Origin of the sequence: Nocardioides sp. NPDC101246, from assembly GCF_044767415.1 — a bacterium.
In the GTDB taxonomy this organism is placed as follows: Bacteria; Actinomycetota; Actinomycetes; order Propionibacteriales; family Nocardioidaceae; genus Nocardioides.
In genome coordinates this window covers 3,200-59,055 of the sequence record NZ_JBIWNX010000009.1, presented here as the reverse complement: position 1 = coordinate 59,055, position 55,856 = coordinate 3,200, and the positions used below count along the sequence as shown (strand labels likewise).

General features: G+C 70.3%; 50 protein-coding genes (1 of these 50 cut by a window edge). 27 read left to right on the top strand and 23 right to left on the bottom strand.

Annotated elements, in window-relative coordinates; genetic code table 11:
- Positions 1 to 619, bottom strand: the 5' portion of a protein-coding gene (locus ACIRON_RS17675) for a D-isomer specific 2-hydroxyacid dehydrogenase family protein (protein ID WP_402994260.1). The gene continues 377 nt to the left of window position 1, outside the view; only the first 619 of its 996 coding nucleotides appear in the window; the start codon lies at positions 617 to 619; its stop codon lies off the left edge, out of view.
- 221 nt (positions 620 to 840) lie between these two features.
- Here ACIRON_RS17675 and murF point away from each other — a divergent pair, with 221 nt between their 5' ends.
- Positions 841 to 2,169 (top strand): UDP-N-acetylmuramoyl-tripeptide--D-alanyl-D-alanine ligase, encoded by a 1,329-nt coding sequence (gene murF / locus ACIRON_RS17670; protein WP_402993855.1) that lies wholly within the window; start codon positions 841 to 843, stop codon positions 2,167 to 2,169.
- Here murF and ACIRON_RS17665 read toward each other — a convergent pair.
- Together ACIRON_RS17665 and ACIRON_RS17660 are read right to left on the bottom strand one after the other, a co-directional pair.
- Entirely contained in the window at positions 2,125 to 2,697 is a 573-nt protein-coding gene (locus ACIRON_RS17665) for a VanZ family protein (protein ID WP_402993853.1), read from the bottom strand. The two genes, murF and ACIRON_RS17665, sit on opposite strands and share 45 nt — an antisense overlap.
- Positions 2,698 to 2,778: 81 nt before the next feature.
- Positions 2,779 to 3,924: a lipid II:glycine glycyltransferase FemX gene (locus ACIRON_RS17660; RefSeq protein WP_402993851.1), complete on the bottom strand. Its 1,146-nt coding sequence runs from the start codon at positions 3,922 to 3,924 to the stop codon at positions 2,779 to 2,781.
- An 87-nt stretch (positions 3,925 to 4,011) separates the two neighbouring features.
- Between ACIRON_RS17660 and ACIRON_RS17655 the strand changes: the two genes are divergently transcribed.
- Together ACIRON_RS17655 and ACIRON_RS17650 are read left to right on the top strand one after the other, a co-directional pair.
- Positions 4,012 to 4,677 (top strand): response regulator transcription factor, encoded by a 666-nt coding sequence (locus ACIRON_RS17655; protein WP_091046976.1) that lies wholly within the window; start codon positions 4,012 to 4,014, stop codon positions 4,675 to 4,677.
- Between the two features lie 10 nt (positions 4,678 to 4,687).
- Entirely contained in the window at positions 4,688 to 5,773 is a 1,086-nt protein-coding gene (locus tag ACIRON_RS17650) for a sensor histidine kinase (protein ID WP_402993849.1), read from the top strand.
- Between the two features lie 7 nt (positions 5,774 to 5,780).
- Here ACIRON_RS17650 and ACIRON_RS17645 read toward each other — a convergent pair whose 3' ends face one another.
- Positions 5,781 to 6,134, bottom strand: a complete 354-nt coding sequence (locus tag ACIRON_RS17645; protein WP_091046980.1) for a metalloregulator ArsR/SmtB family transcription factor — start codon at positions 6,132 to 6,134, stop codon at positions 5,781 to 5,783.
- An 83-nt stretch (positions 6,135 to 6,217) separates the two neighbouring features.
- On the opposite strand from ACIRON_RS17645, the gene ACIRON_RS17640 reads away from it, so the two are divergent.
- Positions 6,218 to 6,628: an ArsI/CadI family heavy metal resistance metalloenzyme gene (locus ACIRON_RS17640; RefSeq protein WP_402993846.1), complete on the top strand. Its 411-nt coding sequence runs from the start codon at positions 6,218 to 6,220 to the stop codon at positions 6,626 to 6,628.
- Positions 6,629 to 6,634: 6 nt separating this feature from the next.
- Here ACIRON_RS17640 and ACIRON_RS17635 read toward each other — a convergent pair whose 3' ends face one another.
- The 7 genes from ACIRON_RS17635 to ACIRON_RS17605 all read right to left on the bottom strand — a co-directional run bounded on the left by ACIRON_RS17635 (position 6,635) and on the right by ACIRON_RS17605 (position 13,387).
- A complete protein-coding gene (locus ACIRON_RS17635) occupies positions 6,635 to 7,657 on the bottom strand; it encodes a VOC family protein (protein ID WP_402993844.1) in 1,023 nt (340 codons plus the stop codon).
- A gap of 14 nt (positions 7,658 to 7,671) precedes the next feature.
- Positions 7,672 to 9,033 carry an MFS transporter gene (locus ACIRON_RS17630; protein WP_402993842.1) on the bottom strand — a complete coding sequence of 454 codons (1,362 nt, stop codon included), beginning with the start codon at positions 9,031 to 9,033 and terminating at the stop codon, positions 7,672 to 7,674.
- The gene (locus ACIRON_RS17625) at positions 9,026 to 9,937 is read right to left on the bottom strand and encodes an amidohydrolase family protein (protein WP_402993840.1); all 912 of its coding nucleotides are present in this window, start codon (positions 9,935 to 9,937) and stop codon (positions 9,026 to 9,028) included. The genes ACIRON_RS17630 and ACIRON_RS17625 overlap by 8 nt, the downstream gene beginning before the upstream one ends.
- A 4-nt stretch (positions 9,938 to 9,941) precedes the next feature.
- Positions 9,942 to 10,625 (bottom strand): 4-carboxy-4-hydroxy-2-oxoadipate aldolase/oxaloacetate decarboxylase, encoded by a 684-nt coding sequence (gene ligK, locus ACIRON_RS17620; RefSeq protein WP_402993839.1) that lies wholly within the window; start codon positions 10,623 to 10,625, stop codon positions 9,942 to 9,944.
- 28 nt (positions 10,626 to 10,653) lie between these two features.
- The gene (locus tag ACIRON_RS17615; protein WP_402993837.1) at positions 10,654 to 11,691 is read right to left on the bottom strand and encodes an amidohydrolase family protein; all 1,038 of its coding nucleotides are present in this window, start codon (positions 11,689 to 11,691) and stop codon (positions 10,654 to 10,656) included.
- Positions 11,688 to 12,815 carry a 4-oxalomesaconate tautomerase gene (locus ACIRON_RS17610; protein WP_402994258.1) on the bottom strand — a complete coding sequence of 376 codons (1,128 nt, stop codon included), beginning with the start codon at positions 12,813 to 12,815 and terminating at the stop codon, positions 11,688 to 11,690. Before ACIRON_RS17610 ends, ACIRON_RS17615 begins: the two co-directional genes overlap by 4 nt.
- A 101-nt stretch (positions 12,816 to 12,916) precedes the next feature.
- Positions 12,917 to 13,387 carry an Lrp/AsnC family transcriptional regulator gene (locus ACIRON_RS17605; protein ID WP_402993835.1) on the bottom strand — a complete coding sequence of 157 codons (471 nt, stop codon included), beginning with the start codon at positions 13,385 to 13,387 and terminating at the stop codon, positions 12,917 to 12,919.
- A 119-nt stretch (positions 13,388 to 13,506) separates the two neighbouring features.
- Between ACIRON_RS17605 and hppD the strand changes: the two genes are divergently transcribed.
- Complete coding sequence (gene hppD / locus ACIRON_RS17600; RefSeq protein WP_402993833.1) at positions 13,507 to 14,712, top strand: 4-hydroxyphenylpyruvate dioxygenase; 1,206 nt, start codon at positions 13,507 to 13,509, stop codon at positions 14,710 to 14,712.
- Positions 14,713 to 14,822: 110 nt separating this feature from the next.
- Here the strand turns inward: hppD and ACIRON_RS17595 are convergent, their stop codons facing one another.
- The gene (locus ACIRON_RS17595; protein WP_402993831.1) at positions 14,823 to 16,628 is read right to left on the bottom strand and encodes a bifunctional sugar phosphate isomerase/epimerase/4-hydroxyphenylpyruvate dioxygenase family protein; all 1,806 of its coding nucleotides are present in this window, start codon (positions 16,626 to 16,628) and stop codon (positions 14,823 to 14,825) included.
- A gap of 82 nt (positions 16,629 to 16,710) precedes the next feature.
- Here ACIRON_RS17595 and ACIRON_RS17590 point away from each other — a divergent pair, with 82 nt between their 5' ends.
- The 3 genes from ACIRON_RS17590 to ACIRON_RS17580 all read left to right on the top strand — a co-directional run bounded on the left by ACIRON_RS17590 (position 16,711) and on the right by ACIRON_RS17580 (position 19,749).
- The gene (locus ACIRON_RS17590; RefSeq protein ID WP_091047005.1) at positions 16,711 to 17,334 is read left to right on the top strand and encodes a TetR/AcrR family transcriptional regulator; all 624 of its coding nucleotides are present in this window, start codon (positions 16,711 to 16,713) and stop codon (positions 17,332 to 17,334) included.
- 132 nt (positions 17,335 to 17,466) lie between these two features.
- On the top strand, positions 17,467 to 18,327 hold the full coding sequence (locus ACIRON_RS17585; protein ID WP_402993829.1) for a shikimate dehydrogenase: 861 nt from the start codon (positions 17,467 to 17,469) through the stop codon (positions 18,325 to 18,327).
- A gap of 90 nt (positions 18,328 to 18,417) precedes the next feature.
- Positions 18,418 to 19,749, top strand: a complete 1,332-nt coding sequence (locus ACIRON_RS17580; RefSeq protein ID WP_402993827.1) for an MFS transporter — start codon at positions 18,418 to 18,420, stop codon at positions 19,747 to 19,749.
- 121 nt (positions 19,750 to 19,870) lie between these two features.
- Here the strand turns inward: ACIRON_RS17580 and ACIRON_RS17575 are convergent, their stop codons facing one another.
- From ACIRON_RS17575 to ACIRON_RS17565, 3 genes are all read right to left on the bottom strand, one after another.
- Positions 19,871 to 20,818 carry an RNA polymerase sigma-70 factor gene (locus ACIRON_RS17575; protein ID WP_402993825.1) on the bottom strand — a complete coding sequence of 316 codons (948 nt, stop codon included), beginning with the start codon at positions 20,816 to 20,818 and terminating at the stop codon, positions 19,871 to 19,873.
- Positions 20,819 to 20,907: 89 nt separating this feature from the next.
- Positions 20,908 to 22,089 carry an NAD(P)/FAD-dependent oxidoreductase gene (locus ACIRON_RS17570; RefSeq protein WP_402993823.1) on the bottom strand — a complete coding sequence of 394 codons (1,182 nt, stop codon included), beginning with the start codon at positions 22,087 to 22,089 and terminating at the stop codon, positions 20,908 to 20,910.
- 94 nt (positions 22,090 to 22,183) lie between these two features.
- Positions 22,184 to 22,756 carry a TetR/AcrR family transcriptional regulator gene (locus ACIRON_RS17565; RefSeq protein ID WP_402993821.1) on the bottom strand — a complete coding sequence of 191 codons (573 nt, stop codon included), beginning with the start codon at positions 22,754 to 22,756 and terminating at the stop codon, positions 22,184 to 22,186.
- A gap of 167 nt (positions 22,757 to 22,923) precedes the next feature.
- On the opposite strand from ACIRON_RS17565, the gene ACIRON_RS17560 reads away from it, so the two are divergent.
- The 3 genes from ACIRON_RS17560 to betT all read left to right on the top strand — a co-directional run bounded on the left by ACIRON_RS17560 (position 22,924) and on the right by betT (position 28,377).
- Positions 22,924 to 24,417: an aldehyde dehydrogenase family protein gene (locus tag ACIRON_RS17560; protein ID WP_402993819.1), complete on the top strand. Its 1,494-nt coding sequence runs from the start codon at positions 22,924 to 22,926 to the stop codon at positions 24,415 to 24,417.
- Positions 24,418 to 24,420: 3 nt separating this feature from the next.
- On the top strand, positions 24,421 to 26,157 hold the full coding sequence (gene betA, locus ACIRON_RS17555) for a choline dehydrogenase (RefSeq protein ID WP_402993817.1): 1,737 nt from the start codon (positions 24,421 to 24,423) through the stop codon (positions 26,155 to 26,157).
- 72 nt (positions 26,158 to 26,229) lie between these two features.
- Positions 26,230 to 28,377 (top strand): choline BCCT transporter BetT, encoded by a 2,148-nt coding sequence (gene betT / locus ACIRON_RS17550; protein ID WP_402993815.1) that lies wholly within the window; start codon positions 26,230 to 26,232, stop codon positions 28,375 to 28,377.
- Here the strand turns inward: betT and ACIRON_RS17545 are convergent.
- The 3 genes from ACIRON_RS17545 to ACIRON_RS17535 all read right to left on the bottom strand — a co-directional run bounded on the left by ACIRON_RS17545 (position 28,358) and on the right by ACIRON_RS17535 (position 31,816).
- Positions 28,358 to 28,927, bottom strand: coding sequence for a Uma2 family endonuclease (locus ACIRON_RS17545; protein ID WP_402993813.1), 570 nt, complete (start codon positions 28,925 to 28,927; stop codon positions 28,358 to 28,360). The two genes, betT and ACIRON_RS17545, sit on opposite strands and share 20 nt — an antisense overlap.
- An 838-nt stretch (positions 28,928 to 29,765) precedes the next feature.
- Positions 29,766 to 31,040: a DUF222 domain-containing protein gene (locus ACIRON_RS17540; RefSeq protein ID WP_402993811.1), complete on the bottom strand. Its 1,275-nt coding sequence runs from the start codon at positions 31,038 to 31,040 to the stop codon at positions 29,766 to 29,768.
- Positions 31,041 to 31,420: 380 nt separating this feature from the next.
- The gene (locus ACIRON_RS17535) at positions 31,421 to 31,816 is read right to left on the bottom strand and encodes a hypothetical protein (protein WP_091047031.1); all 396 of its coding nucleotides are present in this window, start codon (positions 31,814 to 31,816) and stop codon (positions 31,421 to 31,423) included.
- Between the two features lie 105 nt (positions 31,817 to 31,921).
- Here ACIRON_RS17535 and ACIRON_RS17530 point away from each other — a divergent pair, with 105 nt between their 5' ends.
- The 4 genes from ACIRON_RS17530 to ACIRON_RS17515 are packed head-to-tail and all read left to right on the top strand — an operon-like array spanning position 31,922 to position 35,263.
- A complete protein-coding gene (locus tag ACIRON_RS17530) occupies positions 31,922 to 33,136 on the top strand; it encodes a homogentisate 1,2-dioxygenase (RefSeq protein ID WP_402993809.1) in 1,215 nt (404 codons plus the stop codon).
- Positions 33,133 to 34,320, top strand: coding sequence for a fumarylacetoacetase (gene fahA, locus ACIRON_RS17525; protein WP_402993807.1), 1,188 nt, complete (start codon positions 33,133 to 33,135; stop codon positions 34,318 to 34,320). The genes ACIRON_RS17530 and fahA overlap by 4 nt, the downstream gene beginning before the upstream one ends.
- On the top strand, positions 34,317 to 34,706 hold the full coding sequence (locus tag ACIRON_RS17520) for an acyl-CoA thioesterase (protein ID WP_402993805.1): 390 nt from the start codon (positions 34,317 to 34,319) through the stop codon (positions 34,704 to 34,706). Before fahA ends, ACIRON_RS17520 begins: the two co-directional genes overlap by 4 nt.
- A 50-nt stretch (positions 34,707 to 34,756) precedes the next feature.
- Complete coding sequence (locus tag ACIRON_RS17515; RefSeq protein ID WP_402993803.1) at positions 34,757 to 35,263, top strand: pyridoxamine 5'-phosphate oxidase family protein; 507 nt, start codon at positions 34,757 to 34,759, stop codon at positions 35,261 to 35,263.
- 95 nt (positions 35,264 to 35,358) lie between these two features.
- Here ACIRON_RS17515 and ACIRON_RS17510 read toward each other — a convergent pair whose 3' ends face one another.
- The 3 genes from ACIRON_RS17510 to ACIRON_RS17500 form a co-directional block, all read right to left on the bottom strand.
- On the bottom strand, positions 35,359 to 36,897 hold the full coding sequence (locus ACIRON_RS17510; protein ID WP_402993801.1) for a long-chain fatty acid--CoA ligase: 1,539 nt from the start codon (positions 36,895 to 36,897) through the stop codon (positions 35,359 to 35,361).
- A gap of 10 nt (positions 36,898 to 36,907) precedes the next feature.
- Entirely contained in the window at positions 36,908 to 38,041 is a 1,134-nt protein-coding gene (locus ACIRON_RS17505) for a DUF5938 domain-containing protein (RefSeq protein WP_402993799.1), read from the bottom strand.
- Between the two features lie 82 nt (positions 38,042 to 38,123).
- Positions 38,124 to 38,906, bottom strand: coding sequence for an SDR family NAD(P)-dependent oxidoreductase (locus tag ACIRON_RS17500; RefSeq protein WP_402993797.1), 783 nt, complete (start codon positions 38,904 to 38,906; stop codon positions 38,124 to 38,126).
- A gap of 149 nt (positions 38,907 to 39,055) precedes the next feature.
- Here ACIRON_RS17500 and ACIRON_RS17495 point away from each other — a divergent pair, with 149 nt between their 5' ends.
- Positions 39,056 to 39,688: a TetR/AcrR family transcriptional regulator gene (locus ACIRON_RS17495; RefSeq protein WP_402993795.1), complete on the top strand. Its 633-nt coding sequence runs from the start codon at positions 39,056 to 39,058 to the stop codon at positions 39,686 to 39,688.
- Positions 39,689 to 39,705: 17 nt separating this feature from the next.
- Here ACIRON_RS17495 and ACIRON_RS17490 read toward each other — a convergent pair whose 3' ends face one another.
- Positions 39,706 to 41,166, bottom strand: coding sequence for an amidohydrolase family protein (locus tag ACIRON_RS17490; RefSeq protein WP_402993793.1), 1,461 nt, complete (start codon positions 41,164 to 41,166; stop codon positions 39,706 to 39,708).
- A gap of 117 nt (positions 41,167 to 41,283) precedes the next feature.
- Between ACIRON_RS17490 and ACIRON_RS17485 the strand changes: the two genes are divergently transcribed.
- From ACIRON_RS17485 to ACIRON_RS17440, 10 genes are read left to right on the top strand one after another with little or no spacing between them, the layout of a single operon-like run.
- Positions 41,284 to 42,672, top strand: coding sequence for a serine hydrolase domain-containing protein (locus tag ACIRON_RS17485; protein WP_402993791.1), 1,389 nt, complete (start codon positions 41,284 to 41,286; stop codon positions 42,670 to 42,672).
- Positions 42,673 to 42,722: 50 nt separating this feature from the next.
- Entirely contained in the window at positions 42,723 to 44,324 is a 1,602-nt protein-coding gene (locus ACIRON_RS17480) for an ABC transporter substrate-binding protein (RefSeq protein ID WP_402993789.1), read from the top strand.
- Positions 44,325 to 44,335: 11 nt separating this feature from the next.
- A complete protein-coding gene (locus ACIRON_RS17475; protein WP_402993787.1) occupies positions 44,336 to 45,343 on the top strand; it encodes an ABC transporter permease in 1,008 nt (335 codons plus the stop codon).
- On the top strand, positions 45,343 to 47,196 hold the full coding sequence (locus ACIRON_RS17470; protein WP_402993785.1) for a dipeptide/oligopeptide/nickel ABC transporter permease/ATP-binding protein: 1,854 nt from the start codon (positions 45,343 to 45,345) through the stop codon (positions 47,194 to 47,196). The genes ACIRON_RS17475 and ACIRON_RS17470 overlap by 1 nt, the downstream gene beginning before the upstream one ends.
- Positions 47,193 to 47,933, top strand: coding sequence for an ABC transporter ATP-binding protein (locus ACIRON_RS17465; RefSeq protein WP_402993783.1), 741 nt, complete (start codon positions 47,193 to 47,195; stop codon positions 47,931 to 47,933). Before ACIRON_RS17470 ends, ACIRON_RS17465 begins: the two co-directional genes overlap by 4 nt.
- Complete coding sequence (locus ACIRON_RS17460; protein WP_402993781.1) at positions 47,933 to 49,318, top strand: serine hydrolase domain-containing protein; 1,386 nt, start codon at positions 47,933 to 47,935, stop codon at positions 49,316 to 49,318. Before ACIRON_RS17465 ends, ACIRON_RS17460 begins: the two co-directional genes overlap by 1 nt.
- A complete protein-coding gene (locus ACIRON_RS17455) occupies positions 49,319 to 50,467 on the top strand; it encodes a M20 family metallopeptidase (RefSeq protein ID WP_402993779.1) in 1,149 nt (382 codons plus the stop codon). It begins immediately after the preceding gene.
- Entirely contained in the window at positions 50,464 to 51,270 is an 807-nt protein-coding gene (locus ACIRON_RS17450) for a GNAT family N-acetyltransferase (RefSeq protein WP_402993778.1), read from the top strand. The genes ACIRON_RS17455 and ACIRON_RS17450 overlap by 4 nt, the downstream gene beginning before the upstream one ends.
- A gap of 11 nt (positions 51,271 to 51,281) precedes the next feature.
- Positions 51,282 to 52,409, top strand: a complete 1,128-nt coding sequence (gene menC, locus ACIRON_RS17445) for an o-succinylbenzoate synthase (protein ID WP_402994256.1) — start codon at positions 51,282 to 51,284, stop codon at positions 52,407 to 52,409.
- 41 nt (positions 52,410 to 52,450) lie between these two features.
- Positions 52,451 to 54,100: a PucR family transcriptional regulator gene (locus tag ACIRON_RS17440; RefSeq protein WP_402993776.1), complete on the top strand. Its 1,650-nt coding sequence runs from the start codon at positions 52,451 to 52,453 to the stop codon at positions 54,098 to 54,100.
- A gap of 23 nt (positions 54,101 to 54,123) precedes the next feature.
- Here ACIRON_RS17440 and ACIRON_RS17435 read toward each other — a convergent pair whose 3' ends face one another.
- Positions 54,124 to 54,990, bottom strand: coding sequence for a hypothetical protein (locus tag ACIRON_RS17435; RefSeq protein WP_402993774.1), 867 nt, complete (start codon positions 54,988 to 54,990; stop codon positions 54,124 to 54,126).
- A 90-nt stretch (positions 54,991 to 55,080) separates the two neighbouring features.
- Here ACIRON_RS17435 and ACIRON_RS17430 point away from each other — a divergent pair, with 90 nt between their 5' ends.
- Positions 55,081 to 55,653, top strand: coding sequence for a DoxX family protein (locus tag ACIRON_RS17430; protein ID WP_402993772.1), 573 nt, complete (start codon positions 55,081 to 55,083; stop codon positions 55,651 to 55,653).
- The last annotated feature ends 203 nt before the right edge of the window (positions 55,654 to 55,856 follow it).

The window sequence follows — 55,856 nt, the reverse complement described above, 5'->3', positions numbered from 1 at the left end:
CGATGTCGCTGCGCTCGACCAGCGTGTCCAGATCGACGTGCTCCGCCCCCTTGGCCGCCGGGCGGGGCCGGATGTCGTAGGCGAGTACGTCGCAGCCGAAGCCCCGCAGCCGGTCGATGACCGCTGCGCCGATTCGTCCGGTCCCGACCACGCCGACGGTCAGGTCGCGCAGCTCGCGGCCACGCGTGGCCGCCGGGCGGTAGTCGTGGGCATCCGTGCGCCGGATCGTCGACTTCGCCCGGCGCAGCGACATCAGCATCAGCATCAAGGTGTAGTCGGCCACGGAGTCGGGTGAATAGGAGACGTTTCCGACCGTTATCCCGAGGCTTGTCGCGAAGTCGACATCGATGTGGTTGAAACCGACGCTTCGCGTCGAGATATAGCGGACACCACTTCTCTGCAGAACGAGAAGCGTATCGTTCGATATCGGCGACTTATGGCTGACGCTGATGCACCGGTCCCCGGCCGCGAGGGCGGCGTTCTCCTCGGAGACAGGCTCGGTCGTCGTCCTCAGCGAGACCCCGAGAGCGGGCGCCAAGGAGTCGAAAAGGCGGCTCTCATCAGGGGCGCAGCCGTAGACCGTGATCCCGATGGTCGCCGAGATCGCGGTCTGCTCCATCGGCTCGGTCGGTGCCGTCAGGGAAGGCTCGTGGTAGATCATCTCGGCCAGCAAACCTCAGAAGCGGTTGCGGTCCCGTATGGAATTTCTGATATGCCGACGATAGGTGGCTGCATTGAATCGCGTGGCCCTTTCGGGCCGAGTTATCGTCCGCATATCGATTAGCTGATACACGCCGGCAACGTGGGAATTCGAAGACTGAGGGGATGATTCCCCTCAGCTTGGACGAAATCGCCTCGTTGGTCGGCGGGAAGGTCGTCGGCGACGGCTCGGTGACCGTGAACGCCCCGGCCGTGATCGACGGCCGCGAGGCCGACCCGGGCGGCCTCTTCGTCGCGTTCGCGGGCGAGCACACCGACGGCCACGAGTACGCACCCCAGGCGGCCGAGGCCGGTGCCGTCGCCGTGCTCGGCTCCCGCCCGACCGCGCTCCCGACGGTCGTCGTCGACGACGCGCGGGCCGCGCTGCAACGGCTGGCCGCCCATGTCGTCGCGCTGCTGCGCGACGACATGACCGTGGTCGCGGTCACCGGTTCCCAGGGCAAGACCAGCACCAAGGACATGATCGCCGCGGTGCTGGCGAGCGCGGCACCGACCGTCGCGACCTCCGGCTCGTTCAACAACGAGCTCGGCGTACCTCTCACCATGCTGCGCGCCGAGGCCACCACCAGATTCCTGGTCCTGGAGATGGGCGCCCGCCACATCGGCGACATCGCCGAGCTGACCGGCCTGGTCGCGCCGGACGTCGCCGTCGTGACCAACGTCGGCCAGGCCCACCTGGGCGAGTTCGGATCGCGTGAGGCCATCGCGACCGCCAAGAGCGAGCTGGTGCGTGGGCTGGCGACCGGCGGCACGGCGGTGCTCCACGCCGACGACCCGCGGGTGCTCGCGATGGGCGAGCTCACCGACGGCCCGGTGCTGGCCTTCGGCGCCGGCGAGCGGGCGAGCGTACGGGTGCGCGACCTCTCCCTGGACCGGCTCGGCCGGCCCACGTTCACCCTTCAGCACGCGGGCGCCGAGGCCGTCGTCGCGCTCCCGTTCGTCGGTGCCCACTGGACGCTCAACGCCGCGGCCGCCGCCGCGGCTGGACTGGCCGCCGGGGTCCGGATCGAGCAGGTCGCGACCGCGCTGAACACCGCCTCGATCTCGAAGTGGCGCATGGAGCTGCGTGCCCTCGACAACGGCGCGACCCTGCTCAACGACTCCTACAACGCCAACCCCGAGTCCACCCGCGCCGGCCTGGACGCGCTCGCCTCGATCGACGCCCGACGCCGCATCGCCGTGCTCGGCGAGATGCTCGAGCTCGGCGAGGCGAGCCGCGACGCGCACCACGAGATCGGGACGTACGCCGCCGCCCGGGCCGACCTGGTCCTCACCGTCGGCGAGGCCGCCGCCGTCATCGCGGACGGCGCGGGACAGCGGGCCGTGGCCCTGCCCGACAACGCCGCCGCGATCGAGTGGCTCCGCAGCCACCTCGCTCCCGGCGACGTCGTGCTCGTCAAGGCCTCACGCGGAGCCCACCTCGACCAGGTCGCGGGGGCGCTCGGCTGAGATCTGGCGGCGACGGCGCCACCAGGGCCACGAGAGGACCGCGGCCACGGTGGCGCCACCGGCGTTGAGGATCACGTCATCGACCGAGGAGACCCGGCCGAGCGGCAGCAGGTGCTGCAGGACCTCGATCGACACCGAGGCGGCGGTCGCCAGCACCAGGACCCGCCACACCGAGCGCAGGGCCGGGAAGCGGATGGGGCCGAAGAAGCCCAGCGCGGCGAAGATCAGCAGGTTGCCGATCAGCCCGATGGGGCCCATCGTCGACATGTCCTCGAAGGGCACCAGACTCACGTTGCCCGACAGGATGCCGTTGTTGCCGGGCAACAGGGTCAGCAGCACGCCCGGCACGGTGCCGTAGACGATGGCGACCTCCGCCAGCGAGTGGCCCCAGGCCCTGCGCCATGCGACCCCGAAGATCCGGCGCAGCGCCGCCAGCACCGGGACTGCCAGCACGGCGACCGGAAACGCCAGCATCGTCAGCAGGACGACGCCCGTCTCGGTCAGGGTGCCCGACTCGTTCACGATCATCCGTTTCCCCATTCCTTCGTGTGATGGAACGTAGCCGCCGGAGCCGGCCGTTCCGTGAGTACGCGCTGTGCTCGCGCTGTGTCAGCGTCCGCGCCGCGTCATGTAGAGGTCGAACGCCCGGTAGAGGATCGGGCGCAGCGGCAGGTCCCACTCGCCCACGTACCGGACCGCCTGCCCGCCGGTGCCGACCTTGAACTGGATCAGCCCGACGTGCGGGTCCTCGGCGGACAGGGTCGGGGTGATGCCACGCAGGTCGTAGACGTCGCACCCGGCGGCCAGCGAGTCGCGGATCATCGCCCACTGGAGGGCGTTGGAGCCGCGTACGTCCCGCTTCTCGGTCGAGGAGGCGCCGTAGACGTACCAGGCGTGGCCGCCGACGCGGACGTAGATCGTCGCGGCGACCAGGTCGCCGTCGTGACGGGCGAGATAGAGCCTGATCCGCTGTTCTCCATCCTCGGGGCGGTCCTCGGCGGAGAGCGCGGCGAACATCTTCTCGAAGTAGGCCAGCGGTCGCGGGGTGAAGTGGTCGCGCTCGGCGGTGTGGACGTAGAGGTCGTGGAACGCCTTGAGGTCCTCGCCGCCGGCGGAGGTGGTGACCTCGATGCCGGCCTTGGCGGCCCTCTTGATGTTGCGCCGCCAGAGCTGGTTCATCCCGGCGAGCACGTCGTCCTCGGAGCGGGCGGTTCCGTCCGGGTGCCGCAGCGGGATCTCGTAGGTGAACTGCGGCTGCCCCGCCCCGAACCCGTCCTCGGGGTTCTGCGGGATCCAGCCGGACTCGCGCAGGAAGCGGGTCACCTCGGCGCCGACAGGATCGGCCCGCCCCGGGAGGTCGGTGAGCCGCAGGACGTCGGGGTCGGCGACGCCCTCCTTGACCTGTGCCGCGTCCCAGGTGTCGGTGGGCACCGGGGGAGCGACCCGGATCGCGAACGCGCCCTGCGAGCGCAGGTAGGAGACCAGCGGTGGGAACCAGACGGTGAGCGCGCCGGCCCAGTCGATGTCGGGACCCCACGGCAGGTAGGCCAGCGTGTAGCCCAGCCGCGGGACCGGCCGGTGCAGCACCAGCCCGGTCCCGGCGAGCCGGTCGCCGGCGTACCAACCCAGCGACTCGCTGCGCCACTCGGTCTTCACCTCGGCCCAGGCCGGGGTCTGCAGGAAGCTGACCGATCGCTGCGACCGGACGTGGTCGAGGTGCTCGGCGGGGCTGATCGGTCGGACAGTGAAGGTCACCGTGCCAGTCAACCCGTGCCGATGTCGTCAGGGCGTATGGCCTTTCGGATACGTCGGCGATATGTCGACGACGCCTAGGATCAGGGCATGCGGGTGCTGGTGGTCGAGGACGAGCCGTTGATGGCTGGAGCGATCCGGGATGGGCTGCGGCTGGAGGCGATCGCCGCCGACATCGCCGGCGACGGCGACACGGCGCTGGAGCTGTTGAGCATCAACGCCTACGACATCGCCGTGCTCGACCGCGACATCCCCGGGCCCTCGGGGGACGAGGTCGCCAAGCGCATCGTCGCCTCCGGCACCGGGATGCCGATCCTGATGCTCACCGCGGCCGATCGCCTCGACGACAAGGCCTCCGGGTTCGAGCTCGGCGCCGACGACTACCTGACCAAGCCGTTCGAGCTGCGTGAGCTGGTGCTGCGGCTGCGGGCGCTCGACCGGCGGCGCGCCCACAACCGGCCCCCGGTGCGGGAGATCGCCGGCCTGCGGGTCGACCCGTTCCGGCGCGAGGTCTACCGCGAGGGCCGCTACGTGGCGCTGACCCGCAAGCAGTTCGCGGTGCTCGAGGTGCTCGCCGCCGCCGAGGGCGGCGTGGTCAGCGCCGAGGAGCTGCTGGAGCGGGCCTGGGACGAGAACGCCGACCCCTTCACCAATGCCGTACGCATCACCGTCTCCGCCCTGCGCAAACGCCTCGGCGAGCCCGCGATCATCGCCACCGTTCCGGGCGTCGGATACCGGATCGATGTCGATTCCTAGACGTCCCGGGATGAGTGTCCGGCTCAAGCTGACGCTCAGCTATGCCGGGGTCATCGTGGTCACCGGGGTGCTGCTGCTCGCCGTCGTGTGGGTCTTCCTGCTGCGCTACGTCCCCGACGGGGTGTGGATGGAGTGGCCGCAGCAGCCGGGGCGGCCGAGCGCGCCCTTCGTCCCGAACCGCTCGGACCTGGAGCGTGCCTTCGTTCCGCGGGCGGCCACGATGATGGGGTTCCTCCTCGTGTTCGGCCTGGTGGGAGGCTGGATCCTCGCCGGCCGGATGCTGGCGCCGCTGACGAAGATCACCGAAGCGACGCGTACGGCCGCGGACGGGTCGCTCTCGCACCGGATCGAGCTCGCGGGCCCCGGCGACGAGTTCCGTGAGCTCGCCGACGGCTTCGACGACATGCTGACGAAGCTCGAGTCGCAGGTGGCCGAGCAGCAGCGGTTCGCGGCCAACGCGTCCCACGAGCTGCGCACCCCGCTCGCCATCACGCAGACGCTCCTCGACGTCGCGAGCAAGGACCCGAACCGCGATGTCGACCAGCTCCTCGACCGGCTGCGCCTGATCAACTCCCGCGCGATCGACCTCACCGAGGCACTCCTCGTGCTCAGCCGCGCCGACCAGCGCTCCTTCGTCCGGGAGCCGGTCGACCTGTCGCTGGTCGCCGAGGAGGCGGTCGAGGCACTCCTGCCGCTGGCCGAGCAGCGTGGCGTGCGGATCGAGACCTCCGGCGACCAGGCCTCGGTCAGCGGCTCGCCCGCCCTGCTGCTGCAGGTCGTGACCAACCTGATCCACAACGCGATCGTCCACAACCTGCCCGAGGACGGGTCGGTGTCGGTCACCATCGCCGCCAACGAGAAGAGCGTGGTCCTCGCCGTCGCCAACACCGGCGAGGTGCTCTCGCGCGAGCTGGTCGCCACGCTCACCGAGCCGTTCCAGCGAGGCACCCAGCGCATCCACGGCGACCAGGCCGGTGTCGGCCTCGGCCTGGCGATCGTCAAGAGCATCACCCGCGCCCACGACGGCAACCTCGCCGTCCTGGCCCGGCCCAGCGGCGGGCTACGCGTCTCGGTCGAGCTGCCCCGCGCCTCCTGACCCCCGCTCAGCCGAGCAGGGCGGCCACCCCGGCGAGCGCGTCGCGGCGGACGCGGTAGTAGACCCAGGTCCCGCGCTTGTCGCGGTCGAGCAGACCGGCGCCGTGGAGCACCTTGAGGTGGTGGCTGATCGTCGGCTGGGAGAGCTCGAAGGCGTCGTTGAGATCGCACACGCAGGCCTCGCCGTCCTGGTGGGCCGCGACGAGCGAGAGCAGCCGGAGGCGTACGGGATCGGCGAGCGCCTTGAGCATCGGGGCCGCGGACGCGGCCTGGTCGGCGGTGAGGGGCTGCTTGGTCAGCGGCGGGCAGCAGGGCGCCTCGCCGACGGGAGTGAGCTCCAGGACCGCCTCGGATTTCGACATGTATCTATATTGACGGATGTCGATGGAAGTGGCAATCTGAAGATATAGACATCCGTCTATGTAATGCCTGAGGAGGCACCCCGATGTCACGTATCCAGCTGGCCCTCAACGTCGACGACCTCGAGGAGTCGATCGCGTTCTACACCAAGCTCTTCGCCACCGAGCCGGCGAAGATCCGTCCCGGCTATGCGAACTTCGCCGTCGCCGAGCCGCCGCTCAAGCTCGTCCTGATGGAGAACCCGGGCAAGGGCGGCTCGCTCAACCACCTCGGGGTCGAGGTCTCCGACACCGACACCGTCGACGCCGAGCAGACCCGGCTCGCCGAGGCCGGCTTCGCCTCGATCGACGAGCGCGGCACCGAGTGCTGCTACGCGAAGCAGGACAAGTTCTGGGTCCAGGGGGCTCCGAACGGCGAGCGGTGGGAGGTCTACACCGTCCTCGGCGACGCCCCGGTGATGCATGAGCGCACCGAGGCGTCGCCCTGTTGCGCCTAGAACGGGTCAGTCGACGGGGGCGTCGACGACCGGGGTGCCGTGGGTGTGGAAGGACGAGATCGTCCTCAACCCCCACGCCTGTCCCTTGGCGCGCTCGGTCTCGGTCCAGGTGATCAGCGGCCAGTCGGGGGCGAGCACCAGACGGGTCAGCGGGTTGCACAGCTCGATCCGGTTGCCGCCGGGCTCGTAGACGTAGAGGAAGAACGTCTGCTGGATCGCGTGCTTGTGCGGTCCGGTCTCGATGAACACGCCGGTGTCCAGGGCGAGGTCGGCGGCCCGCAGGATGTCCTCGCGGGTGTCGGTGGCGAAGGCCAGGTGGTGCAGCCGGCCGGTCGAGCCGGTCCAGTCCTCGGTGTAGACGAGGTCGTACGACTTCTGGGTGAACGTCGACCAGCGGGCGCCGATGTGGCCGTCGTCGAGCCGGATCTGCTCGGTGGGGCGGGCGCCGAGGGCGTCGATCACGAAGCCGGTGGTCGCCTCGACCTCGCGGGCCAGGTAGTTGATGTGGTCCAGGCGCCGCACCGCGACGCCGTGGCCGGGCTTGGCCTGGGTCTGGTTCTTCAGGCCCGGGCGGAGCTCGTCGGGCGCCTCCCAGTACTCGGTCTCGTGGTAGAGCGCGAACTCGTGCCCGTCGGGGTCCTGGGTCACCCACAGCGGCCCGATGCCCGGCTCGTCGTTCGTCCACTCACCGCTCGCGCCGGTGGCCTCGACGGCAGCGATCCGGCGCTCGAGCGCCTCGGGGGAGGAGCAGCGCAGTGCCGTACGCCCGATGCCGGGCGTCTCGCGCTCGGTGACCACGATGCTGTGGTGCTCGTAGTCGTCCCAGGTGCGCAGGTAGGTGCTCTCGCCGTCCTGCCCCGAGACGGTCAGGCCGAGGAAGTCGGTGAAGAATCCGACGGTCTCGGCCGGCGTCGGGGTGAAGAGCTGGGCGTGGCCGATGTGCGCCACGTCGCCCAGCGGTGGGCGGGTGGGGGTGTCGGCGACCATCCGCTTGAGCGAGGTCAGGTTCTGCGGAACAGGGTTGGGCATGATCGGTCCTTCCGTCAGCGCACCGGGACGGCGCCGGCCTCGGCGGCCAGGCGGGCCTTGCGGGTCGCCGGGCCGAAGATCGCCAGGGCGAGCGCCCCGACCACCCAGGTGCCGGCGATGAAGTAGAAGACGGCCTGGTAGCCCAGCCCGCTGTAGAGACCGGCGATGATCAGCGGGCCGGCGGCGTTGGAGAGCCGGCCCAGACCGTAGGAGAGCGAGGTGCCGAGGGAGCGGCCCCTGGTGTCGTAGAGCTCGGGGGAGTAGGCGTAGGCCAGCGCGGTGTAGCCACGCTCGAACAGGTTCACCAGGAACCCGAAGGCGACGATCAGCAGCGGCGTGAAGGTCAGTCCGTAGAGCAGACCGGAACCGGCGATGATCAGGCCGAAGACGACCAGACACCACTTGCGCTCGTAGCGGTCGGTGACCAGCGAGGCCAGGAAGGAGCCGAGCGGGGCGCCGATGGTGGTCAGCGCGACGTAGAAGATCGAGTCCTCGACGCTGACGCCCTCGGCCGCGAGCAGGGTGGGCGCCCAGGACGAGAAGCCGAAGAAGCCGATCGTCTGGGAGATCCACAGCACCGAGAGCAGGATCGTCGGGTAGAGGAACCGCTTGTCCTTCAGCATCGCCAGCCCGGCCCTGGTGACGGGCCCGTCCTCGACCGGTGCCAGCGCGGCGGGGAGCGGGCCGTGCTCGGCGGTAGCGTCGCGCTCCAGGCCGACCAGGATCTCCTCGGCCTCCGCATGGCGCCCGCGCGACTCCAGCCACTGCGGCGACTCCACCAGACGGCGTACGAAGAAGAGGAAGAGCACACCGAAGGCACCCCAGAGGAAGACCAGGCGCCAGGTCCAGTCGGCGATCGGCACGACCGCGGAGGCGATCAGGTTGGTCGCGGGCGTGCCGCAGATGCCGATCATGATGACGTACGCCTGGAACTTGCCGCGCTTGGCGCGCGGGAAGAGCTCGTTCATGTAGACCACGGCCACCACGGTCATCGCGGAGAGCCCGGCGCTGGTCATCACCCGGAACGCGCCCATCGAGACGATGTCCCAGGCGAAGACGCTGGCGAAGGACCAGACCGAGAACCAGATGGTGGTCGCCACGAGCGTACGTTTCCGGCCGAGCCGGTCGGCCAGGCCGCCGGCCACCACGGACCCGATGAACATGCCGACGAACGAGAGGGAGGTGACGTACGCGATGTGGTTGATCGTCACGCCCCACTGCTCGCGCATCACCGGAGCCGTCGTGGCGAAGGTGTTGATGTCGGCGAACTCGAAGAAGTAGGCGAAGGCGAGCGCGACGGTGGCGAGCTTGTGGAACCTGGAGATGGGCAGCCGGTCGAGCCGGTTGGCTGCGTTGGTGGGGGTGAGGTCAGGCACTGTGCTCTCCTTCGGGCCAGTACAGGCGCATGGGGTTGTCCACGAGCAGCGCCTGCTGCAGCTCGGGGGTGGGGGCGATGTGCGGGATGTGGTCGACCAGCAGCCCGTCGTCGGGCATGTGGTCCTTCAGGTTGGGGTGGGGCCAGTCGGTGCCCCACAGCACGCGGTCGGGGAAGCGCTCGACGACCGTGCGGGCGAACGGGACGACGTCTGCATAGGCGTGTCGTTGACCGTCGAGGGCCGCTGGTCCGGTCACCGTGAGGCGCTCGGGGCAGGAGACCTTGACCCACACGTCGTTCGCCGCGACGAAGTCGAGGAACTCGGCGAACTCGGGTCCGTCGGGGTCCTTGGTCACGTCCGGGCGGCCCATGTGGTCGACGACCAGCGGCACCGGCAGGCTCGCGAAGAAGTCCTTCAGGTCCGGCAGGTCGGCGGCTTCGAAGTAGATGACGACGTGCCAGCCTCGCGGGGCGATCCGGGCCGCGATCGCCTCCAGTGTCTCGGTCGGGGTGATGTCGACGAGGCGCTTGACGAAGTTGAAACGTACGCCGCGCACCCCGGCCTCGTGGAGCCGGTCGAGCTCCTCGTCGGTGATGTCGGCGCGCACCGTCGCCACGCCTCGGGCTCGTCCCGCAGAGTGTTGGAGTGCGTCGACGAGGGCGCTGTTGTCGGCGCCGTGGCAGGTCGCCTGGACGAGGACGTTGCGGGCCAGGCCGAGGTGGTCGCGGAGCGCGAAGAGCTGGTCCTTGGAGGCGTCGACCGGGGTGTACTTGCGCTCCGGCGCGAACGGGAACTCCTCGGCCGGGCCGAAGACATGACAGTGCGCGTCGACCGCGCCCTCGGGGAGGGTGAAGGTGGGCTCGGTGGGTCCTTCGAACCAGTGCAGCCAGCCGGGGGTGACCATCGGATCAGTCCTTGTAGGTGAGGCCGAGCTCGGCGAGCTTCGGGCGCATGTCGTAGATGTCGAGGCCGAGCTCTCCCTGTTGGAAGCGGGTGCGCTTGCCGGCCTCGGCGTCCTCGCGGCGGCGGGCGGCTTCGGCGACCTCGGCGGCACGGGCGGCCGGTACGACGACCACGCCGTCGGCATCGGCGACGACGACGTCTCCGGGGTTGACCAGCGCGTTCGCGACGACGACCGGGACGTTGACCGAGCCGAGGGTCGCCTTGACGGTGCCCTTCGCGTTGATCGCGCGGGAGAAGACCGGGAAGTCCATCTCGCGCAGCTCGTCGACGTCGCGGCAGCCGCCGTCGATGACCAGCCCGCGGGCGCCGCGGCTGCGCAGCGAGGTGGCCAGCAGCTCGCCGAAGAAGCCGTCCTCGGACTCGGTCACGCAGCCGGCCACGACGACGTCGCCCTCCTGGACCTGCTCGGCGGCGACGTGCAGCATCCAGTTGTCACCGGGCTGGAGGAGCACCGTCACGGCCGTGCCGCACAGCCTCGCGCCCTCGTAGACGGGGCGGACGTAGGGCCGCAGCAGCCCGAGCCGTCCCATCGCCTCGTGGATGGTCGCGACACCGAACTGCGCCAGGGCGTCGACGGCCGCGCGGTCGGCGCGCTTGATGGTGGTGTGGACTACTCCGAGCTCGTGCACTGTGTTGATCTCCTTGTCGGGGGCGCGCTCAGCGGCCCTGGTCGGCGAGTCGCCGGTCCAAGAGCGGGTAGACGCGGCGGGCGTTGGTCTCGGTCAGGGCGGCCAGGTCGGCCTCGGTGAGGCCGTGATCGGCGGCGTACGTCTCGACGTAGCGGCGGGTGTCGTCGAAGTGGTGGCCGGTGTCCGGGTCGATGCCGCGGACGGCGCCGATCATCTCCGAGGCGAACAGGACGCTGCTGTGCGGGACGACGTCGAGGAGGAGGTCGATCCCGGGCTGGTGGTAGACGCAGGTGTCGAAGAAGACGTTCCTCATCAAGGTCTCCCGCGGATCCGGACGGCCGAGAGCCTGGGCGAGACCGCGGAACCGGCCCCAGTGGTAGGGGACCGCGCCGCCGCCGTGCGGGATCACCAGGCGCAGGTCCGGGAAGTCGGCGAACAGGTCGCCGCTCAGCAGCTGCATGAACGCGGTCGTGTCGGCGTTGAGGTAGTGGGCGCCGGTGGTGTGGAAGGCCGGGTTGCAGCTGGTGGAGACGTGGATCATCGCCGGTACGTCGAGCTCGGAGAGCTTCTCCCAGATCGGGTACCAGGATCTGTCGGTGAGGGGAGGCGCCGTCCAGTGGCCGCCGGACGGGTCGGGGTTGACGTTGACGGCGACGGCGCCGAGCTCGGTGACGGCGCGCTCGATCTCGGCGACGGTCGTGGCCGGGTCGACACCGGGCGACTGCGGGAGCATGGCGCCCGCCGCGAACCGGTCCGGGTAGAGCTCGGCCACCCGGGCGCACAGGTCGTTGCAGATCCGCGCCCACTCCGTGGAGGTCTCCAGGTCGCCGATGTGGTGGGCCATGAACGAGGCCCGCGGGGAGAAGACGGTCAGGTCGATGCCACGCTCGTCCATCTGGCGCAGCTGGTTGGCCTCGATCGTCTCACGGATCTGGTCGTCCGAGATCCGCGGCCCGGCCGGGTCCGGCGTGGCGCCGGGGTCGGTCAGCGCCGCGACCTGGGCGTCGCGCCACTCGCCCAGCGGAGCCGGCGCGGTCGTGTAGTGGCCGTGGACGTCGATGATCATGCGGGGGTCTCCTGGGTCCAGAGGGAGCTCGGGACCATGGCCTGACCGGCCATGATCAGCCGAGCCGTACGCAGCAGGGCGGATCGGGTCACGCGGGTCGGGTCGTCCGGGTCGAGCCCCAGCGTCACGCTGAACTCGCCGGTGGGGTGCTCGACGCTGAGCGTGGTCTCCGAGCCGTCCGGTGTCGTGGTGACCGGCGGCAGCACCGCGAGGTCGTACGCCACCGAGCCCGGCAGCACCGCCGCGGTGGCCGCGGTGACGGCGGCCAGGACACCGATCGAGCGATGGGTGCGGTGGGGGATCAGGCTGCGGGTGCCGATCGCGCCGCCGTGCCTCGGGGCGGAGACGAGCGTCATCTTGGGATAGCTCTTCTCGGTGACGTCGCCCAGGCCCATCGCGTGGCCGGCGACGATCCGCAGCGCCTCGATCCGCGCCCGGAGCGCGTCGTCGGCGTCGATCTCCTCGGGGCTCTCGGCGCCGGTCGCGCCGAGGTCTCGGGCGTCGACGACCACCAGCGGCTGACCGTTGTCGATCAGGGTGACGTCGATCGCGCCGAGGTCGGGGACGTCGAGGGTGTCGCGTACGTTGCCGGTCGGCAGCAGGCTCCCGGCCACCGAGCCGGCGGTGTCGAGGAACCCGATCCGCACCGGCGCCGCGGTGCCGGGGACGCCGTCGATGCGGGCCTCGCCGTCGTAGCGTACGAAGCGCTGCCCGTCCGGGCCGGCAGGCGTCCGCACCGTGATCTCGGCGACCGCACCGGTGTTGCGGGTGAGGACCCGGGCCGTGGTGGTGTCGCTGTCGGGGACTACCATCCCGGTCTCGATCGCGAACGGCAGCACCGCGGCCAGCATGTTGCCGCAGTTGGGCGTCGTGTCGACCCGGTCCGAGTCGGGCTGCAGCTGGGCGAAGGTCCATTCCACATCGATGCCATCGCGCCCCGGCGCGACGATGCCCGCCTTGCTGGTCAGCGGGTGACCGCCACCCAGCCCGTCGACCTGGAGCGGGTCGGGCGAGCCCATCACCGCCAGCAGCACCGCGTCGCGCTGCGCGGTGTCGGCCGGCAGGTCGCGGGCGTCGAAGAACGGGCCGCGGGAGGTCCCGCCGCGCATGAGGAGACACCGCACGGGTGTCTGGGGTCGGGGGTATGGGGCATGACGCACGTCACAGACGATAGATCATCAACAAGATTGTTAGCAATCTCGTCGACAAAAGTCTCAGCGGGTGGTCAGCGCGGCGTGGCTCCGGTGCGCAGCAGGTCGAGGGTGCGCGGCTCGATGAGGGTGGAGAGGGTGACCACGCTGGTCGAGCGGACGACGGCGTGGGACTGGTCGATGCGTACGAGCACCTCCTGGAGCTTCGCGTGCGACCCGGTCGCGACCTTGCAGAAGACGTCGAAGGAGCCGGTGGTGACGTACGCCTCCAGCACCTCGGGGATCTCGGCGAGGTCGCGGCGTACGTCCTCGAGTGCTCCCTGGGAGATCTCCAGGGTCACGAACGCCTGCACCGTGTGGCCGGCGGCGGCCGGGTCGATCGTCGGCGCCCAGTCGCGGATCACGCCCGCCTCGGCCATCTTGCGCAGCCGGCTCTGCACGGTCGCGCGGGCGACGCCGGCGACCCGGGAGAGCTCGAGGTCGCCGACTCGCGGGTGGGCGTGCAGGGTCTCCAGGAGAGTGACGTCGAGGTCATCGAGGTTCATGGTCCGATGATAGACAGGTTGCCTAGTCAGAGCCGGTTGAGGCTGGTCCGATCTGACAGATTGACCAGTGTCCAGTGGTCAACTTGTTTGGTGTGAGTCGGCCCACTTGACTTGCCCGCATGACGCTTGCAGACACCCTGACCAACCAAGAGAAGCTGGCCGGACTCGGGCTGGCCGAGCTGGAGCAGCTCGTCGGCCTGGTGGCCTACGACGACACCTCCGACCCCTTCCCGGTCACCGGCTGGGACGCGGTCGTGTGGGCTGTCGGCAACGCCACCCAGACCGCCCACTTCTTCCAGAGCGCCTTCGGCATGGAGCTGGTCGCCTACTCCGGTCCCGAGACCGGCAACCGCGACCACCACTCCTATGTGCTGCGCAGCGGGGGAGTGCGGTTCGTGATCAAGGGCGGCGTCGCGCCGGAGAGCGAGATCATCGCCCACCACGCCCGCCACGGTGACGGCGTCGTCGACATCGCCCTCGAGGTGCCCGACGTCGACCGCTGCATCGAGCACGCCCGCAAGCAGGGCGCCCGCGTCGTGGAGGAGCCCCACGACGTGAGCGACGAGCACGGCACCGTACGCATCGCCGCCATCGCCACCTACGGCGAGACCCGTCACACGCTCGTCGACCGGTCCGGCTATGACGGCCCCTACCTGCCCGGCTACGTCACCCGCACCTCGACGCTGAAGAAGCCCGAGGGCGCCCCGAAGCGCCTCTTCCAGGCCCTCGACCACGTCGTCGGCAACGTCGAGCTGGGCAAGATGGACGAGTGGGTCGACTTCTACGGCCGCGTCATGGGCTTCACCAACATGGCCGAGTTCATCGGCGATGACATCGCCACCGACTACTCCGCGCTGATGTCGAAGGTCGTCGCCAACGGCAACCACCGGGTGAAGTTCCCGCTCAACGAGCCGGCCATCGCCAAGAAGAAGTCGCAGATCGACGAGTACCTGGAGTTCTACCGCGGCCCCGGCGCCCAGCACCTCGCGCTGGCCACCGGCGACATCCTGGCCACCGTCGACGCGCTGCGCGACGCCGGGATCGAGTTCCTCAACACCCCCGACTCCTACTACGAGGACCCCGAGCTGCGCGCCCGGATCGGTGAGGTGCGGGTGCCGATCGAGGAGCTGCAGAAGCGCGGCATCCTGGTCGACCGCGACGAGGACGGCTACCTGCTGCAGATCTTCACCAAGCCGATCGGCGACCGCCCCACGGTCTTCTTCGAGCTGATCGAGCGCCACGGCTCCCTCGGCTTCGGCAAGGGCAACTTCAAGGCCCTCTTCGAGGCCATCGAGCGCGAGCAGGAGCGCCGCGGCAACTTCTGAGCCTGTGACCCTGCGAGGCACGAGCAGGGTCACAACGCGAAGAGATCGAGCGAGCGCGCGGGTGAGCTTGCGAACCCGCGACTGCGGGTCGAGATCCATTGACCTACGTGTCAGCGGTCCGCCTGGGTAACCAGGCGGACCGGGGCATTGCCGGCGCCGTAGCCGTCGTAGCGCTCGCGGCGCTCGACGAGCTCGAAGAAGACCTCGCCGACGGTCTCGGTGTAGCAGTGCAGGTATTCACCCTCGGCGTCACGGTCGTAGAGCAGGTCGAGCTCGCGCAGGGTGGCGACGAGGTCGTCGGCGAGGCCGAAGCGGGCGACGAGGTCGTCGTAGTAGTTGCCCGGCACCTTCAGCGGCCGCAGGCCGCGCTCGCGGGCGGCCGCGACGACCCCGATGATGTCGTGGCAGGCGAGCGCGACGTGCTGGGCGGGGCCCTGCTGGTCGTGGGGGAGCTGTCCGGTGGGAAGCAGGTTGAGCGGAAGGCGTACGCCGCCGGCCGGCGAGCTCATCACCTGGCTGCGGACGAGACCGGACGGGCCGGCGACCTCCTGGGTCGGCTGCGGGGTCAGCGACAGCACGCTGGTGTAGAAGAGGACCGCCTCGTCGAAGCTGTGCCAGGGCTGGACCAGGTTGACGTGGTCGATGTGGGCGCCGTGCCGGTCGCTGCTCGAGGCCCCGCCGTCGAACTCGCCGATCCAGTCCTCGGCGTGGGAGAGGAAGACCTCGGTGCCGTCGGGGGAGGTGAAGGCGCGCAGCGCCTGCTCGCCGGCGTACGTCCTGCGGTGGACCGGCGGCGCCATCAGCCGCGCGGCGCGTTCGGCGGCCGGGTCCGAGTCGGCGACGTCGAAGCCGACCGCGGCGATCCTGGGCTCGGGGGAGGCGCTCGGCACGTCGTTGCACACGATCCGGGCCGAGCCCCAGGTCCACAGGCGCACCTGCTTGCTGCGGTGGCGGCCACCGAAGTCGAAGCCCAGCTGCTCGAGCAGCACCTCGACGCCGGAGGTGTCCGGCGCCTTGATCTCCACGAAGTCGAAGGCCTCCGGCGCGGCCACCTCCGGCAGTCGGGGGAGCGGCCCTACCCGGTGGCCGGCCTCCTCGCCGAGCAGGTCGGCGGTGCGGTCGGCGAGCCAGCGCAGCGATCGCTGCGCCTGCCGCGCGGTGCGGACCGGGTCGGTCTGTCGGAAGGTGTCGTTGAAGACCTCCAGCGACAGCGGTCCGTCGTAGCCGGCGCGCAGCACGTGGCCGAGGAAGGCCGGCAGGTCGAAGCTGCCCTCGCCGGGGAAGAGCCGGTGGTGACGGCTCCAGGAGAGCACGTCCATGCTGAGTGCCGGCGCGTCGGCGAGCTGGAGGAAGAAGATCTTCTCGGCCGCGATGTCCTCGATCTGCTTGGGGTCGTGGCCACGGGAGAGGATGTGGAAGCTGTCCAGGCAGATCCCGACGTTGGGGTGGTCGGCGAGCTCCACGATCCGCCACGAACGCCGGTAGTCGTCGACGAACCGTCCCCAGGCGAGCGCCTCGTAGGCGAGCCGGATGTCGTACGTCGCCGCGAGATCGCCCAGCCGCCGCAGCTGTCCGGCGGAGACCTCGTCGTCGTCGACGGTCGCGGTGCCGACGTTGCTGCACACCAGCATCAGGTCGATGCCGAGCCGGCGCATCAGCCGGAACTTCGCCTCGGCCCGGTGCAGCACGTCGCCGAAGGCGGACTCCTCGACGCCCTCGGCGTCGCGGAAGGGCTGGTAGAGGTCGAGGGTGAGCCCGAGGCGGTCGGCCAGCGCCCGGATCTCCTCGGGGGACTGGGGTGCGGCGATGAGGTCGGGCTCGAAGATCTCGATCGCGTCGAATCCCGCCTCGGCCGCGGCGTACATCTTCTGGACCAGGCCGCCGCTGAGGCAGACGGTGGCGATCGAGGTGCGCATGGGTCTCCGTTCGTGGCTAATGTACGAAACGGTACATACATTGTCGCGTGTTGGGAAGTGGATCGTGCTCTAGGCTCGGGGCATGGTTCAGTCGCGTGATGCCGAACGCACCCGGTCCGAGCTGCTCGAGGTTGCCACCGAGGTGTTCTCGGAGCAGGGCTATTCGGGCGCCCGGGTCGACGAGATCGCCGAGCGCACCCGCACCACGAAGCGGATGATCTACTACTACTTCGGCGGCAAGGAGGGGCTGTTCCTGGCGGTGCTCGAGGCTGCCTACCGCCGGATCCGCGAGCTCGAGCAGAGCCTGCACGCCGGTGATCTCGAGCCGGTCGACGCGATCCGTCGTATCGCCGAGCTCACCTTCGACCACCACGTCAACCACCCCGACTTCATCCGCCTCGTCTCGGTCGAGAACATCCACCGTGGCCGGCACATGGAGAAGGTCGAGTCGCTGCGCGAGCTCGGCGCCCCGGCCGCCAGTGTCCTCGACGAGGTCCTCGCCCGTGGTCGCGCGTCCGGTGAGCTCCGTGCCGACGTCGACGCGGTCGACGTGCACATGATGATCAGCGCCTACTGCGTCTTCCAGGTCGCCAACAGCGCCACCTTCGGCTTCCTGTTCGGTCGAGACATGCTCGCCCCCGAGGTTCGAGAGCGTCACCGCCGCATCCTCGGCGACATCGTCGTCGGCTGGCTCACCGCTCGCTGACACAGGCCCTGAAGAGCCCGTCCCCGCGCCGCGGGGACGGGCTCTTTGCTGTTCGGGGGTTGACGGGCCGGGGCGGGATGTGATCCCCTTCACTCTCGTAACGTACTAGTTCGTACATTAAGGATCACCCAGATGAAGTCTTCGTTTCTTGTCGGCCTGATCGGCGCGGGCGTCGGACCCTCGCTGAGTCCGGCGCTGCACATGCGCGAAGGCTTCGAGCACGGGTTGTCCTACGTCTACAAGACGCTCGACATCACCGATCTGGGGATCCCGGCCGAGGGCGTGGGCGACCTGATGAGGGACGCCCGGCGACTCGGCTTCGACGCGCTCAACATCACCCACCCGTGCAAGGAGCTCGTGATCGAGCACCTCGACCGGCTCGACGAGACCGCGGCCCGGCTCGGTGCGGTCAACACCGTGGTCTTCACCGACGAGGGTGCGGTCGGCTACAACACCGACACGACCGGCTTCGGTCACGCGCTGCGTACCGGGATGCCGGATGCCCCGCTCGGCACCGTCGTGCAGCTCGGCGCGGGAGGGGCGGGCTCGGCCGTCGCTCACGCGCTCGTGAGCCAGGGCGTCGGCCGGCTGGTCATCGCCGACATGGACCTCGACCGCGCGCAGGCGCGCGTGGAGGAGATCCGGCGCCACCACCCGGAGAGCACCGTCGAGGCGAGCCACGTCGACAAGCTGCCGGCGCTCCTCCCCGACGCCGACGGACTGGTCAACTGCACCCCGGTCGGCATGGCCGACCATCCCGGTACGCCGCTGGAGACGAGCCTCCTCCGCCCCGAGCTGTGGGTGGCGGACATCGTCTACAGGCCTCTGGACACCGCGCTGCTGCAGGCGGCGCGTGAGGTCGGCTGCCGGACGCTCCACGGAGGTCACATGGCGGTCTACCAGGCCGTCGACGCCTTCCGGCTGATCACCGGCATCGACCCCGATGCCGAGCGGATGCTCGCCCACCTGCGCGAGCTGGCCGCGGCCGGCTGACCTCTCCCCAAGAAATCGAAGAGCCAGACAAAACTCCACCCCCCCACCCGTCCGCGGTCAGGAACCGCGGGCCTACCCGAGGAGGACCCGATGGCGGGACCTGACACCGAGAACCAAGAAGGCAAGACCCCGGTCCGGGCCGCGCTGGCCAGCTTCATGGGCAGTGCCGTCGAGTACTACGACTTCTTCATCTTCGGCTCTGCCGCGGCGCTGATCTTTCCGCACGTCTTCTTCCCCACAGCCGGCGACGCCGCCCTGGTGATGTCGTTCGCGACCTTCGCCTTCGCGTACGTCGCCCGGCCCGTCGGCGCGGTCTTCGTCGGTCACTTCGGCGACCGGATCGGCCGTCGGAAGGTGCTGCTGTTCACCCTCCTGCTGATGGGTGGCGGCACGTTCCTGATCGGCTGTCTGCCGTCCTACGACCAGGTCGGCTGGCTCGCGCCCGCGCTGCTGGTGTTCTGCCGTCTGCTCCAGGGGCTCTCGGCCGCCGGCGAGCAGGCCGGCGCCAGCTCGCTCACGCTCGAGCACGCCCCCGACGACAAGCGCTCCTTCTACACCTCCTGGACGCTCACCGGCACCCAGGGTGGTCAGATCCTGGCCGCGCTCGTCTTCATCCCGGTCGTCGCGCTGCCGGACGACATCAAGTACAGCATCGGCTGGCGGATCCCGTTCTGGCTCTCCGCGATCGTGGTCATGGTGGCGTTCTTCATCCGCAGCCGCCTCAACGAGACCCCGGAGTTCGAGGAGGCCAAGGCCAACAACGAGGTCGCCAAGCTGCCGCTCGCGGTGCTGCTGCGTGACCACTGGACCGACGTGCTGCGCGTCATCTGCTGCGCCTTCATCGCGGCCGTCTCCACGGTCTTCGGCAACCTGGCCATCGCCTACGGTGTCGCGGTCGGAATGGTCGACTCGATCACGCTGTGGCTGGTCGTCGCGGCCAACGTCGTCGCGCTGTTCACCCAGCCGATGTTCGGCCGGCTCGCGGACCGGATCGGGCGCAAGCCCGTCTTCATCTACGGGGCCGTGTCCAGCGCGGTGCTGATGCCGTTCTACCTGCTCTCGATGAGCCAGGGCAGCGAGCTGCTCGTCTTCGCGCTCGCGATCCTGACCTTCTCGTTCGGCTACGCGGCCGCGAACGCCACCTGGCCGTCGTTCTACGGCGAGATGTTCTCGACCCCGGTGCGGTTCTCCGGCGTCGCGATCGGCACCCAGATCGGCTTCCTGCTGGCCGGGTTCACGCCGTCGATCGTCACCGCCCTGGGTGGCGTGCAGGAGGGCGGCTGGGTCGTCACCGCCGGCTACACCGCGGTCGTCTGCCTCGTCGCCTCGATCGCTGCCCTGACCGCCCGCGAGACCAAGGACGTACGCACCGCCGACCTCGGCCTGCGGCCGTCGCCGACCCCGCAGGGCGCGACGGCCTGACCCCGATCTGCCGAGTCGGCGCATCCTGACACTGATTCCCGCCGAGTCGGCGCGTCATGACGCGCCGACTCGGCGGGTTTTCTGGTCAGGACGAGCCGACTCGGCGGGGTTGGGTTGGGGGTCACTGCCCGCGGCGGTGGCGGTTGCGGCGGCGGACGACGTCCTTCAGGTCGGCGACCGGTCCCAGGTGGCCCAGCTTCTCGGGGTTGGTGACCGAGCGGATCCGCTGGATCTGGCCGTCGAGGATGTCGAGGGTCCAGGTGCCGAGGATGGCGCCGTCGGCGTCACGCAGGATGGCTCCCGGCTCGCCGTTGAGCTCGCGCTGCTCCAGGCGGGCGCCGATGGCGAGCAGCGGCGGCACGGCCGCGATCAGGATGCGCGCGGCCTTCGCCGCACCGAACCGGCCGCCGACGCCACCGGCCATGCCACCACCGTCGTTGACGGTCTCCACGTCTGCCGCGAGCAGTGCCTGGAGCCGGTCGACGTCACCGTCGCGCAGCGCCTCGAAGAACCGGTCCGACAGCTCGACCCGCTTGTGGCGATCGGCCTCGAACCGCGGCTTGCCGTCGTCCATGTGGCGACGGGCCCGCGAGGCGAGCTGACGGCAGGCCGCCTCGGAGCGGTCGACCGCGGCGGCGATGTCGGCGAAGCCGAAGTGGAAGACCTCGCGCAGCACGAAGACCGCCCGCTCCAGCGGGCTGAGCCGCTCGAGCAGCAGCAGCGCCGCCATCGACACCGAGTCGGCCAGCTCCAGCGCGCGCTCCGGGCTGGCATAGATGTCGTCACGCTCGTCGATGCGGGTGTCGGTCGGCAGCGGCTCCGGGAACCACGGACCGACGTACGTCTCCCGCCGCACGCGTGCGGAGCGCAGCACGTCGAGGGAGATCCGGGTGACCACGGTCGAGAGGTAGGCCTTGAGCGATTCGGGCTCGGTCGAGGCCCCCTCCAGCCGGATCCAGGTCTCCTGCACCGCGTCCTCGGCCTCGCTCACGCTGCCGAGGATCCGGTAGGCGATCGAGAACAGCAGCGGGCGCAGCTCCTCGAACTCGATCTCGTTCTCAGGCGTCACGGTGGTCCTCATTTCCAGGCTCGGTAGACATCTTCCATCCTGGGACGAGACAGCGCCCGGGAGTGTGACATCGCGACCTCAGCCGAGGCTCACCGGCTGGGTTCCCGGACCAGCGGCGTGGCCGCTGCCGCCTGGACTCGTGCGGCGCGCGAGCGGTCCTGGAGGCCGAAAGCGGATCCCGGGCGACGTGCTTCCATCTTCAGCACCCAGACCGTGCTGCGGCAGACCAGCTCCTTGACCTTCGCCGCCGGCACGCCCCGGATGCGCCCGGCGACCGCCGAGTCGTCACGGCGGGCGAGGTTCACCAGCCCCAGCCCGCGGCCGATGCTGATGCACTGGCCGACGAACCCGATGCTGACCGGCTCCGGGGTCTCGCCCGCGAGCCGGGCCAGCACCGTCTCCCCGGCCAGCGGCCCGAGCTGGTTGGCGGCCTGGCAGCTCATCCGGTACGCCAGTCCAGACGGTGCCGCGGCATCGCCGGTCGCGACGATCCGGTCGTCGTCGACGCTGGTGAGCGTCTCGTCGGTGATCAGCCGGCCGAGGTCGTCGGTGGACAGCCCGCTGCGGCGCGCCAGGTCCGGCGTGCTGAACCCGGCGGTCCAGATCGTCACCGCGCTGGTCAGCTCCCGGCCGTTGTCGAGGCGTACGCGACCGTCCAGCACCTCCTCGACCCGGGCGCCCTCGACGATGCCGACGCCCAGGCGGCGCAGGTCGCGCTCGGCGACGGCCCGACCCTTCTCGTGCAGCCACGGTCCGAGACGGTCTCCGCAGATCAGCGAGACGTTGCGGCCGGCCTCGGCGAGCTCGGAGGAGACCTCGATCCCGGTCGGGCCACCACCGACGACGACCACCGGAGCATCGGCGGGTGCCGCCTCCAGCGCGGCCTTCAGCCTGGTCGCCTCCTCGTAGGTCGAGATTCCGAAGGCGTGCTCCGCCGCCCCCGCGACCTGGGTCGTGCCGGCGCTGCCGACGGCGTAGACCAGGTAGTCGTACGCCATCTCCTGCCCGCTCCCGAGCTCGATCGTCCGTGCGCCCGCGTCGATGGCGCTCACCGTGTCGACGACCAGACTCACCCGCCCGGCCAGGACGTCCGAGTAGGCGACCACGGCCTCCGAGGACCCCGCGACCAGCTCGTGCAGCCGGATCCGCTCGACGAAGTGCTCGCGCGGGTTGACCAGGGTGATCGCGATGTCCTCGCGCTTGGTGAGCCGGTTGGCGGCCATCACGCCGGCGTACCCGCCACCGATGACGACCACGTGGGGCTTGCTCATGGATTCCTCCTGCTTGTCGAGGTTCATACCCCTAGGACACCGGCGATCGCCGATCCGTGACAGGTTGGAGAAGACGGAACGAGAACCGCGTGGATCAGGCCAGGGCTCCGACGGCGTCCGCCAGATCGTCGACGGACCGTGCGCGCTCCGGGAAGCTGCCGTCGGGGCCGGGGCTGAGCTGGAACCCCATGAAGGCGGCGTCGATGACGTGGGCTGCCCGTTCGGCGACGGCGGCAGCCACTCCGGACTTGGTCAGATGCGCGATGAGACCGCCGATCCACAGCGTGTTGGCCTCCTGGACCGCCGAGACGTACGGCTCCCTGCCGAAGAGCCCGAGCGCCGCCGCCTCCACATAGATCCTGCTGCACCTGTCGCCCTCCATCACCGCCCAGAGGTCATAGACGGCCGAACCCAAGTCCTTGGACGGCTCGAGCGCGGCGACCGTGGCGACCGAGCGCTCGTTGGACGTGCGGAGTACGTCGGCGACCAGCTGGTCCTTGGTGCCGAAGTGGTAGAGCAGGACCCGGTTGCTGGTGCCCAGCTCGGCCGCCAACGGGCGCAGGCTCAGGCCGATCAGGCCGTGCTCGTGGACGTAGTCGGTCGCCAGCTCGGCCCAGGCGGCACGGCGCTGTGGATCTTTGGCGGGCGCGGTGCCAGCGGTCGTCATGCGGCGACTGTAACAACTGGCCGCAGCATTTGTACCGCCTGCAACAAATTTGTACCACTTGCCACAATTTTCTTCTCCAAGCCCTTGACCTGGCCCTTCATGTCCGCACAGGATCATCTGCAATTCATCCGCGGTTGCCTGTTGAGCAATCCGACGCCGGAGGTTGCATGAGCCAGATCTACATCGACGGGCGCTGGTTGCCCGCGCAGTCGGGCGACCAGCGGGAGATCCGCTGTCCGGCCGACGGCGCGGTGGTCGGAACCGTCGCGGAGGCTGGAGCCGACGACACCCGGGCCGCGATCGCCGCGGCGCGGAACGCGTTCGACAGCGGCCAGTGGCCGGCGATGCCGGCGCGGGAGCGCGGCGATCTGCTCCTGAAGGTCGCCGACCTGCTCGAGCGTGACACCGCGATCATCGCCCGGGCGGAGTCGCTCGACACGGGCAAGCGTCTGGTCGAGAGCGAGTACGACGTCGCCGACGTGGTCTCCGTGTTCCGCCACTTCGGCCACGTCGCCACCGAGGAAGCCGGACGTGTGATCGACACCGGGAACGCCGTCGTGAAGAGCCGGATCGTGCACGAGCCGGTCGGGGTCTGCGGTCTGATCACGCCGTGGAACTACCCGCTGCTCCAGGTGGCCTGGAAGGTCGCGCCGTGCCTGGCCGCGGGCAACACCTTCGTGCTCAAGCCCAGCGAGATCACCCCGCACAGTGCGATCCACCTGATGAAGGTGCTCGAGGAGGCGGGGCTCCCGGCGGGTGTCGGCAACCTGGTCCTCGGTGAGGGGCCGACCGCGGGCGCACCGCTGTCCGAGGATCCCCGTGTCGACCTGGTCTCCTTCACCGGCGGCCTGGCCACCGGCAAGCGGCTGATGGCCAACGCCGCCACGACGGTGAAGAAGGTCGCCCTCGAGCTCGGCGGCAAGAATCCCAACATCGTCTTCGCCGACTCCGACCTGGAGACGGCCCTCGACTTCGCGCTGACCGCGGTCTTCCTGCACTCCGGCCAGGTCTGCTCGGCCGGCGCGCGGCTGATCATCGAGGAGTCGATCAAGGACCGCTTCGTCGACGAGCTGGTCGCGCGTGCCGAGCAGATCCGGCTCGGCGGTCCCTTCGACGAGAATGCCGAGACCGGCCCGTTGACCAGCAGCGCCCACCGCGACAAGGTCGAGGCGTACGTCGCGAAGGGCATCGCCGAGGGCGCGACCCTCCGCACCGGCGGCAGGCGCCCCGACGACCCAGCCCTCGCCGGGGGCTTCTACTACCTGCCCACGATCCTCGACGACTGCACCACCGACATGTCGGTCACCCAGGACGAGTCCTTCGGTCCGGTTCTCACGGTGGAGACCTTCACCGACGAGGACGACGCCGTCCGCATCGCCAACGACTCCATCTACGGTCTCGCCGGCGCCGTCTGGACCCGCGACGCCGGCCGCGCCGAGCGGGTCGCCGCCCGGCTGCGGATGGGCACGGTCTGGATCAACGACTACCACCCCTACGTGGCCCAGGCCGAGTGGGGCGGCTACAAGCAGTCCGGCATCGGGCGCGAGCTCGGCCGGGCCGGGCTGGAGGAGTACCGCGAGACCAAGCACATCTGGCACAACATCGACCCGAGCCCCCAGCACTGGTTCGCGCCCCGCGAGACCAGCACGAAGGAGAAGTGAGCGATGCCCGCGACGTACGACTTCGTCATCATCGGCGGTGGATCGGCCGGCTCAGCGCTGGCGAACCGGCTCAGCGCCGACCCGTCCACGAAGGTCCTGGTGCTGGAGGCCGGCCACAGCGACTTCAAGATCGACCCGTTCATCCACATGCCGGCGGCGCTGCCGTTCCCGATCGGGTCGAAGTTCTACGACTGGGGCTACGAGACCGATCCCGAGCCCCACCTGGGCGGCCGCAAGGTCTACCACGCCCGCGGCAAGGTGCTCGGCGGGTCCAGCTCGATCAACGGGATGATCTTCCAGCGCGGCAACCCGATGGACTACGAGCGCTGGGCGGCCGACCCGGGCATGGAGAGCTGGGACTACCGCCACTGCCTGCCCTACTTCAAACGCATGGAGAGCCGCTTCCTCGAGGACGGCACCTCCGGCGCCGACCGGTGGCGCGGCGGCTCCGGCCCGCTCCACCTCGAGCGCGGCCCCGCCTCCAACCCCCTCTTCTCGGCGTTCTTCGAGGCCGCCCAGGAGGCCGGCTACCCGCTCACCGACGACGTCAACGGCTACCGCCAGGAGGGCTTCGCCCCCTTCGACCGCAACGTGAACAACGGCCGCCGCTGGTCGGCCGCCCGGGCCTACCTGCACCCTGTGACGGACCGGCCCAACCTCACCGTCGAGACCTTCGCGCACGCGACGAAGATCCGCTTCGACACCTCCGGCGACGTCCCGCGAGCAACCGGTGTGGACTACGTACGCGGCGTCGGCCGGGCCCGCAAGCCCCACTCCGTCGAGGCGAAGGAGATCATCTGCTGCGGCGGCGCGATCAACACCCCGCAGCTGCTCCAGCTCTCCGGCGTGGGGGAGGAGTCCCTGCTCCGCTCGCACGGGATCGACGTCGTGCACCATCTGCCCGGGGTGGGGGAGAACCTCCAGGACCACCTCGAGGTCTACATCCAGTACGCCTCCAAGCAGCCGGTCTCGATCGCGCCCGGTCTGGTGTGGCACCAGCGGCCCAAGATCGCCTGGCAGTGGCTCTTCGGCAACAAGGGCCTGGGGGCGACCAACCACTTCGAGGGCGGCGGGTTCGCCCGGTCCAACGAGGACGTGGACTGGCCGAACCTGATGTTCCACTTCCTGCCGATCGCGATCCGTTACGACGGCTCGATGGCGCCCGGGCAGGAGAAGGGTCAGCACGGCTACCAGGTGCACATCGGCCCGATGTACGCCGACACCCGCGGCCACGTCCGGATCAGGTCCGAGGACCCCTTCGAGCATCCCTCGATGCTGTTCAACTACCTCTCCACGGCCAACGACCGGCGGGAGTGGGTCGAGGCGGTGCGCGTCGCGCGCGACATCCTCAACCAGCCCGCCTTCGCGCCGTTCAACGCCGGCGAGATGTCGCCGGGGCCGTCGGTGGAGACCGACGAGGAGATCCTCGAGTGGGTCCGCAAGGACGCCGAGACCGCGCTGCACCCGTCCTGCACCGCGGCGATGGGCACCGGCGAGATGGCCGTCACCGACCCGACCTCGATGAAGGTGCACGGCACCGAGGGGCTGCGGGTGGTGGATGCCAGTGTCTTCCCGTATGTCACCAACGGCAACATCTACGCGCCGGTGATGATGGTCGCCGAGAAGGCGGCCGACCTGATCGCGGGCAACACCCCGCTGGCACCGTCCGACGCTCCCTACTACCGCCACCGCGACGACTCGCCCCTGTGGCCGGCGGGAGACCCGCGCAACCAGGCGTGAAAACGCGATCGTGACCCAAGCCGGCGCCGGGCGGACCAGCCTGCCGGGCACCCCAACCGGAGGAGACAGCTCATGCCGGAGACCATCGACCCGTCGCGTACGCCCTTGGGCGAACCTGCTGCGGCCCCAGACGACATCCCCTTGACCAAACCGGAGCTGAACAAGACCGTCTTCTTCGGATCCGCCGGAGTGGTCGTCGCGTTCACTCTCTTCGCTCTGCTCGCGCCGGATACCGCCGGGACCGCGATCGGGCACGTCGTCGGGTGGATCTCGACGTACTTCGGCTGGTGGTACTTCGCGCTGGCTGCGGCACTGATCGCCTTCGTGCTGTTCATCTGCCTGTCCCGCCACGGGCGGGTCCGGCTCGGCCCGGAGGAGTCCCGGCCGGAGTACTCGATGTTCACCTGGACCGCGATGCTCTTCGCGGCGGGCATCGGCGCCGACCTGATGTTCTACTCCGTCGCCGAGCCGGTCTCGCAGTACCTCACCCCACCCACCGGTGAGGGGAACACCATCGCCGCCGCCGAGCAGGCCGTGAACTGGACGCTGTTCCACTACGGCCTCTCCGGCTGGGCGATGTACGCCGTGATGGGCATGGCGCTGGGCTACTTCTCCTTCCGTCACGGGATGCCGCTCTCGATCCGCTCGGCGCTGTACCCGATCTTCGGCAAGCGGGTCCACGGTCGGATCGGTGACGGCATCGACATGGCCGCGGTGCTCGGCACCATCTTCGGCATCGCCACCTCGCTCGGCATCTCGATCGCCCTGCTCAACGCCGGGCTCAACGTCCTCTTCGACATCCCCGAGGGCCGCGGGGCGCAGGTCGGCCTGGTCGTGGTCGCCGTGCTGCTCGGCACCGCCTCGGCGGTCTCCGGGGTCGACAAGGGGATCCGCCGGCTCTCCGAGCTCAACGTGCTGCTGTCCCTGGCGCTGATGCTCTACGTGCTCTTCTCCGACAACACCGCGTTCCTGCTCAACTCGCTGGTGATGAACCTCGGCGACTACCTGGTGCATCTGCCGGGGATGAGCTTCGACACGATGCCGTACGACACCGTGGAGAACCCCGACGTGGGGGTCTGGAAGAACCTGTGGACGCTCTTCTTCTGGGCCTGGTGGGTGGCCTGGTCGCCGTTCGTCGGGCTGTTCCTGGCGCGGATCTCGCGCGGGCGGACGATCCGGCAGTTCCTGGTCGGCGTGATGATGATCCCGTTCGGCTTCATCCTGCTGTGGGTCTCGATCTTCGGTAACAGCGCGCTCGGTCGGATCCGCGGCGGCGACGCCGAGTTCGGCGAGATGACCAACGCCAACTACGCCCAGGGTTTCTACGCCTTCCTCGACAACTATCCGGGCGCGATCGCGCTGGCCGCGCTCGCGACGCTGACCGGCTTCCTCTACTACGTCACCTCCGCCGACTCCGGCGCCCTGGTGATGGGCAACTTCACCTCGCGCCTGCCGCACCCGATGGCGGACTGCTCGATCCCGGTACGCATCTTCTGGTCGTTCGCGATCGGCGCCCTGACCCTCGCCCTGATGTTCGCCGGGGGAGACGCGTGGCTCACCACACTGACCAACGCCACGATCATCATGGGACTGCCGTTCTCGATCGTGCTCGCGCTGGTCGCCGTCGGACTCCACCGCTCGCTACGGCTGGAGTCGTTCAAGACCGACAGCGCGCGGTACTCCCTGCCGGCCGCCATCTCCTCGGCGCGCCTGGTCGGGGCGGCCGACGGCGGCGTACGTCCCTCGCTGTCGCAGCGGCTGCGCCGCTCGGTCACCTACCCGACCGCACGGGACACCGAGCGGTTCATCGGATCCGTCGCGACACCGGTCCTGGAGGAGGTCGCCGCCGAGCTCTGCTCCCACGGGCTCACCTCGACGGTGTCGGAGACCAAGGCCGTACGCGGTGTCCACGGTGTCCACCTGCACACCGAGCTCGAGGACGCCCCGGCGTTCGTCTACAAGCTCACCCCGCAGCCCTGCCCCGCACCGACGTTCGCCGTCGGCCGCGTCTCGGGCGAGTTCTACTTCCGCACCGAGGTCCACCTCGCCGAGGGCACCCAGGGCTACGACGTCAACGGCTACTCACGCGAGCAGCTGATGGGTGACGTCCTCGACCAGTACGAGCGCCACCTCTCCTACCTCCACCTCGTCCAGCAGGAGCAGCTGCCCGCCGAGGTGCCCGAGGTGCCGGTGGCGAACCTCAGCGAAGCAGATCGGTGAGATCGATCTTGACCGGGAACGGCACCGGGACGTCGAGCCGGTCGCGGAAGATCCCGATCGGGACGTAGGCGTTGGTGAGGTCGTCGCGCTCGTAGACATGGATCGCGGGCGCGCCGTCCTCGTTCTCGATGCGCCAGTAGTGGGCGATGCCCGCCTCGGCGTACTTCTGCGGCTTCACCGCCCGGTCGCGGTGCTCGGACTCCGGCGAGACCACCTCGACCACGAGAGCCACCGAGCTCGCATCGTAGAAGGAGGCCTGGTCGGAGATCCGGGTCGTGCTCACCAGCACGTCCGGCTCCGGCCGGTTGCGCCTGTCGAGCACCACCGTCAGCTCCCGATCGACCTCGAACCCGTCGGGCGCCTGCGCCGTCAACGCGTTGGTCAGGGCCGTGACGAGCCGACTGTGCCAGCGGCGCTGCGGTGACATATTGAAGACCAGAGCTCCGTCGATGAGTTCGGTATGACGCGGCGCCTCGACGAGCATGTCGAGGTCTTCGGAGTACCAACCCTCCTCACGGGGAGGGTGCATCCAGTCGGGCAACGCGGTCATGTCTTCGAGGATACCGCCTGATCGCCGGGGCTGGCTGGGTCTCGTTAGGGCGCGCAGAGGTGGTCGTGTCTTCGTGGGGCTGTTTGCCGCCGACCCTTTCCTGGATGGTGTTCTCGGTATCGCCCGGAGTCAAGGACGGCCTTCGGCCGCCGGCTTCGCCGGTCGCCTTCGGCGATCCTTGACACCGGTCGACCCCGAGAATTTTGGCTGTATACAGGGTCGGCGGCAGGGTCTGGTGCGGAGGATTTGGTTGGGTACGGGATTGGGGCCGTGGCTGGCGATGTCCCTGGGCGGCTCGTGCTTCGTGGCTGACCAGGACAGAGGATCCGGCCTTGTGAACCGTTCACAAGAAACGACCGGTGCGCTGTCGTCCGGGTCTGGTGCGCGTCGCTGTACAAGCCGATGACGCTTCGTGAACGGCTTCACAAGCCCAGTCCCAACAACCCGCCGACTCGGCGCTACTGTCCCGCACCCAGGCACCGCTCGGCGCAGCTGCGCAGTGGTGTTGCGGCAGCGTTGGCTGGTGGTACTCCGGCGGGTCGGTCGCGGCGAGCCGGGTGCTCCAACTGAATGCTCCAGTCAGAGACGGTCGCTTCGACGCGGATCCTGCCTGGGGGAGTCGTGGTGATGTGCATGTTCCGGCCGAGAAGAGTTGCGCCGGGCATGGGCGCCGGCCGGGGTCCGCGTTCCTCGCGGGAAGGGCCCGTCGGCCGGGGTGCTTCGGCGGCGGTCGGTCGCGCTGAATCGGGGCGAGCGTGCAGGGATGCCGCTTCGACCGGGCGAAGCGAGGGAAATGGTGCTGTGCGTGATCCGGCGGCCCGCCTATGGGTCCGGCTGTTCAGGGGCGGCGGGTGAACCGGATCGTGCCGTCCGGTAGCCGTTCATGGAGGTACGCCGGGGCGTGTGCCAGGCGGTGATGGTGGAGACAGAGCAGTGCGCCGTCCTTGAGGTCGGTCTTGCCTCCCGCAGCCCACGGATTCAGGTGGTGGGCGTCGCACCATTCGGGTGGCATGTCGCAGCCCTCGGCTTGGCAGCACTTGGCCTGCAGTCGGAGTGCTTTGCGTTGGATGGGTTGGAAGAACCGGCTGGCTCGGCCGGCGTCGAGGACCTCGCTGTCACCGCCGAGGACCCAGGGGATGATGGTGGCGTTGCAGGCCATGCGTCGGGCTTCGGCGGCGGTGATGGTGGTGCCGTTGGTCTCGTTGTAGCCCAGGGTGGCGGTGCCGAGGTCTTTGCGGAGGTCTTCGAGGGAGATGACGACGTTGAGGGTGGTCGCATCGCCGCCGTGGCGGGGCAGCGCGGCGGGGTCGAGGGTCTCCAAGAGCCGGGAGAACCCTTGTCCCATCAACCGCTCCCATGGCGGCAGCGGCGAGCCCTTCTCGACCAGTTGTTGTTTGCGGGGTTGGGCATAGGCCTCGACCAGCCGCTTGAACCGCATCCCGATCGAGACCGGCAGCACGCCGTCGAACCCGACGGTGCCGTCGTGGTTGTCCCAGACCCGCAGGGCGGTCTTCTGCTGGGCTCGTTCCTCTTCGGCGAGCAGGGCCTTGGCTTCGGCGTCCTCGAACCGGGCCGGGTCGATCTCGGCCAGGATCTTCCTGCCGACGATCGCCAGCTCGTTCGCGGTCAACCTGGTGGCGTAGTCCACGAGCAGTTTCTCGGCCAGGGCCAGGTCTTCGGCGCTGGCGATCGGGTCGGCCTCGATCTTGTCCAGGGCCTTGGTGATCACCCGGGCCTTGTCGTGGGAGACCGAGCCGGCGGCAAGGCCATCGGCGACGACCTCGTATCTGGCGACCTTGGTGGCGAGCTTGATCTGGGATCGGGCCACGGCCTTGTCGACCAAGAGTTCGGCGCGCATCCAGGCGGAGGCGTCCTTGTCGCCGGTCTCTTCGGCGATGTCACTGGCCTTGGCCAACACCCGGAGCTTCAGCGCGGCCTGTTGGGTCTGGATCGTCTCCAGACGGGTCAGCAGGTCCTTCTTCGTCGAGGTCCGCCAATAGGCAGGGTCGCTGGCGAGCAGGTCTTGGAGGGAGGACTCGATGGCAGCAAGAGCGGTGTCGATCGCGTCGCCGGGGTTGGTTCCCCAGTGGTCGACGTCGCGCTCGAGACTCATCGTGATCCCTCCCCTCAGAGGTGTGTCGTGATGGGTCTGATTCTACGCCAGCAAGGGATACCTAGCCACCTATAGGTGCAGGTCAAGTGCCACTTTCGCGGTGAGCGAACGACATCGCTTCTGTGGATGGTAAGTGGCCCGAAGGGCCACCCCTCCACCCCCACAAGCCCCACTGATCCCAGCAAGAACCCCTCCGCGCCACACCCGGGCCGCCGCCCCGATAGCCAGCCAAATCTTTTCTCGACGGACCCCGGTGTCAAGGACCGCGAAGCGGCCGGCGAAGCCGGCGGCCGAAGGCCGTCCTTGACTCCGGGGACCGTCGAGAAGACCCTCAAAGCAAGGGTCGGCGGCCCACCCCAGCCACGAAACACCCCCCCAGCTCAGGCGAAGTCCACAAGCCGCCCATCAGCATGCATGACACACCCACGCCCGATCCACGCAACAGCATGCTCCTTGTCCCCGACAGCGATGTACGAGTAGCTCGGCGGCACCCAGACGAGGTCATAGGGGACGCCACCCAAGGCCACCTCCGTGGCACGAACGGCGTCGTCGGAGGGGTCGAGAGTGCGTACGGCCTGCTCGACGGAGTCGAAGTATCTTCGGCCGTCTTCGGAGAGCTCCTTCGCGCACCAGGCACACATGCCCAAGGAGTCGATCTGCTCGGCGGTGGCCCTGATCGGGGCGTCGAGACCGAGGAGCTGGGGGCAGGCCCGGACATGCAGGAGACGACCCGTCGCGTGCGCCACGAAGAGGGTCTCGGGGGTGTCGGAGGGCATCTCCGGAGCCTAGAGGAGGAAGCATGCCCTACCCGGTATCTGACACAAAGTCAGGACGTTCGGCCCCCGTGATCGGTGTGGTCCAGGTCACGTACGATCCGAGGTATGGCGCATTACCAAAAGCGCGGGCAGATCCCGCCCAAGCGGCACACCCAACACCGCGACGGAGAAGGGAATCTCTACTACGAAGAGCTCATGGGCGAGGAGGGGTTCTCCTCGGACTCGTCCCTGCTCTACCACCGCCACATCCCCTCGGCGGTGAAGGACGTACGCATCTGGGAGCTGCCCGACCACGGCACCACCCCCAACCATCCGCTGCGCCCGATGCACCTGGGGCTTCACGATCTCTTCGAAGCCGAGGAATGGAAGAGCCACGACGCGGTGACCGGTCGCCGGCTGGTTCTCGGCAACGGCGACGTACGCCTTCACTATGCGGTCGCGGGGGAGGCCTCGCCGCTCTACCGCAACGCGATCGGCGACGAGTGTGTCTACGTCGAGTCCGGCAGCGGGGTCGTCGAGACGGTCTTCGGAGACCTGGAGGTCGGGGAGGGCGACTACGTGGTGATCCCGCGCGCCACCACTCACCGCTGGGTGCCGGGCGGCGACGCACCACTGCGGGTCTACGCGATCGAGGCCAACTCCCACATCGCCCCGCCGAAGCGCTATCTCTCCCGGTTCGGCCAGTTCCTCGAGCACGCTCCCTACTGCGAGCGGGACCTCCGGCTCCCGACCGATCCGCAGACGGTCGAGGAGAGCGAGGCGGAGGCCCAAGGAATTGAGGTCCTTATCAAGCACCGGGGCCCGGGCGCCGGCGGGATCGCCGGCTCGGTCCACGTCCTCCCGCACCACCCGTTCGACGTCGTCGGCTGGGACGGCTGCCTCTACCCCTACGTCTTCAACATCGCCGACTACATGCCGATCACCGGCAAGGTGCACCAGCCGCCGCCCGCTCACCAGGTCTTCGAGGGCAACAACTTCGTGATCTGCAACTTCGTGCCGCGCAAGGTGGATTACCACCCGCTCGCGGTGCCGGTGCCCTACTACCACTCCAACGTCGACTCCGACGAGGTCATGTTCTACGTCGGCGGCGACTACGAGGCCCGCAAGGGCTCCGGGATCGGCATCGGCTCGATCACGCTCCACCCCGGTGGCCACGCCCACGGCCCACAGCCCGGTGCGACGGAGCGCAGCCTGGGCGCGGAGTTCTTCGACGAGCTCGCGGTCATGGTCGACACCTTCCGGCCGCTCGAGGTCGGCGAGGCGGGTGCCGCGGTCGACGACGGCAAGTACGCCTGGACCTGGGCGGGGGGTCGCCAGTGACCTGGCTGGACATCAAGGACAGTCAGTTCGGCCTCGAGGCGCTTCCGTACGCCACCTTCCGCACCGCCGCGGACCCCTCGCCGCGGCTGGGAGCGAGGATCGGTGACCTGGTGCTCGACGTCGCCGCGGTCACAGGTGTCGGCGAAGGCGGTCTCGACGCGCTGCTCGCCGCCGGGCCGGCCGTCTGGAAGGACGTACGCGCCCAGTTGACCCGGTTGCTCAGCGACCCCGGGAGCGAGGCCGACGTGCGACCGCACCTGGTGCCGCTCGCGGAGGCCGACCTGCTGCTGCCGTTCACGGTGGCCGACTACGTCGACTTCTACGCCTCCGAGCACCACGCCTCCAACGTCGGGAAGATGTTCCGCCCCGACTCCGAGCCACTGACGCCCAACTGGAAGCACCTGCCGATCGGCTACCACGGCCGCTCCGGCACGGTGGTCGTCTCCGGCACCGAGGTGGTCCGGCCGACCGGGCTGCGGAAGACGCCGGACGGGATCGTCGACGGTCCCTCGATCCGGCTCGACATCGAGGCCGAGATGGGCTTCGTGGTCGGCGTCGGCTCGGACCGGGGCACTCCGGTCCCGCTCACCGAGGCTGCCGACCACATCTTCGGGATCACGCTCCTCAACGACTGGTCGGCGCGTGACATCCAGGCCTGGGAGTACGTCCCGCTGGGCCCGTTCCTCGGCAAGTCGTTCGCCACCTCGATCTCGCCGTGGGTCATTCCGCTCGCGGCGCTCGAGGCGGCCCGGGTGAGCCCACCGGAACGCGACGTTCCGCTGACCGGCTACCTCGACGACTCGGCGCTCGAACCCTGGGCGCTCGACCTCGCCCTCGAGGTCAGGCTCAACGGTTCGCTGGTCTCCGAGCCGCCGTACGCCACGATGTACTGGACCGCCCCGCAGATGCTCGCGCACATGACCGCCAACGGCGCCTCGCTCCGTGTCGGCGACCTGTTCGCCAGCGGCACGATCAGCGGACCCGGGCCGGGTCAGCGCGGCTCGTTCCTCGAGCTCAGCTGGTCCGGGGCCGAGCCGTTCAAGCTCGACGACGGCTCCACACGTACGTTCCTGGAAGACGGCGACGAGGTCACGATCACCGCGACGGCTCCCGCGCCGGGCGGCGGCCGGATCGCGCTCGGCGAGGTCAGCGGACGGATCCTGCCCGCGAAGGAGCGCCCATGACGACGGTCTACGAGTTCACCCCCCGCTACCTCGAGGTCGACATGCAGGGGGTGATGTTCAACGGCTGGTACCTCGCCTACGTCGACGAGGCGATGAACCATTTCATCGACGCGTGCGGGGTGCCCTACCCGCGCTGGGAGGAGCTCGGCATCGACGTCCAGCTCGTCCACGCGGACCTGGACTGGAAGGCCGGCATCGGCTTCGGCGACCGGGTCCAGGTGCCGGTGCGCACCACCCGGATCGGCACCAAGAGCTTCACCCTCGAGTTCGAGTTCCGCCGGGGCGAGGAGGTCACCTGCGCCGTCTCGGTCGTCTACGTGGTCGTCGCCGCCGACGGCTCGGGCTCGACCGCCCTCCCGCCGGAGATCGCCGCCGCGATCGAATAGTCGCAAGAACGGTCAAGCGAGCCGGGGATCTCGGGTGTGAGACTCGTCGGGTGCTCGAGACAGATGAAGAGATCGCCGACCTGCAACGCCTCCTGGACGCCTCGATCGGCCGCGCGAGCGGCCACCTGACCGGCATCGTCAACGACGACCGGCGCCTGAACGCCCGTCAGCTCGTCACCGAGCTGACGGGCATGAAGGTGCTGGTGCTGGCCACCGTCACCGCCCGCGGTGAGCCGCGGACGAGCTGCGTCGACGGCCACTTCGTCCACGGTCGCTGGCTGTTCGGGACCTCTCCCACCGCCGTCAAGGCCAAGCACATGCTCGCCCGGCCGGCGGTCAGCGCGACCCACGTCGACGGTGAGCGGATCGGCGTCTTCACCCATGGCACCGCGCACGTGGTCTCCGAAGGACCCGAGTTCGAGGCCCACAACGCCTACTTCACCGAGTTCTACGGTTCGGACCCGCAGACCTGGGAAGGGCCGGGCGTGGTCTACGCCACCATCGAGCCGAGCTGGATGGTCGCGTACGCCTCCGACCCTGCGTCATTTGCGGGCTGAACAATTACTGCCGAGTCGGCGGATCCGCCCCCTCTCGCTCGCTTCGCTTCGCGAGACACGGGGGCGGATCCGCCGACTCGGCGCCACGAGGCTGACTAGTCAGTCAGCGTCTTCTTGATCTCGGTCTTGAGCACCTTGCCGACCTTCGAGCGCGGCAGGTCCGGCCAGACCTCGATCTGCTTGGGGGTCTTGACCGCGCCGATCCGCTCCTTGACGTACGCCTTGAGGTCGGCGACGTCGACCGAGGCGCCGGGGCGGGGGAGGACGACGGCGGTGACGCGCTCGCCCCACTTCTCGTCGGGCAGGCCGACGACGGCGCAGTCGGCGATGGCCGGATGGGTCATCAGCGCCTGTTCGACCTCGGTCGAGTAGACGTTGAAACCACCGGTGATCACCATGTCCTTCGCGCGGTCGACGATGTGCAGGAAGCCTTCCTCGTCGAGGAAGCCGATGTCGCCGGTGTGGTGCCAGCCGTGTGCGGTCGCCTCGGCGGTCGCCTCGGGGTTGTCGAGGTAGCCGCGCATGACCAGGGAGCTGCGTACGACGATCTCGCCACGTTCGCCGGAGCCGAGCATCGCGCCGCGCTCGCCCATGATCGACACGGTCACCAGCGGCGCCGGACGACCGGCCGAGGAGAGCCGTTCGGCGGCGACGGTGCCGTCCTCGTGGAAGTGGTCGGCGGGCGCCATGGTCGCGATCATCATCGGCGCCTCGGTCTGCCCGAACAGCTGCGCCATCACCGGGCCGATCCGGGTCAGCGCCTCCTCGAGGCGCGTCGCCGACATCGGTGCCGCGCCGTACCAGAAGCAGCGCAGCGAGTCGAGGTCGGTCGACTTCAGCGCCGGGTGGTCCAGCACCAGGTAGATCAGCGTCGGCGGCAGGAACGTGTGGGTGACCTGGTGGCGCTCGATGTGCTCGAGGAACGCACCCACGTCCGGCGTACGCATCACCACGATCGTGCCGCCCAGGCACAGCACCGGGAAGCAGAGCACCCCGGCGGCATGGGTCAGCGGTGCCAGCGCGAGGTAGGTCGGGCGCTCCGGCGCCCCCGGCCACGGGTAGGCCATCAGGGTGATCGCCGACATCGTCTCCAGGTTGGTCCCGGTGAGCATGACGCCCTTGGGGCGCCCCGTGGTCCCGCCGGTGCCGACGACCATGGCCAGGTCGTCGACGACCTCGACGGGCTCGAACACCTCCTCGGCAGAGCCGAGGAAGTCGTCCCAGCCGATCGCCCACTCATAGGTCGCGTCGAGGCAGACCAGGGTGGTCAGCTCCGGCAGATCCCCACGGATCTGGTCGACCAGGCCGGCGAAGGCCGACTGGAAGATCAGTGCCGAGCAGCCGAACAGGTCCAGCAGCTCACGGTTCTCGGCGGCTTCGCTGCGCGGGTTGATCGGGCACCAGACGCCCCCCGCGCGGCTGATCCCGAAGACGGAGGCGAAGGCGACCGGGTCGTTGGCCGAGAGGATGGCGACCTTGTCGCCCGGGGCGACGCCGCGGGCCCGGAGGCCCGCGGCGACACGCACCGAGAGATCGACGACCTCGGCGTAGGACCAGGTGTCCTCGCCGCAGACGAGACAGGGCGCGTCGCCCCCGAGAGAGGCACCCTTGTCCAGATAGTCGACGAGCTGCATCGGGCCGCCCTCAGCCGCGCTGCCGGGTCACGACCGGCTCCGAGACCAGCCCGAAGGCCTGCAGCTGGCCGAGGAGCTCGCGGTGACCGAACGCCTGGCAGCCCGAGGCGAAGCCCACCCGGCGAGGCGGCTGCTGCAGCAGCGAATAGGCGACGTACGCCTGCATCAGCCCGGTCTGCTTGTAGTTCTGGTTGCCGTGGATGACGCAGTGCGCGCGCCCCAATGGGCCGGAGGCGTGGACCGAGTCGAGCGACTTGTTCAGGCGTGGGTTCTCGCGCGGCGGCATCTGGTTCATCACCTGGGCCGCCGTGGCGGTCAGCGCCTCGTCGCGCTGCTCGGCGTCCATGTCCTTGGTCGCCTCGAGCGCAGCCGCCACGATCTGCGGCACCCCGTTCATCAGCGCGGCGTTGAAGACGCCACCCTGGGCCTTGCAGGTGGCCACCTTCGGGTCGCGGCGGTACCAGACCGGGTGCGAGGTGCCGCCCCACGGCAGCGAGAGCGCCAGCTCGTGCTGGCCCGGCACCACGAGCGGGACCAGCCCGGCGGTGGGGTCGAACTCGACGTACGCGTTCTGCTCGAGGTAGTGCGCCTTCGAGGTCGCGGCGTTGACCAGGATCGTGCGGGTCGAGGCGATCGTGGGGGAGCCACCCCAGAAGACCGCGATGTCGAGGGTGTCGAGGCCTGGCTGCTCGAGACAGATCTCGGCGGCGATCTCGCCGGTGGTGTACATCTGCGCGATGCCGGGCGCGAGCAGCAGGCCCTTCTCGGCAAAACCCTCGCCGTACTTCTCGTCGCAGGTGATCAGCCAGTCCTGCTCACCGGTGGTGTCGGTGTAGTGGACGCCGGCGGCCAGCGCGGCCTCCACGACCTCGGGACCGTACTGGGAGAACGGTCCGACGGTGTTGAGGACGACACGGGCGCCGGTGAGCAGCTCGGTCAGCGCCTCGACGGAGTGCTCGACCTCGGCGATCTCGTAGTCGGCGGTCTCGATGCCGGGTACGTGGGCCGCCATCGAGGCGACCAGCTTGTCCTTGGAGCGGCCGGCGGCCACGAAGGGCACGCCGAGCTCGCGCAGGTATTCACAGACCAGCCGGCCGGTGTAGCCGGAGGCGCCGTAGACGATGACAGGCTTGTTCTCGCTCATGCCGTCGCCTCCGTAGAGAAGGTCGAAGAATACGGACGCGACGGCCTGAGGCCATCGGTCGCTCGCTGACGCTCGCTCATGCTCACATCCCCATTCCGCCGTCGACCGGCAGGCCGACTCCGTTGATGAACTTCGCCTGGTCGGAGGCGAGGAAGACGACCGCGTCGGACATGTCCTCCACGGTGCCGAGCCGGCCCGACGGGGTCAGCTCGACGACCCCGCCGACCGCCGCCTCCGGAGACTCGAAGAGACCGAGCTGGGCGACGTCGTTGGCCAGCCCGGCGCCCATCTCGGTCGGGACCAGTCCGGGGTAGACGCAGTTGACGCGTACGCCGTAGCCGAGCTTGCCGCTCTCCATCGCCGCCACGCGGGTGAGCCGGTCGACGGCGCTCTTGGTGGCCGAGTAGACCGAGATGCCCGGGAAGGCGATCGTGGCCGCGACCGAGGCGACGTTGACGATCACGCCGCCGTTGCCCGCGGCGCCGTCGGGCCGCATCGTACGCAGCCCGTGCTTGAGACCGAGGGCGGTGCCGAGCACGTTGACCTCGAGCATCTTCTTCACGTCGTTCGGGTCGAGCTCGGTGACGAGGCTCGTGATCTCCACACCGGCGTTGTTGACCAGGATGTCGAGCCCGCCGAGCCCCTCGACCGCGGCGGCGACGCCGGCCTCCCAGGAGGCGTCGTCGGTGACGTCGAGGTGCACGAAGGTGCCGCCGATGGACTCGGCCACCTTCACGCCCTGGTCGTCCTTCAGGTCAGCAACGGCCACCTTGGCGCCGGCTGCCGCGAGCGCTCGGGCCATCCCCTCGCCCAAGCCTTGGGCCCCGCCGGTGACGAGTGCCGTACGTCCGCTCAGATCGGTCATCTGTGACTCCTTCGTCGCTGTGATGTCGCTGTGATCCGGCTCACAGGCAATCGCGAATCTTGACGAGTGTCAAGAGTTTTCTTGACGATTGACCAGAAAATGGCACGGATGGCACCGGACGACGCACGGGAGGGGGTATCGTGCCGCCCATGACCCAGGTCGCCGCACCCAAGTCGCCTCGCCGCACGCCCGCCGACAAGCACGACGAACGCCGCAAGGCGCTCGCCGAGTCGGCGCTGCGCACCCTGGGGGAGCTGGGCTACGCGCGGGCCAGCCTGCGCGAGATCGCCAACAACTCCGAGTTCAGCCACGGCGTCGTGCACTACTACTTCAACGACAAGCTCGAGCTGATCGTCTACTGCGTGCGCTACTACAAGCAGACCTGCGTCCATCGCTACGACGGTGTCGTCGCCGAGGCGACCTCCCCGGAGGACCTCGTCGCCCGGTTCGGTGACAAGCTGGTCGAGACGATCGTCGAGGAAGCGCCGATGCACCGGCTCTGGTACGACCTGCGCTCACAGTCCATGTTCGAGGAGAGCCTGCGCGAGGCGGTCACCCAGATCGACCAGAGCCTGGAGGACATGATCGCGCGGGTCGTGAACCGCTACGCCGAGCTCGCCGACACCGAGCCCGCGATCCCGGCGCCGGTCGCCTACGGGATGTTCGACGGCGTCTTCCAGCAGGCGCTGCTGGGCTACCTCAACGGTCGCGACGGAGCCCTGGACGACCTGCGCGACCAGGTCGTCGGGCTGATGCCGATGCTGCTGACGCCCAAGCGGTAGAGCCCGGTCGGCCCCCGTCAGCGGCGGATCGGCCGGCCGGGGTACGCCGCCGGGTCGAGGCTGCCGTCTCGCACGACGAAGGTGCCCTCGACCAGGAGATGGACGACGCCGTCCGAGGGCCGGGTGGGGTCGAGGTACGTCGCCTGGTCGGTGATCCGGTCAGGGGAGAGGACGACCAGGTCGGCGTCGGCGCCGGGCGCGAGGTAGCCCTTGCCGCGCATGGCCGGGGTGAACGGGGCGAGCACCTGAGCCGGTAGGTAGGAGCAGCGGCGGAAGGCCTCCGGCCAGGTCCAGGCGCCGGTCTCGCGGACCATGCGGCGCAACGAGCGGGCGTAGGTGCCTGCGGTACGAGGGTGGGTCTGGCCACCCGGCGGCAGCGGCCACTCCCGGGTCTCGCTCACGCCGCCGGACCACTCCACCGGCATCGCGTCGCTGGCCACGATCGCGTCAGGGAAGGCGAGGGCGCGCTGCAGCATCGCGTCGTCGGTGGGGGAGTCCTCCTCGAGGAAGTGGACCACGCAGACGGCGCCGGGGTCGGTGGCCCGCAGCTCGGCCAGGCGTGCGACCGACGCGATCCGCTCCCCGGTGGCCACCATCGTGATCGAGGACGGCCTCAGGCCCCAGGCGCCGAGCCGCTCCGGTGCCAGGAAGAAGGCGCCGACGGCCGTGGAGCCGGCGCCGTACGGATAGGCCTCGACGGTGACGTCGGACCCGGCCGTGCGGGCATCGTCGAGCAGGCCGAGGACGCGGTCGACGTGGCGGCGGGAGGTGCTGTTGACGTGGCAGTGGTGCATCCGCGCGCCCGTCTCGGCGGCGGCACGGGTGATCTCCTCCGAGCCGTCGATCGGGGTGGTGGGATCGGCCTCGACGATCTCGCGTACGTGGGTGAAGGTCGCCGTGCCGCTGCGGGCAGCGAGCCGGGCGACGTCGAGGAACTCGGCGGGGTCCGAGCGTGGGGCGTAGCCCATCAGCACCCCGATCCCGAGCGCCCCCGCGGCCAGCTCGGACTCGAGCAGCTCGAGCCAGGCGTGCCGCTCCGCGGCCGAGGACGTACGTTGCCACGCCGGGTCGCCGAGCATCGACAACGAGGTCTCCAGGTCGGCGGCCGGCGTGATCCCGAGATGCGCGACGGCACGGGCATCGCCCCACGAGGCCGAGAAGCCGTAGTGGAGCACCCGGCCGTCGGCCGCGGCGCGCTCGTAGGCCAGGTCGAGGGGGAGCAGCCCGGACTCCAGGTCGAGGGTCGTGGTGACCCCGTCCATCGCCTGGAGCCGCTGGCCGGCGATCGAGTGGACGTGGCTGTGCAGGTCGACGAACCCGGGACCGACCACGAGCCCGGTCACGTCGATCACCTCGTCGGCCGGATCGTCGGGCACCCTCCCGACGGCCACCACGGACCCGTCGGAGACGGCGACGTCGGCCATCTGCTCTGTCCCTGCTCGGGGGTCGATGACCCGGCCACCTCGGAGAATCAGCACCCCGTCATCAAACCGTCCCCGGCCACGGGGGCCATTGTCCGATCGGACAACAGCACGGCCTGTTGACTGTCCGATACGACGAACACGGACACCGTCGCGACTCCCTACGGTTTCGGCATGCCCCACGACCAGACCCGCCCGGACGCTGTCCGATCCCTGCAGGAGCGCTTCGCCGACCTCGTCGCCGAGCACGGCGTGCCCGGTGCGTCGATCGCCGTGCTCACCGGCGACGAGGTGATCACCGCCGCGGCCGGAACGGCCAGCCTGGCCACCGGGGTCGGGGTCGACACCGAGACGGTCTTCCAGATCGGCTCGATCACCAAGATCTGGACCACGACGCTGGTGATGCAGCTGGTCGACGACGGTCTCCTCGACCTGGACCGGCCGGTGCGCGACTACCTGCCCGAGCTCGTCATCGGCGACCGCGAGGCCGGCGAGGCGATCACGACCCGCCAGCTGCTGTGCCACACGGCGGGCTTCGAGGGCGACATCTTCACCGACACCGGCCGCGGCGAGGACGCCGTCGAACGCTACGTCGCGACCCTCACCGACCTGCCGCAGCTGTTCGCCCCCGGTGAGACGTTCTCCTACAACAACACCGGCTTCGTCGTGCTCGGTCGGCTGGTCGAGGTGCTGCGAGAGGCCCCGTTCGACCAGGTGCTCCTCGACCGGATCGCGCGACCGCTCGGCCTCGCCAGCGTCTCCCCGAGTCCGTACGAGGCGATCCTGCGCCGTGTCGCCACCGGCCACCTGCCGGGGGCGGACGGCGCCCCGGAGGCGGCGCCGACCTGGGCGCTGGCCAGGTCCAACGCGCCGGCCGGCTCGATGCTCGCGATGACGGCGAGCGACCTGCTCGGCTTCGTGCGGATGCACCTGAGCGACGGCACCGCACCCGACGGGACCCAGGTCCTCTCCGCCGCGGCCGTCGCGGCGATGCGGGAGCGCCAGGTCGAGCTGCCGCTGCTCTCCGGGATGGGCAGCGCCTGGGGCCTGGGCTGGGAGCTCATCGACACCCCGCAGGGCACGGTCATCGCGCACGACGGCGGCACGATCGGCCAGGCAGCGTTCCTCCGGGTCGTACCCGAGCACGGGCTGGCCGTCGCGCTCCTCACCAACGGTGGCGAGGTCTTCGGGCTCTTCAACGCGGCCGTCGCACGCTTGCTCGAGGAGCTCGGCGGCGTACGCCTTCCCGAACGGCCCACGCCGCCGGACGCGCCCGCGACGGTCGACGTCGATCGGTTCCTGGGGCACTACGCGGACACGATCTACGACATCGAGGTCACTGCGAACGGTGCCGGTGGGCTCGTCCTCGACCGCACCCCCAAGGACATCATCGCCGAGATCGGCGAGCAGCCGATGCGGTTCTCCCTCGTCCACCTCGACGGCGACTCCTTCATCGCCACCGAGCCCGTCCGCGGCATCCACGTCGTCTTCGCCTTCCTCGGCGAGGCGGACGTCCCGGCGAAGTACGTCCACTACGGCCGCGTCGTCGTGCGTGCCGACTGACCATTCCCCCGAGAACTCTGCCCAGAACCTTGCCGAGAGAGGTACGTCCCATGAACCAGCGCCGAGCCAGAGCAGCCCTGAGACCCGCCCTCGCGGCGCTGACCCTTCCCCTGGCCGCCGCGGGCCTGGCCGCGTGCGGCTCCGGCGGCGGGACCGGATCCGAGGCGTACGTCGACGGCGAGTCCTTCACGATGGCGATCGCCTCCGACCCCGGTGCCCTCGACCCGCACGGCGGCGTGACGAGCACCCTGCTGCAGCTGAGCCGGTTCGCGTACGACTCCTTGGTCAGCGTCGACCGCGACGGCGAGGTGCAGGCGCAGCTCGCGGAGAAGTGGAGCGTGGACGGCACCACGGTCACCTTCGACATCAAGGACGACGTGACCTGCTCGGACGGCTCGGAGTTCACCGCGCAGACCGTCGTCGACAACATCAGCTGGGTCGAGGACCCGAAGAACAAGAGCCCCTACCTGGGCGTCTTCATCCCGGCCGGCGCCACCGCGGCGGCGTCCGGACAGACCGTGACGGTCACCTTGGCGGCGCCAGCGCCCTTCGTGCTGGCCTCCTTCTCCAACCTGCCGATGATCTGTGACAGCGGCCTCGCGGACCGGGCCGGCCTGAAGGCCGGGACCGCCGGCACCGGCCCGTACGTGCTGAAGGACGCCGTCCCCGGCGACCGCTACACCTACGAGGTCCGCGAGGACTACGCCTGGGGCCCCGACGGCGCCACCACCGCGGCCGAGGGCACCCCGGCCACCATCGTGGCCAAGATCGTCGCCAACGAAACCACGATCGCGAACCAGCTGCTCTCCGGGGAGCTGAACGCCGCCGCGATCGTCGGTCAGGACGCCGCCAGGCTGGACGCCGCGAAGCTGAACCGGGTCGACGCGCAGGCAGTGGTAGGGGAGCAGTGGTTCAACCACAACGAGGGCCACCCGACCGCAGATCCCGCGGTACGTGCCGCGCTGACCCTGTCGCTCGACCTGGCCGAGCTGCAGAAGGTGATCACCGCCGACAAGGGCGGTCCGGCGACCCAGCTCGCCGTCGTCGAGCCGGCCGGCTGCACCGGCTCCTCCGTCGAGGGGAACCTCGCCGACGACGACACGGCTGCCGCCGAGAAGGCACTCGAGGATGCCGGCTGGGCCGCGGGTGCCGACGGGGTCCGCACCAAGGCCGGGAAGCCGCTCGTGGTCGAGTTCGTCTACGACTCCTCGCTCGGCGCGCCCGGCACCGCCGCGGCCGAGCTGGCCGTCGCGGCGTGGAAGAAGGTCGGCATCGAGGCCAAGGCCACGTCCCTGGACCAGACCGCCATCCAGACCGCGATGTTCGGCACCGGCGACTGGGACGTCGCCTGGGAGCCGGTCAACATCAACACCCCCGACCAGATCGTCCCGTTCCTCTCCGGGCCGACGCCCGCCGAGGGCGGCAACAACTTCGCCGGCATCGCCAACACCGGCTACGACGCAGCGGTGAAGACCGCGATGGCCGAGAACGGTGCCGAGGGCTGCGACGACTGGCTGGCCGCGGAGGCAAGCCTGTTCGAGTCCTACGACGTGGTGCCGTTCGCCAACAACCTGCTGCCGTTCTTCTCCCAGGGTGCCGAGCTCGAGGTCGTCGGCGGTGTCGTCCCGACCAGCATCCGGATGCTGGGTTGAGGCAGGCGTCGATGACAGCGACATCAGCGGCGCCCGCGCCCCCGGCGACGGGGGTGCGGGGCCCACTGGGCGGGCGGTGGACCCAGTTCGCCCTGCGCCGCGGTGGCCGGCTGCTGGTGTCGCTGTTCGTGCTGGTCACCGCCTCGTTCCTGATGATCCACCTGGTGCCCGGCGACCCGGTGCGGGCCGCGCTCGGGATGACCGCGCCGACCGAGCTCGTCGAGGCGCGGCGGCACGCGCTCGGCCTCGACGACCCGCTCCTGACCCAGTACCTGGACTATCTCGGCGGCCTGTTCCGCGGTGACCTCGGCGAGTCGATCCAGACCCAGCTGCCTGTCGGGGAGACCATCGGCCGGCGCCTGGGCGCCACCGTCTCGCTCGGCCTGATCGCCTTCGTCCTCGCTCTCCTGATCGCCGTACCGCTCGGGGTCTGCGTCGCGGTCGCGACACGGCGCGGGCGCCGGCAGCGTACGTCGCTGGGGTTCGCCTCCGGCAGCGTGGTGATCGGCTCGATCCCCGACTTCCTGATCGGCGTGGTGCTGGTCGCGGTCTTCGCGGTCGGCCTCGGCTGGCTCCCGGTCGCGGGCCGCGAGGACGGGGCCGCGTCCTACGTCCTGCCGGTCCTCGCCCTGGCGATCGGGCCGGCCGCGATGCTCGCCCGGATCGTCCGCGTCGAGATGATCTCCGTGCTGGAGTCCGACTACATCCGCACCGCGCGGGCCAAGCGGCTCCCGGCACGCCGGATCCACCTGGTGCACGCCCTGCCGAACGCCGTCACCGCCACGCTGACCCTCGGCGGGATGCTGCTGGCCTCGATGGTCGCCGGCACCGTGCTGGTCGAGAACGTCTTCGCCTGGCCCGGGCTCGGCAGCACCATCGTCTCCTCGATCGTCACCAAGGACTATCCGGTCGTGCAGGGCACGGTGCTCGTCTACGGGGTGATCGTGCTGCTGGTCAACACGCTCGTCGACGTCGCGCTCGCCGTGCTCGACCCCCGTTCGACGGTGGGGGAGGCGTGATGAGGGCGCTGCGTACGCCGGTGGGGGCGACCGGTGCGGGTCTGCTCGCCACGGTGCTGCTGCTGGCCGTCCTGGCTCCGCTCGCGTTCGGCGACGGGGCGGCCGCCGTCGACACCGACAACCTGCTCGCCGGGCCCTCGGCGGAGCACTGGTTCGGCACCGACAACGCCGGCCGCGACCTGTTCCTGCGGGTCCTGGTCGCCACCCGGCTCTCGATCACCCTGGCGCTGCTGGCGACCGCGATCGCGGTGCTCACCGGGCTGGTGCTCGGCTCGCTGCCGTGGCTGCTCGGCCCACGGCTCGGGCGACCGGTGACGGCGCTGGTCAACATCCTGGTCGCCTTCCCCGGGCTGCTCCTGGTCCTCTCCTTGGCCACCGTGTTCGGAGTCGGTGCCCGCGGGGCCGTACTGGCGATCGGGTTCGCCGGTGCGCCCACGTTCGCCCGTCTCTGCCAGACGCTGATCGCCGGGATCGCCGCCCGCGACTATGTCGCCGCGGCCGAGATCGCCGGCCTCGGCCGGATCCGGATCCTGGTGCGGCACGTGCTGCCCAACGTCGCGGAGCCGCTCGTCGTCAACGCCACCATCGGCGCCGGGGGCGCGCTGCTCGCCTTCGCCGGCCTCTCCTTTCTCGGCCTCGGCGTCCAGGCGCCCGCCTACGACTGGGGGCGGCTGATGCAGGACGGCCTGGCCGGGATCTACCTCCACCCGCTCGCCGCGCTCGCGCCGGGGATCGCGGTCGTCATCGCCGGCCTGGCCTTCAACCTCACCGGCGAGGCGGTCGCCGGTGCCTTGGGCGTGACGCCGGTCGTCGGGCCACGGGCCTGGTCGGTGCCGGCCCGCTCGACCCCGGCGAAGTCGCCGGCGCAGGGAGACGACCTGGTGCTCGACGTACGCGATCTCGCCGTCGCCTTCCCCGGCCCGTCGGCCCCGGTCACCCCGGTCCGTGGCGTCTCCCTCTCGCTGCGTCCCGGTGAGGCCGTGGGGATCGTGGGGGAGTCGGGGTCGGGCAAGTCGCTCACCGCGCTCGCGATCGCCCAGCTCGTCGAGGAACCCGGCCGGGTCACCGGCGAGGTCACCCTCTGCGGCACCGACCTGAACGACGGCGGCCACCACGAGGACCTGCTCGGCACCTCGCTCGCGGTCGTCTTCCAGGACCCGATGACCTCGCTCAACCCGGCCATGCGGGTCGGCCCGCAGCTCGCCGAGGTGAGCCGCTTCCACCAGGGCCTCGGCCGGCGTGAGGCGCTCGCCCGCGCCGTCGACCGGCTGCGCGCGGTGCGGCTGCGTGACCCGGAGCGGGCGGCCCATGCGTACCCGTTCGAGCTCTCCGGCGGCATGCGTCAGCGCGCCATGATCGGGATGGGACTGATGGGCACCCCGCGGCTGATCATCGCCGACGAGCCCACGACCGCCCTCGACGTCACCGTCCAGAAGCAGGTCCTGGCGCTCCTGGAGGAGGTACGCCGCGAGCACGGCACCGCGATCCTGCTGATCTCCCACGACGTGTCCGTCATCGGCGAGATCTGCGACCGGGTGCTGGTGATGTACGCCGGGCGCATCGTCGAGGAGATCGCCGCCGGCGACCTCCACAGCGACGCCCGGCACCCCTACACCCGGGCGCTGGTCGCGGCGGTTCCGTCGATGAGCACACCGCGGGATCTGCCGCTGGCCACGATCCCCGGCCAGCCGGTCGACCCCGCCGCGCTTCCCCCGGGCTGTGCGTACGCCGCCAGGTGCCCGCTCGCGACCGACCAGTGCCTGAGCGAGGAGCCCGCGCTCCTCGACGGGGTCGCGTGCTGGCGCGCGGGTGACCCGCTCCCGATGGAGCAGACGAAGCAGGTGAGCGTATGAGCATGCGGTTCGAGCAGGTCAGCGTGCGGTTCGGGCGCACCCAGGTGCTCCACGAGGTGAGCCTGGAGGTGCCTGACGGCTCGATCGTGGGCTTGGTGGGGGAGTCCGGTTCGGGCAAGTCGACGCTCGCCCGGGCCGGCGTCGGGCTGGTGCCGCTCAGCACCGGGCGCATCCTGGTCGACGGCGTCCCGGCCGGACGGCGCTCCGGTGTCCAAATGGTCTTCCAGGATCCCTACTCCTCCCTCGACCCGCGGATGAGCATCGGCGAGAGCATCGCCGAGGCGATCCCCGGACGTACCTCGAAGCCCGAACGGGCCGCCGAGGTCGCCCGCCTCCTCCGGCTGGTCCATCTCGACCCGGGCCGCGCCGGCCAGCGCCCGGGGAGCCTCTCCGGCGGCCAGCGGCAACGGGTCGCCCTGGCCCGCGCGCTGGCCGGCCGGCCCCAGGTGCTCATCGCCGACGAGATCACCTCGGCGCTCGACGTCTCCGTCCAGGGCGCCGTGCTCAACCTCGTCCGCGAGATGCAGCGCGAGCTCGGTCTCTCGATGCTGTTCATCTCCCACAACCTGGCCGTGGTGCGCTACGTGGCCGACACGGTCGCGGTGATGAGCCACGGGCACATCGTCGAGCACGGGCCGGCGGGCGACGTACTGGAGAACCCGAGTCATCGCTACACCCAAGAGCTTCTCGCCGCCGTCCCCGGCGGCACCTCGAACACCCTCACCAAGGAGACCTGATGACCATCGATTCCGCTCACTGGCAGACCCGGCTCACCGCGCTGACGAAGAAGCACGGCGTCCCCGGGGCCCAGCTCGGCATCCTCCGGGTCGGCCGCGACGGCGCCGAGGACGAGCAGGTCACGCTCGCCACCGGCGTGCTCCATCTCGGCACCGGCCAGCCCGCCACGACCGACTCCGTGTGGCAGATCGGCTCGATCTCCAAGGTCTGGACCGCGACCGTGGTGATGCAGCTGGTCGACGAGGGCAAGCTCGCCCTCGACACCCCGGTCAAGGAGATCATCGGTGATCTCGATCTGCGTGACCCCGAGGTCACCGAGAAGGTCACGATCCACCACCTGCTCACCCACACCAGCGGCATCGACGGCGACGTCTTCACCGACACCGGACGCGGTGACGACGTACTGGAGAAGTACGTCGCCCGCCTCGGCGAGGCCGCCCAGAACCACCCGCTGGGCGCGACCTGGTCCTACTGCAACTCCGGCTACGTGCTGCTCGGGCGGGTCATCGAGGTCGTCACCGGCCAGACCTGGGACCAGGCGATGCGTGAGCGGCTCTTCACGCCGCTCGGCCTCACCCACACCGGCACCCTGCCCGAGGAGGCGATGCTCCACGCGCTCGCGATGGGCCACCTCGGCACCGGCGACGAGATCGCCCCGGCGCCGGTATGGGGGCTGCCCCGCTCGTGCGGCCCGGCCGGCCTGATCACCGCGACCGCTGCCGACGTGCTCGCCTTCGCCCGGATGCACCTGAGCGGTGGGGTGGCGAAGGACGGCACCCGGGTGCTGTCGGCCGAGTCGGTGGCGGCGATGGCCGACTTCCAGGTCGACTGTCCGGAGAAGGACCTGCTCGGCGACTCGTGGGGCCTGGGCTGGTTCCGCTGCGACTGGCACGGGGCGCGTGCGATCGGCCACGACGGCAACACCATCGGGCAGGCCGCGTTCCTGCGGCTGCTTCCCGAGGCCGGGATCGCGGTCTCGCTCAACACCAACGTCGCCAGCGCCATCGCGCTCTACCAGGACCTCTTCGAGGAGATCTTCGCCGAGCTCGCCGACGTCCGCCTCCCGGACCGCTTCGAGATCCCCGCCGACGCGCCCGAGGTCGACATCACCCCGTTCCTCGGGGAGTACTCGCGTGAGTCGGTGCTGGAGGAGGTCCTGGTCCTCGACGGCAAGCCGGTGATGCGGACGACCGTCTCCGGACCCGTCGCCGAGCTCGAAGGTGCCTCCGAGCCCGAGGTGCACGAGCTGGTGCCGGTCGCGGAGGCGATCTTCGCGGTCAAGCCCGACAAGTCCGCGGCCTACTTCCCCGTACGTTTCTACACGTTGCCGACGGGCGAGCGATACCTCCACTTCGGCGCCCGCGCGACCCCGAAGAAGGCCTGAATGCGTCAACCTCAGATCGATCTCCACCGCCTCCTGGACGACATCCGGGAGCTGGTCGAGACCGAGTCGCCCTCCACCGACCTGGACGCCGTCGCGCGCTCGGCCGAGGTCGTGGCCCGCCTAGGAGCCGCCCACCTCGGCGTTCCCCCGGAGCGCATCGTCGTCGACGGGGTCACCCATCTGCGCTGGAGCTTCGGGCCCGGACCCCACGTCCTGTTGCTCGGCCACCACGACACGGTCTGGCCGCACGGCACGCTGGAGAGGATCCCGTACGCCGTCACCGACGGTGTCCTGCGCGGCCCCGGCTGCTTCGACATGCTCGCCGGTCTGGTCGTGGCACTGCACGCGGTCGCCGCGCTGCCGGCTCCCGACGGGGTCTGCCTCCTGGTCACCGGCGACGAGGAGCTCGGCTCGCCGTCCTCGCGCGCGCTGATCGAGGCCGAGGCCCGGGAGGCGTCCGCGGTGCTCGTGCTGGAGGCATCGGTGGGCGACGGAGACCTCAAGACGGCCCGGAAAGGCACCTCGATGTACGAGATCGAGGTCGTCGGACGTGCCGCCCATGCCGGCCTGGAGCCCGACAAGGGCGTCAACGCCACCATCGAGCTGGCCCATCAGGTGCCTGCGGTGGCCGCACTCGCCGACCCGTCCGCGGGCACGACGGTGACCCCCACGTCCGCATCCGCGGGCACGACGCTCAACACCGTCCCGGGCGCGGCCCGGTTCACGGTCGACGTACGCGCCTGGAGCGCGGCCGAGCAGGAACGGGTCGACGCCGCGATGCGCGCTCTGGAGCCGGTTCTCGACGGCGCGAAGCTGGTCGTGCACGGCGGGATCAACCGGCCGCCGCTGGAGGAGTCCATGTCGGCGCGGCTCTTCGGTCGGGCCGCCGCCGTCGCGACCCGGCTCGGGCTGCCGGTGCCGGGTCAGGCCGCGGTCGGCGGGGCCTCCGACGGCAACTTCGCCGCCGGCGTCGGCACCCCGACGCTCGACGGGCTCGGCGCGGTCGGCGGAGGGGCACATGCCGAGGACGAGCACGTGCTGGTCGACCGGCTGGTCGACCGGACGATGCTGCTGCACGGGCTCCTGCACGACCTGCTCGAGGAGCAGGTGGCCGGCGCTCCGGCCGACGGATCGAGGGGCCGGCCGTGACGCGGGCATGGGGGGCGTACGTCCGGGCCGCCGAGGCCGCCCGGGTCACCGTTCGCGAGCTCGACGGGATCGTGGAGCTGCAGCGGGCCGAGAAGGTGCTCGGCGGGATCTGGGGTGTTCCGGACAATCCGCCACTCGGGTCCGAGCTGATGCGCGCGATGCGCAAGGCCGAGGGCTACGTGGCGGGTGCGTTCGACGATGCCGCGGGCGAGGAGATGGTCGGCGTCTGCGTCGGGTTCCACTCGGTGCCGGCCGCCCGCACGATGCACAGCCATATCGCCGGCGTGGTCCCGGAGATGGCCGGTCGGCACGCGGGTTTCGCGCTCAAGCTCCACCAGCGGGCCTGGTGCCTGGAACGTGGGATCACGCTGATGGAGTGGACCTTCGACCCGCTCGTGGCCCGCAACGCCTACTTCAACCTGGCCAAGCTCGGCACCCGGGTCGCGGAGTATCTCCCCGACTTCTACGGCTCGATGGGCGACGGCATCAACGACGCCGAGGACGCCAGCGACCGGATCCTGGTGCACTGGGACCTGGACTCGCCGCAGGTCGCGTCCGCGTGCGACGGCAGCCCGGTCGAGGTCGCTGCGGTCGTTGCGGCTGCCGGCCCGGGTGCGTCCTGGGTCGAGGTGCCCCGCGACATCGAGGCGCTGCGCGTCTCCGACCCCGGCGAGGCCAGGGCGTGGCGTACCAAGGTCCGCGACCAGCTGCTGAGCGGCCTGGAGTCGGGCCGGGTCGCCGGCTTCGACCGCGACCACGGATATCTGCTGACCGGCACAGCCCCCAAGGAAGGAACCGCATGAAGCTGGAAGGGATGAAGTTGGACGGGATGGAGCTGCGACGGGTGTCGATGCCACTGGTGTCGCCGTTCCGGACCTCCTTCGGCACCCAGAACGAGCGCGACATCCTGCTGCTGCGCGCGGTGACCTCGCAGAGCGAGGGGTGGGGCGAGTGCGTCGCGATGGCCGACCCGCTCTACTCCTCCGAGTACGTCGAGGCGACCGCGGACGTGCTCCGTCGCTTCCTGCTCCCCGCGCTGGCCGCGGCCGGTGGTGAGCTGGAGCGGCACGGGGCGTACGCGGTGGGCAAGGTGCTGCACCCGTTCAAGGGACACCGGATGGCGAAGGCGGCGCTGGAGATGGCGCTGCTCGACGCGGAGCTGCGCGCGGCCGGGAGGTCCTGGGCCCGCGAGCTGGGCGCCGTGCACGACCGGGTGCCGAGCGGTGTCTCGGTCGGCATCTTCGACTCCGTACCCCACCTGCTGGACGTGGTCGGCGGCTACCTGGACGAGGGCTACGTGCGGATCAAGCTCAAGATCGAGCCGGGCTGGGACATCGAGCCGGTGGCCGCGGTCCGGGAGCGGTTCGGCGACATCCCGCTGCAGGTCGACGCCAACACCGCCTACACGCTGCGCGACGCCCGCCACCTTGCGAAGCTCGATCCGTTCGACCTGCTCCTCATCGAGCAGCCGCTGGAGGAGGAGGACGTCCTCGGCCACGCGGAGCTGGCCCGCGAGATCCGCACCCCGGTGTGCCTGGACGAGTCGATCGTCTCCGCGCAGACGGCCGCCGCCGCGATCTCGCTCGGGGCCTGCTCGATCATCAACATCAAGCCCGGCCGCGTGGGCGGCTACCTGGAGGCCGTACGCATCCACGACCTCGCCGCCGCGCACGGACTCGCTGTCTGGTGTGGCGGCATGGTCGAGACCGGGCTGGGACGCGCCGCCAACGCTGCCCTGGGCGCGCTGCCGGGGTTCACCTTGCCCGGGGACATCTCCGCCTCCGACCGGTTCTATCGCACCGACATCACCGAGCCGCTCATCATCGAGGACGGCCACATGAGCGTCCCGGCCGGCCCGGGTCTGGGCGTCACCCCGATCCCGGAGATCCTGGAGTCGTTCACCACCTCGACCGAATGGATCCCGCTCGGAACGCAGAGGTAGATCGGTGGACGGCGTCGGTGGCCGGATCTAGTATTCCGGGCGTGAGCCAGCGTCCGCGCGCGAGTCTGGGCCGCGTGCTCGACGACCTGGGCGACACGCTGCTCGAGCTGCTGGCCGGCGACCCGGTCCACGAGGGCGAGATCGGCGGTGTGGTGATCCACGACCCCGACGACGATCCGGTCCATCCTGCCGGGGCGCTGGTCCTGGCCGTCGGGGTGCCCTCGGGCGAGCTTCCGGAGCTCGTCCGCGAGGTGGGGCGGCGCCGGGCGGTCGGGCTGGTCGTCCGCGCGCCCGTCGTGCTGACCGGGGCCATGGCCGCGGCGGTCGAGGAGAGCAGGGTCGCCCTGCTCGGGCTGCGCCGTGGCGCGACCTGGGCGCAGCTGACCGCGCTGCTGCGGTCGCTGCTGGCGGAGGGCGACATCGGCCCGACCGAGGCGGAGACACTCGGCGGCCTGCCCTCGGGCGACCTGTTCGCGGTCGCCAACGCGATCGGCGCGCTGCTGGACGCGCCGGTGACGATCGAGGACCGCAGCTCGCGGGTGCTGGCCTTCTCCGGGCGTCAGGACGAGGCCGACGCCTCGCGGGTCGAGACGGTCATCGGCCGCCAGGTTCCCGAACGCTACGCCCGGATGCTCACCGACCTCGGTGTCTTCCGCGAGCTCTACCGCGAGCACCGCCCCGTCGTCGTCGACCCGGCCCGGCTCGACGAGGACAGGATCAGCAAGCAGCGTGTCGCGATCGCGGTCCGTGCCGGCGACGAGGTCCTCGGCTCGATCTGGGCGGCGATGGACGGTGAGGTCACGCCCGAGCGGAGCGCGGCGCTGCGCGACGCCGCCAGCCTGGTCGCGCTCCACATGCTGCGCGTGCGGGCCGGCGCCGATGTGCACCGGCGGTTGCGTACGGATCTGGTCAGCTCGGTCCTCGAGGGCGCGGCCGGTGCTCGAGACGCGTTGGGCCGGCTCGGCCTCGCCGGGCGTCCGGTGGTCGTGCTCGCCCTGGCCCTGCGGCACGAGCCGTCGGCCGAGCACGATCACGAACCCGACCCGGGCGGCGCCAGCACGCTCGAGCGCGCCGCCGACGCGCTGGCGGTGCACCTCTCGGCCGCCGTGCCGGCCTCGGCGGTCGCGGTCGTCGGCGGCATCGTCCATGCCCTGGTCCCGCTCCCCGGCGACGGCTCCGAGCCCGAGGAGCGGGCCGCCCGGCTGGCCGGGGAGTTCTGCGAGCGTCTCGGTACGCGGCTGCCGGTCGTCGTCGGTGTCGGCGGTGTCGGCTCGGACATCAGCGCCATCGTCGCCTCCCGCGAGGCCGCGACCCGGGCGATGCGGGTGCTTCGCGACGGCGTCGCCCCGGGCGGCGAGACGCGCTCGGTGGCGCGGCTCGCCGACGTCTACACCCAGTCGTTGCTCCTCGAGCTCCGCGACCTCGCCGCCGCCAGGGACGAGCGTCCGGTCGGCCCGATCGCGCTGCTCCTCGACTACGACGAGCGCAACGACTCCGGTCTAGCCGAGACCCTGGACGCGTGGTTGGACGCGAACGGCGACGTACGCGCCGCTGCCGCCGCCCTCTTCATCCACCCCAACACGCTGCGCTACCGGCTGCGCCGGCTCGAGCAGGTCAGCGGCCTCGACCTCGCCGACCCGGAGCAACGTTTCGGGGCGGCGCTCCAGCTGCGTCTCCTGGCGCTGCGCTGAGGCTCCGCACCTACGGGTCCGGCTCAGACCACCATCGCGACCACGGCCGCCGCGGCGAGGACCGTGGCGGCGATGCGTACCTTTCCGATCGGCTCGTGCAGCACCAACGCCGCGGAGAGCGCGACCCAGATCAGGCTCGAGCTGCGGACGGCCGCCACCAGTGAGACCGGAGCGTGCAGGGTGGCGTAGAGGCTGAGGACGTACGAGGTGGGGATCAGCACCGCGAGCACGGCCACGGTCCGGGCCTGGGTCCTGGCCTGGCGCAGCCCCTCGGCGTACTTGCCGCGCACGATCACGCTCCACAGCACCACCTGGATGACCGTGCCGACGGCGTAGTAGGCGATCGGGTCGAGGCCCCGCTCGACGACCACCCAGCCGTCGTAGGTCGTGTAGCCGGCGATCGACACGGCGATGCAGCCCGACCACAGCAGCGGCTTCGCCTGCAGCGAGCCCCGGGTGCGGACGGTCTCGAACAGCAGCGCCCCGACCGCCGCCGCCATCAGGAGTACGCCACCCCACTGCGCCCAGCTCAGCCACTGCCCGAGCACCACCATGCCGGTGAGCGCCACCACGACCGGAGCCAGGCCGCGGGAGAGCGGGTAGATCTGGCTCACGTCGAAGTCCTGGTAGGCGACCTGGACCAGGCCCATGGTCAGCGCGTGCATCGCGGTGCTGCTGAGCGAGAGCAGGAGGAGCTCCCACGACATCGTGATGCCGTGCCCGCGCACGATCATCACCACCGCGGTGACCGTGACGACCAGGCAGCTCTCCACGATCGCCACCGCCCACAGCGCCGGCCTCCCCGCGGGGGCGATGGTCTTCGACGCCGTGTTCCAGGCTGCGTGGGCGATCGCCGATCCCAGCGCGAGAACGACTCCGAGCAGCAGCATTCGGGTGAGCCTACGGCGTCGCTGCGCACCTGGCGCCCGCCCTCCTCCTAGGCTGGCCACCCCAGCCCCACAAACCGAGGATTTTCTGTGATGGACCCCGTCGACCTGGCTCTGATGCTTCTCCGGCTCGCGGTGGGTGGCACGATGATCGCCCACGGCGTCAACCACTGGCGCGGAGGCGGCAAGATCGCCGGCACCGCAGGCTGGTTCGAGAGCCTCGGCCTCCGCCACGGCACCCTGCAGGCATGGGCCAGCGTGGTGACCGAGATCGTTGCCGGCGTACTGCTGATCCTGGGCCTGATCACGCCGCTCGCGGCAGCCGCCGTCGTCGCGGTGATGCTCGTGGCCGCGCTGCTGGCGCACCGCCCCAACGGGTTCTTCGTCTTCAAGGACGGCTGGGAGTACGTCATGATCCTGGCCGTCGTCGCGGTCGTGCTCGGCGTCACCGGACCCGGGACGATCTCGCTCGACGCGTCCCTCGACATCGTCTACGACGGCTGGATCGGCGGCGCGGTAGCGCTAGGCGGCGGCGTCCTCGGCACCGCCCTGCTCCTCGCCGCCTTCTGGCGTCCGCAGCGCGACGACGCCCCCACCGCCGAAGCCCCTGCCACCGAAGCCCCGGCCGCCGAGGCTCCCGCCGACGCCTCTGCCGACGACGCCTGACCCCGTCGCCGAGTCGGCGCAAACTGACGAGATCCGGCGCCGAGTCGGCTCGTCAGAACGCGCCGACTCGGCGGGGGAGTCGGTCAGGATGAGCCGACTCGGCGGGGGAGTCGGTCAGGATGAGCCGACTCGGCGGGGGAGTCGGTCAGGATGAGCCGACTCGGCGGGGGAGTCGGTCAGGATGAGCCGACTCGGCGGGGGAG

What these genes read in the sequence shown, in the direction of transcription:
- ACIRON_RS17590 (WP_091047005.1), top strand. Translation starts at nt 16,711, where the DNA reads ATGGTTCAGTCGCGTGATGCCGAACGCACCCGGTCCGAGCTGCTCGAG.
- ACIRON_RS17565 (WP_402993821.1), bottom strand. Translation starts at nt 22,756, where the DNA reads ATGACGACCGCTGGCACCGCGCCCGCCAAAGATCCACAGCGCCGTGCC.
- ACIRON_RS17470 (WP_402993785.1), top strand. Translation starts at nt 45,343, where the DNA reads ATGAGGGCGCTGCGTACGCCGGTGGGGGCGACCGGTGCGGGTCTGCTC.
- ACIRON_RS17540 (WP_402993811.1), bottom strand. Translation starts at nt 31,040, where the DNA reads ATGAGTCTCGAGCGCGACGTCGACCACTGGGGAACCAACCCCGGCGAC.
- ACIRON_RS17665 (WP_402993853.1), bottom strand. Translation starts at nt 2,697, where the DNA reads ATGATCGTGAACGAGTCGGGCACCCTGACCGAGACGGGCGTCGTCCTG.
- ACIRON_RS17655 (WP_091046976.1), top strand. Translation starts at nt 4,012, where the DNA reads ATGCGGGTGCTGGTGGTCGAGGACGAGCCGTTGATGGCTGGAGCGATC.
- ACIRON_RS17605 (WP_402993835.1), bottom strand. Translation starts at nt 13,387, where the DNA reads ATGAACCTCGATGACCTCGACGTCACTCTCCTGGAGACCCTGCACGCC.
- ACIRON_RS17500 (WP_402993797.1), bottom strand. Translation starts at nt 38,906, where the DNA reads ATGACCGATCTGAGCGGACGTACGGCACTCGTCACCGGCGGGGCCCAA.
- ACIRON_RS17460 (WP_402993781.1), top strand. Translation starts at nt 47,933, where the DNA reads ATGACCATCGATTCCGCTCACTGGCAGACCCGGCTCACCGCGCTGACG.
- ACIRON_RS17495 (WP_402993795.1), top strand. Translation starts at nt 39,056, where the DNA reads ATGACCCAGGTCGCCGCACCCAAGTCGCCTCGCCGCACGCCCGCCGAC.
- ACIRON_RS17640 (WP_402993846.1), top strand. Translation starts at nt 6,218, where the DNA reads ATGTCACGTATCCAGCTGGCCCTCAACGTCGACGACCTCGAGGAGTCG.
- ACIRON_RS17435 (WP_402993774.1), bottom strand. Translation starts at nt 54,990, where the DNA reads ATGCTGCTGCTCGGAGTCGTTCTCGCGCTGGGATCGGCGATCGCCCAC.
- ACIRON_RS17625 (WP_402993840.1), bottom strand. Translation starts at nt 9,937, where the DNA reads ATGGTCACCCCCGGCTGGCTGCACTGGTTCGAAGGACCCACCGAGCCC.
- ACIRON_RS17510 (WP_402993801.1), bottom strand. Translation starts at nt 36,897, where the DNA reads ATGCAGCTCGTCGACTATCTGGACAAGGGTGCCTCTCTCGGGGGCGAC.
- ACIRON_RS17485 (WP_402993791.1), top strand. Translation starts at nt 41,284, where the DNA reads ATGCCCCACGACCAGACCCGCCCGGACGCTGTCCGATCCCTGCAGGAG.
- ACIRON_RS17465 (WP_402993783.1), top strand. Translation starts at nt 47,193, where the DNA reads ATGAGCATGCGGTTCGAGCAGGTCAGCGTGCGGTTCGGGCGCACCCAG.
- ACIRON_RS17545 (WP_402993813.1), bottom strand. Translation starts at nt 28,927, where the DNA reads ATGACCGCGTTGCCCGACTGGATGCACCCTCCCCGTGAGGAGGGTTGG.
- ACIRON_RS17570 (WP_402993823.1), bottom strand. Translation starts at nt 22,089, where the DNA reads ATGAGCAAGCCCCACGTGGTCGTCATCGGTGGCGGGTACGCCGGCGTG.
- menC (WP_402994256.1), top strand. Translation starts at nt 51,282, where the DNA reads ATGAAGTTGGACGGGATGGAGCTGCGACGGGTGTCGATGCCACTGGTG.
- ACIRON_RS17530 (WP_402993809.1), top strand. Translation starts at nt 31,922, where the DNA reads ATGGCGCATTACCAAAAGCGCGGGCAGATCCCGCCCAAGCGGCACACC.
- ACIRON_RS17535 (WP_091047031.1), bottom strand. Translation starts at nt 31,816, where the DNA reads ATGCCCTCCGACACCCCCGAGACCCTCTTCGTGGCGCACGCGACGGGT.
- ACIRON_RS17560 (WP_402993819.1), top strand. Translation starts at nt 22,924, where the DNA reads ATGAGCCAGATCTACATCGACGGGCGCTGGTTGCCCGCGCAGTCGGGC.
- ACIRON_RS17480 (WP_402993789.1), top strand. Translation starts at nt 42,723, where the DNA reads ATGAACCAGCGCCGAGCCAGAGCAGCCCTGAGACCCGCCCTCGCGGCG.
- ACIRON_RS17430 (WP_402993772.1), top strand. Translation starts at nt 55,081, where the DNA reads ATGGACCCCGTCGACCTGGCTCTGATGCTTCTCCGGCTCGCGGTGGGT.
- betT (WP_402993815.1), top strand. Translation starts at nt 26,230, where the DNA reads ATGCCGGAGACCATCGACCCGTCGCGTACGCCCTTGGGCGAACCTGCT.
- hppD (WP_402993833.1), top strand. Translation starts at nt 13,507, where the DNA reads ATGACGCTTGCAGACACCCTGACCAACCAAGAGAAGCTGGCCGGACTC.
- ACIRON_RS17580 (WP_402993827.1), top strand. Translation starts at nt 18,418, where the DNA reads ATGGCGGGACCTGACACCGAGAACCAAGAAGGCAAGACCCCGGTCCGG.
- ACIRON_RS17585 (WP_402993829.1), top strand. Translation starts at nt 17,467, where the DNA reads ATGAAGTCTTCGTTTCTTGTCGGCCTGATCGGCGCGGGCGTCGGACCC.
- ACIRON_RS17520 (WP_402993805.1), top strand. Translation starts at nt 34,317, where the DNA reads ATGACGACGGTCTACGAGTTCACCCCCCGCTACCTCGAGGTCGACATG.
- ACIRON_RS17650 (WP_402993849.1), top strand. Translation starts at nt 4,688, where the DNA reads ATGAGTGTCCGGCTCAAGCTGACGCTCAGCTATGCCGGGGTCATCGTG.
- ACIRON_RS17475 (WP_402993787.1), top strand. Translation starts at nt 44,336, where the DNA reads ATGACAGCGACATCAGCGGCGCCCGCGCCCCCGGCGACGGGGGTGCGG.
- ACIRON_RS17505 (WP_402993799.1), bottom strand. Translation starts at nt 38,041, where the DNA reads ATGAGCGAGAACAAGCCTGTCATCGTCTACGGCGCCTCCGGCTACACC.
- ACIRON_RS17595 (WP_402993831.1), bottom strand. Translation starts at nt 16,628, where the DNA reads ATGCGCACCTCGATCGCCACCGTCTGCCTCAGCGGCGGCCTGGTCCAG.
- ACIRON_RS17455 (WP_402993779.1), top strand. Translation starts at nt 49,319, where the DNA reads ATGCGTCAACCTCAGATCGATCTCCACCGCCTCCTGGACGACATCCGG.
- ACIRON_RS17645 (WP_091046980.1), bottom strand. Translation starts at nt 6,134, where the DNA reads ATGTCGAAATCCGAGGCGGTCCTGGAGCTCACTCCCGTCGGCGAGGCG.
- betA (WP_402993817.1), top strand. Translation starts at nt 24,421, where the DNA reads ATGCCCGCGACGTACGACTTCGTCATCATCGGCGGTGGATCGGCCGGC.
- ACIRON_RS17615 (WP_402993837.1), bottom strand. Translation starts at nt 11,691, where the DNA reads ATGATCATCGACGTCCACGGCCACTACACGACCGCGCCGGCTCCGCTG.
- ACIRON_RS17635 (WP_402993844.1), bottom strand. Translation starts at nt 7,657, where the DNA reads ATGCCCAACCCTGTTCCGCAGAACCTGACCTCGCTCAAGCGGATGGTC.